The organism is Pseudomonas sp. CCNWLW23 (assembly GCF_037095675.1).
Classification (GTDB): Bacteria; Pseudomonadota; Gammaproteobacteria; order Pseudomonadales; family Pseudomonadaceae; genus Aquipseudomonas; species Aquipseudomonas atacamensis.
In genome coordinates this window covers 559,455-610,839 of record NZ_JBAWKM010000001.1, presented here as the reverse complement: position 1 = coordinate 610,839, position 51,385 = coordinate 559,455, and the positions used below count along the sequence as shown (strand labels likewise).

The 51,385-nt window shown below is 60.3% G+C and carries 45 protein-coding genes and 1 pseudogene (1 of these 46 running past the window's edge); 22 read left to right on the top strand and 24 right to left on the bottom strand.

Going from position 1 to position 51,385, the window contains the following annotated elements:
• Positions 1-14: 14 nt before the first annotated feature.
• From V8J63_RS02750 to V8J63_RS02705, 10 genes are all read right to left on the bottom strand, one after another.
• Positions 15-641: an ABC-type transport auxiliary lipoprotein family protein gene (locus V8J63_RS02750; RefSeq protein WP_123441936.1), complete on the bottom strand. Its 627-nt coding sequence runs from the start codon at positions 639-641 to the stop codon at positions 15-17.
• Positions 638-1,576 (bottom strand): MlaD family protein, encoded by a 939-nt coding sequence (locus tag V8J63_RS02745; protein WP_016772359.1) that lies wholly within the window; start codon positions 1,574-1,576, stop codon positions 638-640. The genes V8J63_RS02750 and V8J63_RS02745 overlap by 4 nt, the downstream gene beginning before the upstream one ends.
• A 1-nt stretch (position 1,577) precedes the next feature.
• Complete coding sequence (locus V8J63_RS02740) at positions 1,578-2,381, bottom strand: ABC transporter ATP-binding protein (protein WP_130888801.1); 804 nt, start codon at positions 2,379-2,381, stop codon at positions 1,578-1,580.
• Positions 2,378-3,526 carry an ABC transporter permease gene (locus tag V8J63_RS02735; RefSeq protein WP_125927316.1) on the bottom strand — a complete coding sequence of 383 codons (1,149 nt, stop codon included), beginning with the start codon at positions 3,524-3,526 and terminating at the stop codon, positions 2,378-2,380. The genes V8J63_RS02740 and V8J63_RS02735 overlap by 4 nt, the downstream gene beginning before the upstream one ends.
• A gap of 54 nt (positions 3,527-3,580) precedes the next feature.
• Positions 3,581-4,609, bottom strand: coding sequence for a DUF5924 family protein (locus V8J63_RS02730; RefSeq protein ID WP_122705410.1), 1,029 nt, complete (start codon positions 4,607-4,609; stop codon positions 3,581-3,583).
• A gap of 211 nt (positions 4,610-4,820) precedes the next feature.
• Positions 4,821-6,215, bottom strand: a complete 1,395-nt coding sequence (locus V8J63_RS02725) for a M16 family metallopeptidase (protein WP_130903176.1) — start codon at positions 6,213-6,215, stop codon at positions 4,821-4,823.
• Between the two features lie 175 nt (positions 6,216-6,390).
• Positions 6,391-8,049: a Na/Pi cotransporter family protein gene (locus tag V8J63_RS02720; RefSeq protein ID WP_122612878.1), complete on the bottom strand. Its 1,659-nt coding sequence runs from the start codon at positions 8,047-8,049 to the stop codon at positions 6,391-6,393.
• A 327-nt stretch (positions 8,050-8,376) separates the two neighbouring features.
• Complete coding sequence (locus tag V8J63_RS02715; RefSeq protein WP_122698793.1) at positions 8,377-9,144, bottom strand: TerC family protein; 768 nt, start codon at positions 9,142-9,144, stop codon at positions 8,377-8,379.
• Between the two features lie 84 nt (positions 9,145-9,228).
• Positions 9,229-10,536: a CitMHS family transporter gene (locus tag V8J63_RS02710; RefSeq protein ID WP_073470799.1), complete on the bottom strand. Its 1,308-nt coding sequence runs from the start codon at positions 10,534-10,536 to the stop codon at positions 9,229-9,231.
• 403 nt (positions 10,537-10,939) lie between these two features.
• Positions 10,940-11,266: a DOPA 4,5-dioxygenase family protein gene (locus tag V8J63_RS02705; protein WP_125917001.1), complete on the bottom strand. Its 327-nt coding sequence runs from the start codon at positions 11,264-11,266 to the stop codon at positions 10,940-10,942.
• Positions 11,267-11,347: 81 nt separating this feature from the next.
• Here V8J63_RS02705 and V8J63_RS02700 point away from each other — a divergent pair, with 81 nt between their 5' ends.
• A complete protein-coding gene (locus V8J63_RS02700; protein WP_041476500.1) occupies positions 11,348-12,013 on the top strand; it encodes an NAD(P)-dependent oxidoreductase in 666 nt (221 codons plus the stop codon).
• Between the two features lie 23 nt (positions 12,014-12,036).
• On the opposite strand, the gene V8J63_RS02695 is transcribed toward V8J63_RS02700, so the two are convergent.
• The gene (locus V8J63_RS02695) at positions 12,037-12,987 is read right to left on the bottom strand and encodes a choline sulfate utilization transcriptional regulator (protein WP_122880238.1); all 951 of its coding nucleotides are present in this window, start codon (positions 12,985-12,987) and stop codon (positions 12,037-12,039) included.
• Between the two features lie 114 nt (positions 12,988-13,101).
• Between V8J63_RS02695 and betC the strand changes: the two genes are divergently transcribed.
• The 3 genes from betC (at position 13,102) to V8J63_RS02680 (ending at position 17,377) form a co-directional block, all read left to right on the top strand.
• A complete protein-coding gene (gene betC / locus V8J63_RS02690; RefSeq protein WP_130888796.1) occupies positions 13,102-14,616 on the top strand; it encodes a choline-sulfatase in 1,515 nt (504 codons plus the stop codon).
• A 16-nt stretch (positions 14,617-14,632) separates the two neighbouring features.
• Positions 14,633-15,553: a choline ABC transporter substrate-binding protein gene (gene choX, locus V8J63_RS02685; RefSeq protein ID WP_130903175.1), complete on the top strand. Its 921-nt coding sequence runs from the start codon at positions 14,633-14,635 to the stop codon at positions 15,551-15,553.
• Between the two features lie 255 nt (positions 15,554-15,808).
• Complete coding sequence (locus V8J63_RS02680; protein ID WP_130888794.1) at positions 15,809-17,377, top strand: SulP family inorganic anion transporter; 1,569 nt, start codon at positions 15,809-15,811, stop codon at positions 17,375-17,377.
• Positions 17,378-17,452: 75 nt separating this feature from the next.
• Here V8J63_RS02680 and aroE read toward each other — a convergent pair whose 3' ends face one another.
• Both aroE and hemF read right to left on the bottom strand, forming a co-directional pair.
• A complete protein-coding gene (gene aroE, locus V8J63_RS02675; protein WP_130888793.1) occupies positions 17,453-18,274 on the bottom strand; it encodes a shikimate dehydrogenase in 822 nt (273 codons plus the stop codon).
• A gap of 9 nt (positions 18,275-18,283) precedes the next feature.
• Positions 18,284-19,198 carry an oxygen-dependent coproporphyrinogen oxidase gene (hemF, locus tag V8J63_RS02670; protein ID WP_125927326.1) on the bottom strand — a complete coding sequence of 305 codons (915 nt, stop codon included), beginning with the start codon at positions 19,196-19,198 and terminating at the stop codon, positions 18,284-18,286.
• Between the two features lie 150 nt (positions 19,199-19,348).
• Here hemF and V8J63_RS02665 point away from each other — a divergent pair, with 150 nt between their 5' ends.
• On the top strand, positions 19,349-20,326 hold the full coding sequence (locus tag V8J63_RS02665; RefSeq protein ID WP_125927327.1) for a quinone oxidoreductase family protein: 978 nt from the start codon (positions 19,349-19,351) through the stop codon (positions 20,324-20,326).
• Between the two features lie 179 nt (positions 20,327-20,505).
• On the opposite strand, the gene V8J63_RS02660 is transcribed toward V8J63_RS02665, so the two are convergent.
• The 4 genes and pseudogenes from V8J63_RS02660 to V8J63_RS02645 form a co-directional block, all read right to left on the bottom strand.
• Positions 20,506-21,174, bottom strand: a complete 669-nt coding sequence (locus V8J63_RS02660) for a hypothetical protein (RefSeq protein WP_125927328.1) — start codon at positions 21,172-21,174, stop codon at positions 20,506-20,508.
• A 259-nt stretch (positions 21,175-21,433) separates the two neighbouring features.
• Positions 21,434-21,991, bottom strand: a complete 558-nt coding sequence (locus tag V8J63_RS02655; protein ID WP_039757175.1) for an L-threonylcarbamoyladenylate synthase — start codon at positions 21,989-21,991, stop codon at positions 21,434-21,436.
• Between the two features lie 56 nt (positions 21,992-22,047).
• Positions 22,048-23,144: pseudogene (dprA, locus tag V8J63_RS02650) on the bottom strand (DNA-processing protein DprA).
• 84 nt (positions 23,145-23,228) lie between these two features.
• A complete protein-coding gene (locus V8J63_RS02645; protein ID WP_130888791.1) occupies positions 23,229-24,254 on the bottom strand; it encodes a LysM peptidoglycan-binding domain-containing protein in 1,026 nt (341 codons plus the stop codon).
• A 159-nt stretch (positions 24,255-24,413) separates the two neighbouring features.
• On the opposite strand from V8J63_RS02645, the gene def reads away from it, so the two are divergent.
• The 5 genes from def to V8J63_RS02620 all read left to right on the top strand — a co-directional run bounded on the left by def (position 24,414) and on the right by V8J63_RS02620 (position 29,089).
• Positions 24,414-24,920: a peptide deformylase gene (def, locus tag V8J63_RS02640; RefSeq protein ID WP_186531296.1), complete on the top strand. Its 507-nt coding sequence runs from the start codon at positions 24,414-24,416 to the stop codon at positions 24,918-24,920.
• A 57-nt stretch (positions 24,921-24,977) separates the two neighbouring features.
• Entirely contained in the window at positions 24,978-25,937 is a 960-nt protein-coding gene (gene fmt / locus V8J63_RS02635; RefSeq protein WP_336463535.1) for a methionyl-tRNA formyltransferase, read from the top strand.
• Positions 25,934-27,244: a 16S rRNA (cytosine(967)-C(5))-methyltransferase RsmB gene (gene rsmB / locus V8J63_RS02630; RefSeq protein ID WP_336463534.1), complete on the top strand. Its 1,311-nt coding sequence runs from the start codon at positions 25,934-25,936 to the stop codon at positions 27,242-27,244. Before fmt ends, rsmB begins: the two co-directional genes overlap by 4 nt.
• A gap of 21 nt (positions 27,245-27,265) precedes the next feature.
• Positions 27,266-28,642, top strand: coding sequence for a Trk system potassium transporter TrkA (trkA, locus tag V8J63_RS02625; protein ID WP_016772381.1), 1,377 nt, complete (start codon positions 27,266-27,268; stop codon positions 28,640-28,642).
• A 132-nt stretch (positions 28,643-28,774) separates the two neighbouring features.
• Positions 28,775-29,089 (top strand): tetratricopeptide repeat protein, encoded by a 315-nt coding sequence (locus V8J63_RS02620; RefSeq protein WP_122698783.1) that lies wholly within the window; start codon positions 28,775-28,777, stop codon positions 29,087-29,089.
• 57 nt (positions 29,090-29,146) lie between these two features.
• Here the strand turns inward: V8J63_RS02620 and V8J63_RS02615 are convergent, their stop codons facing one another.
• Both V8J63_RS02615 and V8J63_RS02610 read right to left on the bottom strand, forming a co-directional pair.
• Positions 29,147-30,034 (bottom strand): lysophospholipid acyltransferase, encoded by an 888-nt coding sequence (locus V8J63_RS02615; RefSeq protein ID WP_024014955.1) that lies wholly within the window; start codon positions 30,032-30,034, stop codon positions 29,147-29,149.
• A gap of 41 nt (positions 30,035-30,075) precedes the next feature.
• Positions 30,076-30,633 (bottom strand): DNA-3-methyladenine glycosylase I, encoded by a 558-nt coding sequence (locus tag V8J63_RS02610; RefSeq protein WP_024014954.1) that lies wholly within the window; start codon positions 30,631-30,633, stop codon positions 30,076-30,078.
• 81 nt (positions 30,634-30,714) lie between these two features.
• Between V8J63_RS02610 and glyQ the strand changes: the two genes are divergently transcribed.
• From glyQ to V8J63_RS02590, 4 genes are all read left to right on the top strand, one after another.
• On the top strand, positions 30,715-31,668 hold the full coding sequence (gene glyQ / locus V8J63_RS02605; RefSeq protein WP_003187265.1) for a glycine--tRNA ligase subunit alpha: 954 nt from the start codon (positions 30,715-30,717) through the stop codon (positions 31,666-31,668).
• Positions 31,665-33,719 (top strand): glycine--tRNA ligase subunit beta, encoded by a 2,055-nt coding sequence (gene glyS / locus V8J63_RS02600; protein WP_024014953.1) that lies wholly within the window; start codon positions 31,665-31,667, stop codon positions 33,717-33,719. The genes glyQ and glyS overlap by 4 nt, the downstream gene beginning before the upstream one ends.
• A gap of 4 nt (positions 33,720-33,723) precedes the next feature.
• Positions 33,724-34,263: a D-glycero-beta-D-manno-heptose 1,7-bisphosphate 7-phosphatase gene (gene gmhB / locus V8J63_RS02595; protein WP_162999871.1), complete on the top strand. Its 540-nt coding sequence runs from the start codon at positions 33,724-33,726 to the stop codon at positions 34,261-34,263.
• Between the two features lie 83 nt (positions 34,264-34,346).
• Positions 34,347-35,126: a lysophospholipid acyltransferase family protein gene (locus tag V8J63_RS02590; RefSeq protein WP_071173920.1), complete on the top strand. Its 780-nt coding sequence runs from the start codon at positions 34,347-34,349 to the stop codon at positions 35,124-35,126.
• A 170-nt stretch (positions 35,127-35,296) separates the two neighbouring features.
• Here V8J63_RS02590 and V8J63_RS02585 read toward each other — a convergent pair whose 3' ends face one another.
• The gene (locus tag V8J63_RS02585; RefSeq protein ID WP_336463533.1) at positions 35,297-36,832 is read right to left on the bottom strand and encodes a sensor histidine kinase; all 1,536 of its coding nucleotides are present in this window, start codon (positions 36,830-36,832) and stop codon (positions 35,297-35,299) included.
• 164 nt (positions 36,833-36,996) lie between these two features.
• Between V8J63_RS02585 and V8J63_RS02580 the strand changes: the two genes are divergently transcribed.
• A complete protein-coding gene (locus V8J63_RS02580) occupies positions 36,997-37,716 on the top strand; it encodes a response regulator transcription factor (protein ID WP_073470814.1) in 720 nt (239 codons plus the stop codon).
• Positions 37,717-37,772: 56 nt separating this feature from the next.
• On the opposite strand, the gene gyrB is transcribed toward V8J63_RS02580, so the two are convergent.
• Genes gyrB through dnaA form a run of 4 tightly spaced genes read right to left on the bottom strand, consistent with a single transcriptional unit; the run spans position 37,773 to position 43,980 of the window.
• On the bottom strand, positions 37,773-40,190 hold the full coding sequence (gene gyrB, locus V8J63_RS02575; protein ID WP_024014948.1) for a DNA topoisomerase (ATP-hydrolyzing) subunit B: 2,418 nt from the start codon (positions 40,188-40,190) through the stop codon (positions 37,773-37,775).
• 5 nt (positions 40,191-40,195) lie between these two features.
• Positions 40,196-41,299 (bottom strand): DNA replication/repair protein RecF, encoded by a 1,104-nt coding sequence (gene recF, locus V8J63_RS02570; protein WP_016772389.1) that lies wholly within the window; start codon positions 41,297-41,299, stop codon positions 40,196-40,198.
• A 14-nt stretch (positions 41,300-41,313) separates the two neighbouring features.
• Positions 41,314-42,417, bottom strand: a complete 1,104-nt coding sequence (dnaN, locus tag V8J63_RS02565) for a DNA polymerase III subunit beta (RefSeq protein ID WP_336463532.1) — start codon at positions 42,415-42,417, stop codon at positions 41,314-41,316.
• A 39-nt stretch (positions 42,418-42,456) separates the two neighbouring features.
• The gene (dnaA, locus tag V8J63_RS02560) at positions 42,457-43,980 is read right to left on the bottom strand and encodes a chromosomal replication initiator protein DnaA (RefSeq protein WP_130888862.1); all 1,524 of its coding nucleotides are present in this window, start codon (positions 43,978-43,980) and stop codon (positions 42,457-42,459) included.
• 566 nt (positions 43,981-44,546) lie between these two features.
• Here dnaA and rpmH point away from each other — a divergent pair.
• The 7 genes from rpmH to rsmG all read left to right on the top strand — a co-directional run.
• Positions 44,547-44,681 (top strand): 50S ribosomal protein L34, encoded by a 135-nt coding sequence (gene rpmH, locus V8J63_RS02555; protein ID WP_003213577.1) that lies wholly within the window; start codon positions 44,547-44,549, stop codon positions 44,679-44,681.
• Between the two features lie 16 nt (positions 44,682-44,697).
• On the top strand, positions 44,698-45,099 hold the full coding sequence (gene rnpA, locus V8J63_RS02550) for a ribonuclease P protein component (protein WP_024014946.1): 402 nt from the start codon (positions 44,698-44,700) through the stop codon (positions 45,097-45,099).
• Entirely contained in the window at positions 45,092-45,337 is a 246-nt protein-coding gene (yidD, locus tag V8J63_RS02545; RefSeq protein WP_027901580.1) for a membrane protein insertion efficiency factor YidD, read from the top strand. Before rnpA ends, yidD begins: the two co-directional genes overlap by 8 nt.
• Before the next feature lie 2 nt (positions 45,338-45,339).
• Positions 45,340-47,019 (top strand): membrane protein insertase YidC, encoded by a 1,680-nt coding sequence (gene yidC, locus V8J63_RS02540; RefSeq protein ID WP_130888861.1) that lies wholly within the window; start codon positions 45,340-45,342, stop codon positions 47,017-47,019.
• Positions 47,020-47,100: 81 nt separating this feature from the next.
• Complete coding sequence (mnmE, locus tag V8J63_RS02535; protein ID WP_130888860.1) at positions 47,101-48,468, top strand: tRNA uridine-5-carboxymethylaminomethyl(34) synthesis GTPase MnmE; 1,368 nt, start codon at positions 47,101-47,103, stop codon at positions 48,466-48,468.
• 552 nt (positions 48,469-49,020) lie between these two features.
• The gene (mnmG, locus tag V8J63_RS02530) at positions 49,021-50,919 is read left to right on the top strand and encodes a tRNA uridine-5-carboxymethylaminomethyl(34) synthesis enzyme MnmG (protein WP_122603541.1); all 1,899 of its coding nucleotides are present in this window, start codon (positions 49,021-49,023) and stop codon (positions 50,917-50,919) included.
• Positions 50,916-51,385, top strand: partial view of a 16S rRNA (guanine(527)-N(7))-methyltransferase RsmG gene (rsmG, locus tag V8J63_RS02525; protein ID WP_123441912.1) — the 5' portion only. Its footprint extends 175 nt past the window's final position; the window shows 470 of its 645 coding nt (coding positions 1-470); its start codon is at positions 50,916-50,918; its stop codon lies off the right edge, out of view. The genes mnmG and rsmG overlap by 4 nt, the downstream gene beginning before the upstream one ends.

Below are 51,385 nucleotides of genomic sequence, written 5' to 3'. Positions count from 1 at the left end.
GGAGCTGTGGTGTGTCAGCGGGGTTGCGGGGCGAGTTTCTGGCCTTGCTCCACGGCCCAGGCCACAACCTTGGCCGTGAGGCGATCACTGGCCTGACCAAACCCGGCGACCACCGCTGGCACCTGCACATCGCTCAACGGCTGGCGCTCTTCAAAACGGCGGCTGGCGAGGATGCGCTGGTCATAGCCGCGCACCAGCAACGCATCGACCCGCACCACAACGCCGGCCTGGGTGCCCTGATATTCGGTCTGAAACGCCTGCAAACTGCCGCCCAGTTCCAGATCCGCCTGGAAGTTGCTGTCGTCGGTGCTCAGCAGCGTCACCCGACCATCACGCTGGAATCCATCGAGCAGGCGATTGCGCAGCAGTACCGGCGCCGGATCGCTCCAGCGCGAGCCTTTGTAGCTGCTGATCACATCGCCCTGCGGGATCACGGCAATGCTCGGCCGGTTCAGTGCTTCGCTGGCCTGCAATTTATTCAAGCGCAGCGACCACGACTGCGTCGCCGCCGGGCTGGCCGAGGCGGGCGCTTGCGCAGCGGGCAGGCGGTAGACGTCCGAAGGTTCCGACTTGGGCAAGATCGAGCACGCGCCGATCAGGGTCAGGCCAGCGCCGAGCAGGGCGATTCGAGTCAACTTCATGGGGTGAATTCCTTGTTCTTGTCGCTGCCCAGCAGGTAGCCGCTGGGGTTGGCCTCAAGGCGTTGGGAAATGGCGCGCAGCGAGGTCAGCGTCTCGCGCAGTTCGCGAATCGCCGGGGCCAGGCCGTTGAGGCCCTGCATGCCGTTATCCAGCGAATTCTGGTTTTTGCTGAGCAAGCCGTTGATGGTCACGCTGCTTTGCTCCAGCGACTTCATCGCCTGTTCGGCACTGCCCAAGGCCTGCTTGCCCTGATCGTTAAGCAGGCCGTTGGCGTTGCGCATCAGCAGTGAGGTCTGCTCGAGCATGCTGCCGGCCTGTTTGCCGACGGTCGCCAGTTGCTGCATGGCTTGTTTGATGTCGCCGCGCTGGTCGTTGATGGTGCCGGTGGTCTGTTCCAGATGGGCGAGGGTCTTGCTCACGCGCTCGACGTTTTCCGCGGAGAACATGTGGTTGGCGTTTTGCAGCAGGGCGCTGATGCCGGTCATCAAGTCGCTGCTGTCGTTGAGCAGGCGGGAAATAGGCGAGGGCGAGGCGACCAGAGTTGGCAGCTTGCCGTCATGCCCGCGCAATTTCGGGCTCTCGGGTGTGCCGCCGCTGAGCTGGATGATCGACGTGCCGGTGATGCCGGTCAGTGCCAGTTTGGCCTGGGTGTCTTCCTTGACCGGCGTGTCGCCCGCCAGACGAATCCGCGCCAGCACCCGGCGCGGATCCTGCGGGTCGAGGCGCAGGCTGACCACGTCACCGACCTTGATCCCGCTGTACTGCACCGAACTGCCCTTGGACAGACCGCTGACCGCCTCGTTGAACACCACTTCGTAATCCTTGAACTCGGTGTCGACGCTGGATTTGGCCAGAAACAGGCCGAAGAGCAGGGCGCCGGCCACGACGATCACCGTGAACAGGCCGATCAACACATGATGGGCTCGGGTTTCCATATCAGACCTCGTTGAGCAGTTTGGCGGCGTCCAGCGCCGAGCGGCCGCGCGGGCCGTGGAAGTATTCGTGAATCCACGCGTCGTCGGTTTCCGAGACGTCGTCGATAGGGCCGGCGACCAGCACTTTCTTCTGCGCCAGCACCGCCACGCGATCGGTGATGGTGTACAGCGTGTCGAGGTCGTGGGTCACCAGAAACACGCTCAGACCCAACGCATCACGCAGGGTCAGGATCAATTGATCGAACTGCGCCGCGCCAATCGGATCAAGGCCGGCGGTGGGTTCGTCGAGAAACAGAATGTCCGGATCCAGCGCCAGGGCGCGCGCCAGCGCCGCGCGCTTGATCATGCCGCCGGACAGCGACGCCGGGTATTTGTCCGCCGCCGACAGCGGCAGCCCGGCCAGCGCCAGTTTCACCGCCGCCAGGTGCTCGGCGTCGTGACGGCTGAGGCCGGCGTGTTCGATAAGGGGCAGGGCGACGTTCTCGGTCACGGTCAACGACGAGAACAGCGCGCCCTTCTGGAACAACACACCAAAGCGCCTTTCGATCAGCGAGCGCTCATGCTCGGGCAGATTCGGCAGGTTCTGGCCGAAGACCTTGACCATGCCTTCGCTGGGCCGATTCAGCCCGACGATGCTGCGCAGCAGCACCGATTTACCGGTACCGGAGCCGCCGACCACGGCGAGGATCTCGCCCTTGTACACGTCCAGATCAAGGTTTTCGTGCACGCTCTGCGGGCCGAAGCGATTGCACAGGCCACGGACTTCGATCACCGCCTCCGAGGGCGCGCGGGGTAGACGACTCACCAGCCCATCTCCATGAAAAACAGCGCTGCCACCGCATCGAGCACGATCACCACGAAAATCGACTGGACCACGCTGGAGGTGGTGTGCGCGCCGACCGATTCGGCGCTGCCGCTGACCTTGAAACCTTCCAGGCAACCGATCGCCGCGATCAGGAAGGCGAAGATCGGCGCCTTCACCAGCCCGACCAGAAAATGCTGAATGCCGATGTCCGATTGCAGCAGCGAGAGGAACATCGCCGGCGAGATGTCCAGCGACACCGCACACACCACACCGCCGCCGACGATCCCCGAGAGCATCGCCAGAAACGTCAGCATCGGCAGCGCCACCAGCAGCGCCAGCACGCGCGGCACCACCAGCAATTCGATCGGGTCGAGGCCGAGAGTACGGATCGCGTCGATTTCTTCGTTGGCCTTCATCGAGCCGATCTGTGCGGTAAAAGCACTGGCGGTGCGCCCGGCCATCAGGATCGCCGTGAGCAGCACGCCGAATTCGCGCAGGAACGAGAAGCCGACCAGGTCCACGGTAAAAATCGTCGCGCCGAAACTGGCCAGCACTGTGGCGCCAAGAAACGCCACCACCGCGCCCACCAGAAACGTCAGCAGGGCCACGATCGGCGCGGCGTCGAGGCCGGTTTGCTCGATGTGCGCGATCATCGGCGTGATGCGCCAGCGCTTGGGCCGCAACAGCCCACGGGCGATGACTTCAAGGATCAGGCCGACGAAGCCGAGCAGTTGCATCGTGTCGGTCCAGACCTTGTCCACCGCGCGGCCAATGCGCGTCAGCAGTTGCACGCTGACGCTGATTTCCGGCTCCTTGATCGGCACGCAGAAATCGCTCAGCGAGCAGTACACGGTTTGCAGCAAGGCGCGGTCGGCAGTTGAAAGGGTGCAATCGGGGTGTTCGGCGGTTTTACCCAAGCGCTCGGAACCGAGCAGCTCGACCAGCAACGAGGCGCCGGCGGTGTCGAGGGCACCGAGGCCGTTCAGATCGATGGAAGTGTTGGCATCGTACTGGCCGCGGAGCTTTTCGCTCAGGTGCTTGAGCGCGGTGTAGTGGGCGAGCGTCCAGTCGCCGCTGACGCGCAGGCGGGCAGGGCTGAACGCGGTGTCCAGGTGGGCACTGCCGGGGGTTGGGCTGCTGGTCATAAGCTCCGTGCTTGTACGGCCGTTACGAGATCCTACGTAATAGCACGAACCGGATTACTTTTCTTTGGCCGGTGTGCTGTCGGTGATTGCGAAACGCAGCACGCCGATCAACTGCCCGTCCTCGGTCAACACCCGCACCTGCCATTTGCCCGCCGGGTTGCCGGGGAAGTTCTGCTTGTGCGTCCACGCCCGGTAGCCTTCCTTGCGCCCGCCATGGATGTCGAGGGCGATGCGGTCGACCTCTTTGCCGTTGAAGGTCCACACGTGATAAATCCGCTCATCGAGGCCGCGCGGCGCGTTGATTGCGGTGTAGGCGTAGAGCCCGCCGCTGCGGATCTGCTCGGCGCTGACGGTTTCGAGGCTGGCGCCGGGGGTGCGATCCTGCAGCTGCGTGCTGATCGCCACGTCGGTCATCCACAGCGTTGCCGGCGGCACCCACGAACGCAGCGCCCAACCGACGCCGCCGATGCCGACTGTGATGAACAGAATCGCCAGGGCATTGCGCACCGTGCGGATCGGGAAGATCGATGCCAGGCTCGGGAACGACAGCAGCACGGCAATCCCCAGCGCCCATTTGAAACTCTGCGCGGTGGTCAGGTGCATGATCACCGGCAGCGCGGTGAGCAGGGCGGCGAACAGGGTCAGGGTGTGCAGCGCGAGAAACGCCCAGCGCCGTGGCGCCAGCCATTTGTAGTACAGCGGATCGACGATAGAGATCAGTGCAGCAACGCTGAGCAGCCCCGTGAAGACAAACTGGCCGCTGTTCCACGTGGTGGTGATGAAGAAGAATGGCAGAACGAAAAACAGGCTTTCCTGATGGATCATCTGCGTCGCGTAGCGCAGCAGCGGCTGGGGAATCTCGCGCTTGAAAATCCGTGTGAACAGCCCGGTCAGGGTGTTTTCCAGCATCAGCCAGATCCAGCTGAGCAGCATGATCACCGTGATCCAGCTGGCCAGCCCCTGTTGGCGATCGACGAGGATGAAACTGCCGACCCCGGAAATGAAACCACCCGCCGCGATCAACCCGGGGTAGCGCTTCATCAGCTCGAGAAGGCGCTGGATAAGGAGGGTCAGTTTTGGCATTTTGGCGGTTCACGACGATATGGGGAAAATCCCGGAAAGGTTAACGCCGCATGACCCCTGTGGCGAGGGGATTTATCCCCGATCGGCGGCGCAGCCGTCGTAGATCCTGCAAGCGAATTTTGTCTGGCTATACCGAGCTGCCCTTATTGGGGCTGCTGCGCAGCCCATCGGGGATAAATCCCCTCGCCACAAGTGCTCACTCATCACAGGGTTAATGGCTTCCGGCAATTTTGTGGCGGCGATGCAGGCGCCAGCCGATCACGATCAGCAGCAACAACCCGATTCCACCAGCGACCAGCCACAACACCTGATCATCACTGATCAAAGGCTTCTCGATCCGGATATACCCCGGCTGCAGCAACAGCTCGCGCATCGCCTTGTTCGCCGCTTCCAGCGTCACCCCTTGCAACTCCCGCGCGGGATTGGCAAAGCGGCCATCCTGATAGTCGGCCAGCGCGCTCCAGTAATAGTCTGCCAGCGCGCTGTTGCCCTGCACGGCCCAGGCCTGGTGGGCGATGGCGGCTTGTTTGATGCGGGCGAAGGTGCTCGGGTCGAGGCCGTTTTTCAGCAGGTCGGCTTTGAGGTCATCGAGTACCTGGATGGCTTCGTCGACGTCATCGCGATCCAGGTCCGCGTTGAGGCTCATGAAGCCGACACCGCCGAATACTTCACGCTCGGCCCACGGCCCGTACGACAAGCCGTGGTTGAGGCGAATCTGCCGGTACAGCGCCCAGTCGAGATAATCCTTGAGAATGTCGAACGTCTGGTCGTACTGATCGTCGAGCACCGGTTCCGGCACCAGCCAGTGCAGCTTGGCGCTGTCGCCAATGAAGCCACGGGTGAGGGTGCGCTCATGGGCGGCGCTGGTGCGGATGTCCGGCAGCGCCCGGTGTTCGCTCGGCTCGACCGGCTCCAGCTCACCCCAGGTACGCTCGAGATAGGCTGGCAGCAGTTTGTCGAGTTCGCCGACAACGATCAGGGTCATGTTGTTCGGCGCGTACCAGGCCTTGCGCACCGTCTCCAATTGTTCCTGGGTCAGATGGCCGACTTCGGCACGCTGCGGGCATTTCAGTCCCAGCTCGACAGCCAGTTGATTGCTCGCGGTATGACCGAGGTCCTGACGGTCGAGGAAACGTTGCAGCCTGGTGTAATGCCCGCCGTCCTCACGCTCGACCACCCGTTTCGCCGCGTTGATTGCGTTGTCGTCAATGCGTGTCTGGGTCAGCAGCGCGAGCAGCAGGTCAAGCACCTTGCGCTGGTTTTTCGCCGGGGCTTCGATGACGAACGTGGTGTCGGCGTTGCTGGTGAACGCATTCCAGTCCCCGCCCAGCGCCTGCATGCGTTCTTCCAGACCGCCTTCGCCGGTGGCGTCGATACCGCTGAACAGCAGGTGTTCGAGCAAATGCGGCAGCTCTTTTTCGTCGCAATCGAAGTCATCGAGGCCAACGCCGACCACCAGCCGGATCGCCACATGCCCACGCTCGGTGCCGGGCTTGAGCATCAGTTGCAAACCGTTGGGCAGCGCATAGCCTTCGACCTGAAAGCGATCCAGGGCAAAGGCGGGCAGGGAACCGAGCAACAGACAGGCGAACAACAGGCAACGCATAACAGGCTTCCATACGGCTGATTTGGAGATCCGTGTCGTCAGTCAGGCCCCATCGCTGGCAAGCCAGCTCCCACAAGGATCTGCGGCGCTCACGAAACCCTGTGGGAGCTGGCTTGCCAGCGATGACGGTCTCAAGGCTGAACCACTGTAACTGACTGACCCCAGCCTCAGACGTTCAAGGCGAATGCGTAATGTCGGCCATGTCATCCACCGCCAGCGCGCCGGTGTCCGCCGTTTCCAGCACGACATAGGCGCTGCTGCAGAACAACGAATTGAGCCGTTTCATGTCGGCGATCAACTCCAGATGCAGCGAGCTGGTCTCAAGGCTCTGCACGATCTTGCGTTGCAAACGGCTGACATGCGCATGGGCCAGACGCCGTTCCTGCGCACGAAAGCGGCGTTTCTCCCGCAACAACTGCCGCGCGCTTTCGCGGTCGCCGCTGAGAAACACCGACAGGCCCAGGCGCAGGTTGGCGATCAGTTGCTGTTGCAGCCCGGCAAGATCTTCCAGGCCTTCTTCGGAAAACGAACGGCGCTGCGAAGTCTTCTGCTGCTGAATCTTGCGCAGCATGCGCTCGATCAGGTCGGCGGCGAGTTTGAGGTTGATCGCCAGTTCGATGATCTCGGCCCAGCGCCGACTGTCGTGCTCGCCGAGATCCTCGCGGGGCATCTGCGCCAGATACAGCTTGATCGCGCTGTACAGGGCCTCGACGTCGTCGGTCAGGCGGCGCATTTCCTGAGTGACGGCAGTCTGCTTGCCGCGCAGCACATCAAGGGAGGCATCGAGCATGTTGTCGAGCAGATCGCCCATGCGCAGGGTTTCCCGCGCGGCGTTGGCCAGCGCCAGGCTCGGCGTGACCAGCGCGGTCGGGTCGAGATGGCGCGGCTTGGCGGTGCCGTTGACCTCCGGCCGCTCCGGCAACAGCCAAGCACAGAGCCGCGCCATCGGCCCGACGCTGGGCAGCAGGATCAGGCAGCGCGCGGTGTTGTAGAGCAGGTGGAAGCCGATGACCATTTCCTGCGGGCTGAAATCAAGGCTGTCGATCCAGTGCACCAGCGGGTCGAGCACCGGGATGATCAGCAGCAAACCGATCAATTTGTACAACAGACTGCCCAGCGCAACCTGGCGGCCGGCGGCGTTCTGCATGCTGGTGCTCATGAAGGCAAGGATGCCGCTGCCGATGTTGGCGCCGATCACCAGACCGATCGCCACCGGCAGGCTGATCACCGCAGCACCGGCCAATGTAGCGGTGAGCAGCACGGCGGCGAGGCTGGAGTAGGAAATCATCGCGAACAGCGCGCCGACCAGGGCGTCGAGAAGAATGTCGCCGGTCAGCGAGGCGAAAATCACTTTCACCCCTTGCGCATGAGTGATCGGCGCAGCGGCCTCGACGATCAATTGCAGGGCGAGAATGATCAGCCCGAGACCAATCGACACCCGGCCCATCTGCCCGAGCCGCGTCTGTTTGCGCGACAGAAAGAAAATCACCCCGAGGAAGATCAGCAGCGGCGACAGCCACGACAGATCGAGGGTCAGCACCCGCGCCATCAAAGCGGTACCGACATCGGCGCCCAGCATGGTCGCCAGCGCCGGGGTCAGCGCCATCAGGCCCTGACCGACAAACGAAGTGACCAGCATCGCCGTGGCGTTGCTGCTCTGCACCATGGCAGTGACGAGAATACCGGCGATGAACGCCAGCCATTTCTTCGACATGTTCTGGCCGATGACATGTCGCAGATTGGTGCCGTAAACCCGCAGGATGCCGGTTCGGACGATGTGCGTGCCCCAGATCAACAGGGCGACGGCGGACAACAGATTGAGCAGGGTGAGCATGCAGACCCCCTGTAGTAGCAGCGCCCCAGAGGGGCAAGTGGACGGCACCGCGCGGTTTCTACGTTCTTGATACTTAAGCTGTAGTTGGCGAACGGTCTCGGCGCCAGCATTGCACAGCTAAAGCGTGGATTGAAACAAAAGTGTCATCAAAACAAATGCATCCACTCACCGAATCCGACACGTTTCCCCTCTGTTGCCCAAAACAACTGTGGGAGCGAGCCTGCTCGCGAAAGCGGTGGGCCAGCCAACATTGTTGTCGACTGGCACTCCATCTTCGCGAGCAGGCTCGCTCCCACAGGGGTGTAGCGTGCTGCCGGGACTACCGGATTATTGGCCCGGCACATCCTTGCGCAGTTTCACCGGATCCTGTTGCTGTCTCTTCTTGGCCATCGCGCCGCGCAGTTTGATGTTGATCGCTTCCACCGCCAGCGAGAACGCCATGGCGAAGTAGACGTAGCCTTTTGGCACGTGCACGTCGAACGATTCGGCGATCAGCACGGTACCGACCACCAGCAGGAAGGACAGGGCGAGCATTTTCAGCGACGGGTGCTTGTCGATGAATTCGCTGATCTTGCCCGACGCCAGCATCATCACCAGCACTGCCACGACGATCGCCGCGACCATGACCGGAACGTGGGAGACCATGCCGACCGCAGTGATCACCGAGTCCAGCGAGAAGACGATATCGATGATCGCGATCTGGATGATGGTGTAGAGGAAGTTGCCGCCCTTGCCCGATGGCGCGTCGTCGCTTTCGTCTTCGCCTTCCAGCGCGTGGTACATCTCCTGCGAACTCTTCCACAACAGGAACAGGCCACCGAAGAACAGGATCAGGTCGCGACCGGAGATGCCCTGGCCGAACACTTCGAAAAGATCGGCAGTGAGGCGCATGACCCAGGTGATCGACAGCAGCAACAGGATCCGGGTGACCATGGCCAGGCCAAGACCGAAGATCCGCGTGCGCTGCTGCATGTGTTTGGGCATGCGGCTGACCAGGATCGAAATCATGATGATGTTATCGATACCGAGGACGATTTCCAGGGCGGTCAGGGTAAAGAAGGCAACCCAGATTTCGGGGTTGGTCAGCCAATCCATGTGTATTCCTTTGAGCAATTGTTGAACCGGAAAAGGTCCGGGCTTCAAACCGCGAAGCCGGACCCGTAACGGTGAGTCTTGGGCTTATAGAGTGCTGAACATCGGGAAAGTCCCCAACAGCAGTGCAGCAATCAGAATGCAGATACACACCAGGATCGCCCATTTCAGGGTGAAACGCTGGTGATCACCGAAATCGATGCCGGCCAGCGCCACCAACAGATAGGTCGACGGCACCAACGGGCTCAGCAAGTGGACGGGCTGGCCGACGATCGAGGCACGGGCCATTTCCACCGCAGTGATCCCATAGTGGCTGGCCGCTTCGGTCAGCACCGGCAATACACCGTAATAGAACGCATCGTTGGACATGAAGAAGGTGAACGGCATGCTCACCAGTGCCGTGATCACCGCCAGGTACGGGCCGAGGAAATCCGGAATCACCGCCAATAGGCTCTTCGACATCGCATCGACCATGCCGGTGCCCGACAGGATACCGGTGAAGATACCCGCCGCAAAGATCAGCCCGACCACTGCCAGCACGCTGCCGGAATGCGCCGCGACACGATCTTTCTGCATTTGCAGGCATGGGTAGTTGACGATCATGGCGATACTGAACGCCACCATGAACAGCACCGGCAGCGGCAACAGACCGCCGATCAGCGTGCACATCAGGCCGAAAGTCAGTGCGGCGTTGAACCAGATCAGCTTCGGACGGCGTGCGTCAGGGAATTGCGAGACGCTGATTTCACTGTGATCGATCTCATCGCCGACCAGGTGCAGTTCACCGAGGCGGGCACGCTCACGCTTGCCGTAGAAGTAGGCAATCACGAGGATCGCCACGACACCGGCGGCCATGGCCGGGATCATCGGTACGAAAATGTCCGACGGGTCGACATGCAGGGCACTCGCCGCGCGGGCGGTCGGGCCGCCCCACGGGGTCATGTTCATCACGCCACCGGCGAGGATGATCAGACCGGCCATGATCCGCGGGCTCATGCCGATGCGGCTGTACAGCGGCAGCATGGCGGCCACACAGATCATGTAAGTGGTCGCGCCGTCACCATCGAGGGAAACGACGAGCGCCAGAACGGCGGTACCGACCGAAACTTTCAGCGGGTCGCCCTTGACCAGTTTGAGGATCTTGCGCACGGCCGGGTCGAACAGGCCGGAGTCGATCATCAAGGCGAAATACAGAATGGCGAACATCAACATCACGCCGGTCGGCGCCAGTTTGGTGATGCCTTCAAGCATCATCGGGCCGATCTTCGGCGCGAAACCACCGAACAGCGCGAACAGGATCGGGATGATGATCAGGGCGATCAGCGCGGACAGGCGCTTGGTCATGATCAGGAACATGAACGTGATGACCATGGCGAAGCCAAGGAAAGTCAGCATGGGAATACTCCAGGCGTAGCGCGGCTAATGGAATGAGCGGATCGGGCGGGATCAGCGCAGAACGGGAGGCGCGAGGCGTACGGGCGGAGTGGACAGCAGGAAACGGGAGAAACGGCGAGTTGCAGAAGACATCAGAATCACCATTGTTGTTGTTAATTGGGCCGGGCCTGTGGAAAAAACACAGGGCTTGGGCCAACCGGTCTGTTGCCGGGAGTGGGGCGATCCTAATCGGGGAAGCTTTCAGCTACCTTTCGGGCGCGAAAGCGATCAATGAATGATCAACCGGCGGTCGGATGCAACGACAGCCAATGAATACGGGGTTGGTAGCGATGCGGATAAACGGACAGTCAGCGCTGGCTGGCAGTCTGGACATATCCGTTATCAGTTCAGCGTCAGCATCTGGTTAAAAAATCGACAGATTCAGCGGCCGCACCGCGCCCATCCAGATCGCGTGTTCGGTGTGGTCGAGCAAGTCATCGCCCGTGTCCGGATGCAGGAACACCACCAGGCCTTTGCGGTTGAGCGCCAGCCATGGCAGCACCTCGCCAATCAGCTCGGGACCGAAAGCCAATTGGCAGCTCCAGTCGGGATGGGGACCCACCGGGCGTTCGTGCACGCGGCCCATTTTCAGCGCAAACAACTGCGCGGCCTGTTCGCACAAGGCCCGCGCCTGGTCGATGGTTTGCGCGTCGAAATAGACATGGGCGTGATAGCCCTTGATCCCTTGCATCGTGTCGCCTCTCAATCGATTCGAACCCTTGGCTGTTTCCACCGTCACAGGTCATATAGGACAACTATAAGGAAAACAGCCATGAAAAATGCCGAGACCCCAGTGGTCAAAGTGGTGCTTTATGGTGCCATGGCCAGCTTGGGCGGTGCATTGATGGCTGAATTGCTGCGTCGCCAACACGAAGTCATCGCCATTCTCGACGATCTCACCGCACTGGCGCCGCGTCCGGGGTTGCGCACCAAAACCGGCGATCTGTTCGATGCCGAGCGGGTCAATCAGAGCGTCGCCGGCAGCTCGGCGGTGATCTGCCTGCTGGACGCTCCGGGGTTGCCGTTCAGCAGCGACCACGTTGAGCGCTCGGTGACGCTGGGGCCGGTGGAACAAGTGCTGGCAGTCGACGCGCTGGTCGAAGGTTTGCAACTGGCCAGCGTGCCGCGCCTGTTTCTGGTCGGCAACTTCGGTGTGCTCGACGAGCCTGACAATGACGAGCGTCTGCAACGTCACGCTGCCGAAGAAATCCTCGAGGCGGTACAAAGCAGCTCACTGCGCTGGACCTTGGTCAATGCGCCGCATGGCGTGGCCGGGTTGACCATCGAGCACTTCAGTCAGGTCGGCGGCAATCTCGAACCGGGACTGGCCGAACCGCTGGAGCGATTGAACCGTGTCGCGGTGGGCATCGCCGATGAGCTGCGGTTGAACCTGCATGTGGGGCAGCATGTGAATTTTGTGGCGGCTTCTGATTCGTAAAAGATCGGACGATCTTTTGCTCTTCACACCGCAATTGAGGGCAGGGCCAGACCGTTAAGCGATTCGGCACTGCTGGCCTGTTCCGCCATTAACCAATCAACAAATTCCTGAATCAACGCACCCCGACGTTTGCGTTGCGGCAGCACAACGTAATAGCCAAGGCGCGACAGCGTGGTTTCCGCCAGCGGCCGGCACAGCAAACCCTGCACCAGCAAGTTATCCACAAGGTGCCGCCAGCCAATCGCCACGCCTTGTCCGCCAATCGCCGCCTGAATCAGCAAGGTGTAATTGTCGAAGCGCAATTGCCCCGGCGCTGGCGGCGTAGTCAGGCCCAATTGACGAAACAAGCCACTCCAGTCGAACCAGTTGCTGCTGTTTTCCCCACGCAGATGCAACAGCGGAAATTCCAGCAGTGCCTGCGCGGGCAGCGGCAATGAACGCCCCTTTAGCAGCAGCGGACTGCACACCGGGAACACCTCTTCGCTGAACAGCCAGTGGCTCTCGCCCTGCTTGAATCGACCATCGCCAAACAGGATCGCCACGTCGATGTCGGTGCGCAGCATGTTGTGGTTGCGCTCGCTGGTGACCAGGCTGACATCGATATGCGGATTGGCCTCATGGAAGCGATGCAGGCGCGGCATCAGCCAATAAGCGGCGAAAGCGAAATCCGTGGCCACTTGCAGCACTTCATGTTGCTGCTGAGTGCTGATTGCGCTCAATCCTGCGTCGATATTCTGCAAACCGAGGGTAACTTGCTCGAACAGCAGGGCGCCAACCTCTGTCAACTCGATACCCCGGTAAATCCGGTCGAACAGGCGCGTACCGAGCTGCTCTTCCAGACGTTTCATTTGCTGGCTGATCGCAGGCTGCGTGGTGCCAAGCTCCACCGCAGCAGCGGTAAAACTGCGATGGCGGGCCGCCGCTTCAAAAGCGCGCAGCAGATCGAGGGAGAGGTCACCGAGGGCGTCATACATAAGCTGTACTTATCCTAGTCATTGTCCAGCGCGGGCTTTACCGGAACAGGCATGGAATCCATGCTCGATCGCAGCACTCTCGCATAAATATTCAACATGGAATGCCGCGATCACATGAAGCGCAAGAACATTCTTTTCATCATGGCCGATCAAATGGCCGCGCCAATGTTGCCGTTCTACGGCCCATCGCCGATCAAACTGCCGAATCTGTCCCGCCTCGCCGCCCAAGGCGTGGTGTTCGATGCTGCCTATTGCAACAGCCCGCTGTGCGCGCCGTCGCGCTTCACCCTGGTCAGTGGCCAGTTGCCGAGCAAGATCGGCGCCTACGACAACGCCGCTGATTTCTCTGCCGACATTCCGACTTACGCGCATTACCTGCGGCGTCTCGGCTACCGCACCGCGCTGTCGGGCAAGATGCATTTCTGCGGGCCGGATCAGTTGCACGGTTATGAAGAACGCTTGACCAGCGACATCTACCCGGCCGATTACGGTTGGGCGGTGAACTGGGACGAGCCGGACGTAAGGCCGAGCTGGTATCACAACATGTCTTCGGTATTGCAGGCCGGGCCGTGCGTGCGCACCAATCAGCTGGATTTCGACGAAGAGGTGGTGTTCAAGGCGCAGCAATACCTGTTCGATCACATCCGCGAGGACGGCGATCAGCCGTTCTGCCTGACTGTGTCGATGACCCACCCGCACGATCCGTACACGATTCCCAAGGCTTTCTGGGATCTGTATGACGATGCTGATATTCCGTTGCCTACAGCCTTGAACCAGGACGAACTCGATCCGCACTCGCAACGTCTGCTCAAGGTTTACGACCTGTGGGACAAGCCGCTGCCTGTGGATAAGATCCGCGATGCCCGTCGCGCCTACTTCGGTGCTTGCAGCTATATCGATGCCAATGTCGGCAAACTGCTGCAAACCCTCGAGGAAACCGGGTTGCTCGATGACACCATCATCGTCTTCTCCGGTGACCACGGCGACATGCTCGGTGAGAAAGGCCTCTGGTACAAAATGCACTGGTTCGAGATGGCCGCGCGGGTGCCGCTGCTGATCAGCGCACCGGGACAATTCGAGGCCGGCCGGGTCAGTGCCGCCGTATCCACCGCCGACCTGCTGCCGACCTTCGTGGATCTGGCCGGTGGCACGCTGGAGCCCGGCTTGCCACTGGACGGTCGTTCGTTGCTGCCGCACCTGCAAGGGCAGGGCGGGCATGACGAGGTGTTCGGCGAATACATGGCCGAAGGCACTGTCAGCCCGCTGATGATGATCCGCCGCGGCGCCTACAAATTTATCTACAGCGAAAGCGACCCGTGCCTACTCTTCGATGTGGATAACGATCCGCGCGAAGAAGAGGAACTGAGCCAATCGCCGCAACATCGTCAGCTGTTCGAAGACTTTCTCGCGGAAGCGCGGGCCAAGTGGGACATTCCGTCGATCCATCGGGACGTACTGGCCAGCCAGCGCCGACGCCGTTTCGTCGCCGATGCGTTAACCATCGGCAAGCTGAAGAGCTGGGATCACCAGCCACTGGTCGATGCCAGTCAGCAGTACATGCGCAACCACATCGACCTTGATGATCTGGAGCGCAAGGCCCGTTATCCACAACCCTGCCAAAACCAATAACGTTAAGGGGAAGTCCATGCGCAAGTTATCCACAGCTGTCACCGTTGGCCTGATCGCATTGAGCAGCACCTCGGCCTTCGCCGAGCAAAGTTGCGAAACCGTGAAGATGGCCGATCCGGGCTGGAGCGACATCGCCGCGACCAATGCCATCACCGGATTTCTGCTCGACGGCATGGGCTACAAGGCCAAAGTCGACACCCTCGCGGTGCCGATCACCTTTGGCGGCTTGAAGGATGGCCAGGTGGACGTGTTCCTCGGCAACTGGATGCCGGCGCAGCAGGGCTTCTATGACAAGTTCGTCGCCACCGGTGATGTGACGCAATTGGCGAAAAACCTCGAAGGCACCGAATTCACCCTCGCCGTCCCCGACTATGTCTGGGAGGCGGGTGTGCATGATTTTGCCGACCTGAACAAATTCGCCGACAAGTTCGACAAGAAAATCTACGGCATCGGATCAGGCGCGCCGGCGAACATTTCGCTGCAGGAAATCATCAAGAAGAACGACTTCAACATGGGCCAGTGGAAGCTGATCGAGTCCAGCGAACAGGCGATGCTCGCCGAAGTGTCGCGGGCGGTGAAGAAACAGAAATTCGTCACCTTCCTCGGCTGGACCCCGCACCCGATGAACGTGCAGCTGAAAATGCGTTACCTCAAGGGCGGCGAAAAATACTTCGGCGACACTGGCAACGTTTTCACCCTGACCCGTAAGGGCTACGCCGAGGCCTGCCCGAATGTGGGCAAGTTGCTGACCAATCTGTCGTTCACTCAGGACATGGAGAACAGCATCATGGCCGAGGTGGTGAACAAGAAGGTCAGCAATGCCGAAGCGGCGAAGGCGTGGATCAAAGCCAATCCGGCGGTGCTGGACACGTGGCTCGACGGCGTGAAGACGCTGGATGGCAAGGATGCGCTGGCGGAGGTGAAGGCCAAGCTTTGATCTCAGGGTTGCTGGAATAGCGTTCGGCTGGAGATTTTTGCCCCCTCACCCCAGCCCTCTCCCCCAAGGGGGCGAGGGGGAAAGGGAGCCGATCGCTGTTGAATCAAGACTTGCGTTCAACGCCGAAATCGCAGGTCGGTGAATCTTCAACAAACAGCTCGGTCAGTCCCCTCTCCCTCAGGGAGAGGGCTAGGGTGAGGGCTTTTACACCTGACACCCTGATAACCTTGAACAAAACCCCAACCGCGAGGACCCATGGCCTTCCCCAGCCGCCATTCACTTTTTCCTTTCCTGAGCTGGTTGCCACGGCAAACCCGCGCCAGCGTCGGGCGGGACCTGATCGTCGGCCTCAGCGGTGCGATTCTCGCCTTACCCCAGTCGATTGCCTACGCGCTGATTGCCGGGCTGCCACCGGAATACGGGCTGTATGCGGCGATCATCCCGGTATTGATCGCGTGCCTGTGGGGTTCCTCATGGCATTTGATCTGCGGCCCGACGGCAGCGATTTCGATTGTGCTGTACGCCAGCGTCAGCCCGCTCGCCGTGCCTGCGTCCGAGGACTACATCACCCTGATCCTGCTGCTGACGTTCCTTGCGGGGATTTTCCAGTGGCTGCTCGGTTTGCTGCGCTTCGGCGCGCTGGTGAATTTCGTTTCGCATTCGGTAGTGCTCGGCTTCACCCTCGGTGCCGCCGTGGTGATCGCCATTGGGCAATTGCCCAATCTGCTCGGGCTGGATTTGCCGGCCAACACCACAGCGCTCGCCAGCCTGATGGATCTGCTGCGACATCTGGGGGCTGTGGATAAGCCTTCGCTGATACTCGGCGTCGCCACGGTAATCGTCGGCGTGGCCCTGAAAAAACTCCTGCCGCGCTGGCCGACGCTGTTGCTCACGCTGGTGCTGGCCAGTCTGCTGGTGTGGATCTGGCCAGGAATGTTCGGTCATGTGCATCTGGTCAGCGCTTTCGTCGGACGCCTGCCGCCGCTGAGCGCCTTGCCGCTGGATCTGGAGGTGATCCTGCGCCTGCTGCCAAGCGCCGTGGCGGTGGGCATGCTCGGGCTGGTCACCAGTCTGTCGATCGCCCGTTCGATATCGGCGCGCTCGCAACAGTTGCTCGACGCCAATCAGGAAGTCCGCGCACAGGGTCTGTCGAACATTGTCGGTGCGTTCTTTTCCGGGTCGCTGTCCGCCGGATCGTTTACCCGCTCAGGTCTGAGTTACGAGGCGGGTGCCTGCTCGCCACTGGCCGGAGTGTTTTCGGCGATATGGGTGGCGCTGTTCGCGGTGTTCGGCGCGGGGCTGATCGCGCATATTCCGATCCCCGCCATGGCCGGCAGCATCCTGTTGATTGCCTGGGGTCTGGTCGATCACCGGGGCATTCGCGCTTTGCTGCGAGTCAGCCGTGCCGAGTTCGTGGTGATGGCCCTGACCTGTCTCGCGACCTTGCTGCTGGAATTGCAGACGGCGATTTACGCCGGGGTGCTGGCGTCGTTGTTCTTTTACCTCAAGCGCACCTCGCAACCACGGGTGCAGCATTGGCGCGACGGTGACGACGATGTGCTGCGGGTGGGCGGTTCGATCTTTTTCGGCGCCAGCCATTACCTGCAGGTGCGCCTGCAACGCCTGCATGGCGCGCGGGTGGTAATCGAGGCACAGCAGATCAACTTCATCGATTATTCAGGGGTAGAGATGCTGCATCAGGAAGCGCGACGGCTGCTGGGCCAGGGTCGCAGCCTGACCTTGCGCCGGGCGCGGCCGCCAGTGGTGGAGGAACTGAGGAAGCTGGAGGGGGCGGAGAAGTGCCCGATCAGGTTTGAGGATTGAGCTGACATTGGTGGTGATGCGATTCGCGAGCAGGCTCGCTCCCACATTGATCGCATTTCAATGTGGGAGCAAAAGTTAAAGGGCCAGTTGGCGGCGCAGCTCGGCGAGTACCGGCGCGGTATCCGGGCGTACGCCGCGCCACAGCCAGAATGCCTCGGCCGCCTGTTCGGCAAGCATGCCCAGACCATCCATCGCCAGCGCCGCGCCGTGCTCAGTGGCCCAGCGACAGAACGCGGTCGGCTCCTTGCCGTACATCATGTCGTAGCACAGGGTCTGGCCCGGCTCGATCAGACTTGGCGCGATCGGCGGAACGTCGCCGGTCAGGCTCGCGGAAGTGGCGTTGATGATCACGTCCACCGGCTCGCGCAGCCAGTCGAAACCACTGGCCGACACCGGCCCCAGATCGCCGAACAATTCCGCCAGCAGCTCAGCCTTGTTCACCGTGCGATTGGCGATGATCACCGAGGCCGGTTTCTCTGCCAGCAACGGCTCCAGCGCACCGCGCACCGCGCCGCCGGCGCCGAGCAAAAGGATGCGCTTGCCGGTCAGGCTGAAGCCGGCATTGACCGTCAGATCACGGACCAGGCCGGCGCCATCGGTGTTGTCGCCGAGCAGCGAACCGTCGTCCAGTTTGCTCAAGGTGTTCACCGCACCGGCCCGCTGCGCGCGGGCGGTCAGGCTGTTGGCCAGACGGTAAGCGTCTTCCTTGAACGGCACCGTCACATTGGCGCCGCGGCCTTCGCGAAAGAACGCCGTGGCGCAGCCGGGAAAATCATCCAGCGGCGCCAGCAGCGTGCTGTAATCGAGGCGTTGGCCGGTCTGTTCGGCGAACAACTGGTGAATCATCGGCGACTTGCTGTGGCCGATCGGGTTACCAAAAACAACGTAACGATCCATCACCCGTCCTCAGGCCTCGGCCAGCCAGTCACGATCCTGCAGGAAATACTCGGTCAGACGCGCTTCTGCGCTGCCCGGCTCGGCCTTCCAGTCATAACCCCAGCGCACTTGCGGCGGCAGCGACATCAGAATCGATTCGGTACGGCCACCCGACTGCAAGCCGAACAGCGTGCCACGGTCGTAAACCAGATTGAATTCGACGTAGCGGCCACGACGGAATTCCTGGAATTCGCGCTGCTGAGCGGTGAACGCGTCATTCTTGCGCCGCTGCACGATCGGCAGGTAGGCCTCGATGTAGGCATCGCCGATGGTGCGCATGAAGGCGAAACTGGTGTCGAAATCCCACTCGTTCAGATCGTCGAAGAACAGACCGCCAATGCCACGTGGCTCATGACGATGCTTGATATGGAAATAGGTGTCGCACCAGGCTTTGTAACGCGGATAGACGTCCGCACCGAACGGCGCACAGGCTTGCTCGGCGACGCGGTGCCAATGAATGCAGTCTTCTTCAACGCCGTAGTACGGGGTCAGGTCGAAACCGCCGCCGAACCACCAGACCGGTTCTTCGCCTTCTTTTTCAGCAATGAAAAAACGCACGTTGGCGTGGGAGGTCGGCACATGCGGGTTGTGCGGGTGAATCACCAGCGACACGCCGAGCGCCTCGAAACCACGCCCGGCCAGTTCCGGCCGATGGGCACTGGCCGACGGCGGCAGACCGCTGCCGAACACGTGGGAAAAGTTGACCCCGCCCTTTTCAATCAACGTGCCGTTTTCCAGCACGCGGGTGCGCCCGCCACCGCCCGCCGGCCGGGTCCAGGCGTCTTCGACGAAGCATTTGCCGCCGTCTTCGGTTTCCAGTGCAGCGCAGATGCGGTCTTGCAGATCGAGCAGATAGGCCTTTACGGCGTCGGTGCGGGTCGTCATGGCTTCACCTTGAATCGGGCGGCGCCCCGGCAGGCGGGCGGCGCAAATGGGCGCGTAGCATACCATCGCAGACCGGCGCGCCGCAGTTGACGAAGATCAAGCAGGGGAGTTGGATAGAGGGCTTAGCAACGACCCAAGGAGAGCAGGCAGATGGCAAAGCGTATCCAGTTCCGCGCCCACGGCGGTCCCGAAGTGCTCGAATATGTTGACTACGAACCCGCTGCCCCCGGGCCGAATCAGGTGCGCGTGGCCAACCAGGCAATCGGCCTGAACTTCATCGACACCTATTACCGCAGCGGCCTCTATGCGCCGCCCGCGTTGCCGTCCGGCCTGGGATCGGAAGGCGCCGGCACGGTCGAAGCGGTGGGCAGCGACGTCACCCGGTTCAAGGTCGGCGATCGCGTGGCATACGGCAGCGGCCCGCTCGGCGCCTACAGCCAGCTGCATGTGCTGCCGCAGGACAATCTCGTTCACCTGCCCGATGAAATCAGTTTCGAAACTGCCGCCGGCGTCATGCTCAAGGGCCTGACCGTGCAATACCTGCTGCGCCAGACGTACCAAGTGCAGGGCGGCGAAACCATTCTGTTCCACGCCGCAGCTGGTGGCGTCGGCTCGCTGGCCTGCCAATGGGCCAAAGCGCTGGGCGTGAAGCTGATCGGCACCGTCAGCTCGAAGGAGAAAGCCGAGCTGGCCAAAGCCAACGGCGCCTGGGCGACCATCGACTACAGCCATGAAAACGTTGCCGAGCGCGTGCTGGCGCTGACTGACGGCAAGAAAGTCCCGGTGGTGTATGACGGCGTCGGCAAGGACACTTGGCTCACATCCCTGGACAGCGTCGCACCACGTGGCCTGGTCGTGAGTTTCGGCAATGCTTCGGGCGCAGTCGACGGCGTCAATCTGGGCATTCTTGCCGCGAAGGGCTCGTTGTACGTCACCCGGCCTACGCTGGCGACCTACGCCAACAACGCCGAGAACCTGCAGCGCATGGCCGACGAGCTGTTCGAGATGATCATCAGTGGCAAACTGAAGGTCGACATCAGCCAGCGCCATGCACTGGCGGATGCGGCGAAAGCACAAACCGAACTGTCGGCACGGCGCACGACCGGTTCCACGATTCTGCTGCCATAACGCTTCAAGTTGATACTCGGTGAACTCTTCCATGAGTTCGCCGAGTATCTTGCGGCTATATCAAGTACATCTTACGGTGAAGTTTCTTCGCCGCTGGTCTACGACCGGCGAACTTCCTGCGCAACTTCTTCGATTCATATACGAGCCATTTCTCAGCCCACTCTTCAATCACTGGCGGATCAATACTGACGGTTAAAAACATCACGATACTCCGGCTGATGCGCGTTCATGTTCACAGGCTGATCCAGGGCCATCAGGATTTGTCGCCACTCGGCAGACAACAGCCAATAATCGCCCCGGGCACGCTGCTCGATATGCATTGCCTGCGAAGCGATCGGTGTCAGGCCGAAGCGCTGATACATTTGCCGCTGTGGCGATCTGCACAAGGCCGTGACTCCCTGATATCCGCGATCAATCGCCCATTCCGCAGCGGTGGCAAGCAGACCATTGACCGACACCGGCCGGTGCTGCTGGGAATGGGTGATCAGACGGCTGAACTCGACGTGGCGCGCCAATGCCACAGTGGGAGACACATGATGCTGCGCCAGTGAAGCCCATTCGAAGGGCGCCGGAGTTGCCCGCAGCACCGCAATAAGCTGATCACGCTGATACAACAAGAAGTGCGTGCTGCGTGAGGTGATCGCCAGTCGAGTTTCCAGCGCCCGGGCTCTGGAGGTGAGCATGTAATGCTGCAATCGCAGGCGAAACTGTCGATTGATGAAGCGTTCAAATTCCCCGGCATCCGATCCTGCCTCGACAATGGCCACACGATAGTCGGCCTGTTGATTCTTGAGTGTCTCCTGAAAGCCCTGCAGATAATCCTTGAGGTGTAAATCGGTAATATCCATTACTTCTCCGCAGCCATTAATATTTCGAAGTTGCTTCAAGCACATTGAAAGAATGGATGCTTTTGGAAATCTCGCCACTGCACGCGTTCTGAGAATCACGTGGGAAAACTTACAGATATTTCAGACTCAAAGATTCGTCTGACGCATGAAAGAACAATGGCAACGGATAAGTTTTGAACGAATGCAGGAATAAAGTGCGGGCATGCGCAGAACTCCTCGTCGACGCCGAGGAGTCCGCAAAAAAATAAAAAGAATGGCGTCAGTCAGGACGAACGACGTTACCGGTGGCCAGGTCGCGGATCACGCTGGGATTCTTGCGCCCGCCAAGGCTGCCGCCCAGCACCAGATCGACCTGACCACGGAAATACTGCTCGATGCGCAAACGCGTGCGCGCCGGCGGTCGCCCCTGGGGGTTGGCCGATGTGGAAATCAATGGCCCGACCAGCGAGCACAGGTCGCGCACCTGGGGGTGATCGCTGACCCGCAGCGCCACGGTGTCATGCACGCCTGTGACCCATTCCGGCAACAGGTTCTGGTGCGGCACCAGCCAGGTGTTCGGCCCCGGCCAGGTACTGGCCATGCGGTCGATCCAGTCCTGGGGGAAGTCCTCGAAGAGGAAATCGAACTGGCGGATGTTGTCGGCGACCAGGATCAGCCCTTTGCTCACCGAGCGATTCTTGATCGCCAGCAAGCGGTCCACCGCGTCTTCATTCCACGGGTCGCAACCCAGCCCCCAGACGGCTTCGGTTGGATAGGCAATCACCGCGCCGGCGCGAACTTCACGCGCGGCTTGTTGCACACGCCAACTGTTGACCATGAAAAAACTCTCCCACAAACAGGTTTCGCGCAGTTTACCGATCTTCCTCGTAAAACCTAGCTCGACCGCGCCAGCCAGCGACCGTTTTCGCATACCGCACGGCCTTCGATTTCCAGCTCGGTCAACGTTGCCAGCACTTTCGGCAACGCCCAGCCACAACTCGCGGCCAAGGCCTCGCTGGTGTGCGGCGCCGCGTGCAGCAGCGCCAGCAACGGGTGATCGGCCTGCACCGCCGCTGTGGATAACAACGGCTGCTGCCAGCCGCGCAGGGCTTCGAGGATGTGTTCGATAGTCTCCACCAGCACCGCCCCGTCGCGAATCAATTGGTGACAACCGCGCGCGCCGGGGTGATGGATCGAGCCCGGAATGGCATAAACCTCGCGGCCCTGTTCGGCTGCCAGCCGCGCGGTGATCAACGAACCGCTGGCAACGCTGGCCTCGACCACCAGCACGCCAAGGGACAACCCGCTGATAATGCGGTTGCGCCGGGGGAAGTTGCTCGGGCTCGGCCCGGCGTCCAACGGAAACTCGGAAAGCACCGCGCTGCCCGAGCCAATCATCGCCTCGGCCAGGCGTTTATTGCGTTGTGGATAAAAATTTTCCAGGCCCGTCCCAAGCACACCCACGGTCAAGCCACCAACGTCGAGTGCTGCCTGATGGGCAACGGCATCGATGCCCAGCGCCAGACCACTGTTGATGACAAAACCGGCCCCGGCCAGACTGCGGAAAACGCCGCCGCTGTATCCATGCCCGGGCGCGAAGCGCGGCGGCTGCCGACCATCGCCAGTTGCGGTTTTTCCAGAATCGACGGATCGCCCGCGACGAATAACAGCGGCGGCGGATCGGCAATTTGCGCCAGCAACGCTGGGTAATCCGCTTGATCCCACATCAGCAAATGTTGATCGGGACGCTCTAGCCAGCGCATTGCGTGGCTGGCGCCGTCGCGCACCGCTGGACAACGCCGTGCTTCGGCGCAGGCCGCCGGCAACCCCAGTGAGCGCCAGGCACTGGCCGGCGCGCTGAGGGCTTTCGACGCCGAGCCGAAGGCTTCGAGCAATTTGGCAAAACGCTTGGGGCCGATATCCGGCATGCGGTGCAGGCGCAGACGCGCTTCCAGTTCCGCCGGGGAAATGGCCGTACTGACAGACAACATGAATGGATCATCCTTGATCGTTCTATGCTCCGAACCATTCGGAACAAGCTGTGGATAACTCTGTTGGTAACTTGTTAAGCACGCTTACGGATTTCGCACCTTGTCGAGCACCGCCAGCGAGCGTGAAGCATTGAGGACCAGGCCGTAACTGAGTTTGTCGTAGGTGCGGAACACCATCAGCAGGCCGGCGCGTTCATCGGGAATTTTCAGCGGCTGGCCGGTGATCCGGTCGCGCACGGTTTCGCCGGTTTTCATCACCGCCAGAACATTGCCTTCGGCCAGACCGTCACGTTTGCCTTTGTTCAGGGTAACCACGTCCATCACGCCGATCTGCGTAACGCCGCGTGGCACGTCAATGATCAGCCCGTCGATGGAACGCTTCGGCGCGCTGGGCATGAAAGTCGAATTGATCGAACGTTCTTCACCGCCGAACAAGCGGTCACCGAGGCGCACTTCCTGGGTGGTGCGTTGCAGGGCGAGGGTGGCGACGTCGCCTTCGGTGGCAACAACCTCGCCGCCGCCGATATCGTCGGCGTTGATGCCGAGGAATTCCTTGGTCTGCGGATCGGTGTAGACCTTGCCCTGGCGGAAGATGCCGTACACCGGCTGCTCCGGATCGAAATGGCCACGGGCGAAGATGCGATCGCCTGTACCGCTGAGCACCCGTTCGGCATCGCCGGCGACGATGTACGGGGCCTTGTCGAAGTCTTCGGCCTTGTCGACGATACGGTTGCTCAGCAGAAAGCTGTTGATCGATTTCAGCGGAATGCTCGGAATCGCCTCAGCCACCGGGCTGGTGCGAATCCGTGGCGAGAGTTTGATGGTGCCGCGCGACTCGCCACGATGGACGGTCAGTTGCGGCTGGCCGTTGACGTAGCTGAGGGTCAGTGTGTCGCCGGGATAGATCAGGTTGGGGTTTTCGATCTGCGGATTGGCCCGCCACAGTTGTGGCCACTGCCAGGGCTCGCGCAGGTATTTGCCGGAAATGTCCCAGAGCGTGTCTCCGGAAACCACCGTGTATTGCTGTGGAAAACCATCCCTGAGTTGCACTTGCCCTTGCGACGCGCCAGCCGAAGCCAGAAGCAGCAGGGCGAGTAGTGTTTTCCTCATGCAGTGAATCCCTTTATCATGTGCATTCGCGTGAATCGTCAGAGCCCCCGTGGCTCGCTTCTGTTTTTCAGAAGCTACGCTTCACAACGGTAGCCTGCATCTTCGGACCCGCCAGGCCATCGACCCGACTTTACTCAACGTGTGCAGCAATCGAAGCCTATGGCCATTTTAAACATCCTCGAATTTCCGGACCCGCGTCTGCGCACTATCGCCAAACCAGTGGCTGTAGTGGACGACGAAGTGCGTCAGTTGGTCGACGACATGTTTGAAACAATGTATGAAGCGCCGGGCATCGGCCTCGCCGCGACCCAGGTCAACGTGCACAAACGTATCGTCGTGATGGACCTGTCCGAAGACCGTACCGAGCCACGGGTGTTCATCAACCCCGAGTTCGAACCGCTGACCGACGAGATGGACCAGTACCAGGAAGGCTGCCTCTCGGTACCGGGCTTCTACGAAAACGTCGACCGCCCGCAGAAGGTCAGGATCAAGGCGCTGGACCGCGACGGCAAACCCTATGAGCTGATCGCCGAAGGCCTGCTCGCGGTGTGCATCCAGCACGAATGCGACCACCTCAACGGCAAATTGTTCGTCGATTACCTGTCCACGCTCAAACGCGACCGGATCAAGAAGAAGCTGGAAAAGCTGCACCGCCAGAACGCTTGATGCCCCTCTTCAAAGGCTTGCTGCGGCAAGCCTTTTTCTTTTTATGAGACGCCTTTCATGACTGAGCCACTGCGCATTGTTTTTGCCGGCACCCCGGAATTCGCCGCCGAACACCTCAAGGCCCTGCTGAGCAGCCCGTACGAGATCGTCGCGGTCTACACCCAGCCGGATCGGCCGGCCGGCCGTGGGCAAAAACTCATGCCAAGCCCGGTCAAACAACTGGCCCTGGAAAATAATATCCAGGTGTTGCAGCCGCCGACCTTGCGCAATGCCGACGCTCAGGCGGAGCTGGCCGCGCTGAAGCCGGATTTGATGGTGGTGGTCGCCTACGGTTTGATCCTGCCGCAAGCGGTGCTGGATATTCCGCGTCTGGGCTGCATCAACAGCCATGCATCGCTGCTGCCACGCTGGCGCGGTGCGGCGCCGATCCAGCGCGCGGTCGAACACGGCGACGCCGAAAGCGGTGTAACAGTGATGCGCATGGAAGCCGGTCTCGACACCGGGCCGATGCTGCTCAAGGTCGTCACCCCGATCAGCGCCGATGACACTGGCGGCACCCTGCATGATCGCCTCGCCGAGATGGGGCCGCCAGCTGTGGTGCAGGCGATTGCCGGTCTGGCTGCCGGCACCCTGCAAGGTGAGGTGCAGAACGACGAGCTCGCAACCTACGCGCACAAACTCAACAAAGACGAAGCACGCATCGACTGGAGCCGTCCGGCGGTGGAGCTGGAACGTCTGGTGCGCGCCTTCAATCCATGGCCCATCACCCACAGCACGCTCAATGGCGAAGCGTTGAAAGTGCTGGCCGCGACCGTGGCCGACGGCAATGGCGCTCCGGGTGAAATCCTCAGCGCCAGCAAGGACGGCCTGATTGTCGCCTGCGGTGCACAAGCGCTGTGTCTGACCCGCCTGCAATTGCCCGGCGGCAAGGCGCTGAACTTCAGCGACCTGTTCAACAGCCGCCGCGAGAAATTCGCCGTCGGCAGCGTGCTCGGCGCTGCGGTGGAAGCGCAATGAATCCGCGTCTGGCCGCCGCCAAGGCTCTCGCTGCCGTACTCAGCGGCAAGGCTTCGCTGAACAGCTCCCTGCCGACGCAACTGGACAAGGTCGAGGATCGCGATCGCGGTTTCACTCAGGACCTGGCCTTCGGCACCGCACGCTGGCAGCCACGCCTGTCGGCACTGGCGGAAAAACTCCTGCAGAAACCTTTCAAAGCCGCCGACGCTGATGTCGAGGCGTTGCTGCTGGTTGGTCTGTATCAACTGCTCTGCACCCGCGTACCGGCCCATGCCGCGATCGGCGAAACCGTCGGTTGTGCCGACAAGCTGAAAAAGCCCTGGGCCAAAGGTCTGCTCAACGCCGTGCTGCGCAATGCCCAGCGCGAAAGCGAGACGATCTTCGCCGAACTGGAGCGCGACCCGGTGGTGCGCACGGCCCACCCGCGCTGGCTGCAAAAATCCCTAAAGGCCTTCTGGCCGCAACAGTGGGAAGCCATCTGCGCAGCGAACAACGCGCATCCGCCAATGATCCTGCGGGTCAACCGCCGTCATCACAGCCGCGATGCTTATCTTGCGTTGCTGGGCGAAGCCGGGATCGCCGCGACACCGTGCGTTTACAGCCGCGACGGCATCATCCTCGAAGCGGCTGCCGACGTGCGCAGTCTGCCGGGGTTCGCCGAAGGCTGGATCAGCGTGCAGGACGAAGCCGCGCAACTGGCCGCCGACTTGCTCGATCTGGCGCCGGGCCAGCGGGTGCTCGACGCCTGCTGCGCCCCTGGCGGCAAGACATGCCACATCCTTGAAGCCGAACCGGCCTTGGCCGCGGTGGTGGCGGTGGATCTGGAGGCCAAGCGTCTGGTGCGGGTGAAGGAAAACCTCGAGCGCCTCGGCCTCGACGCTGAACTGATCGCCGCCGACGGTCGCGATATCGACAAATGGTGGGACGGCAAACCGTTCCAGCGCATCCTCCTCGATGCGCCATGCTCGGCCACCGGGGTGATCCGCCGCCATCCGGACATCAAGCTGACCCGCCAGCCCGACGACATCGTCGCGCTCGCACAACTGCAAGGCGAACTGCTCGACGCCATGTGGAAAACCCTCGAAGTCGGCGGCATCCTGCTCTACGCCACGTGCTCGACGCTGCCGACCGAGAACACCGAAGTCATCGCCGCGTTCCTCGAGCGCACCCCCGGCGCGCGGGAACTGGATCTGGCCACCGCGGCCGGCATCAAGCAGCCCCATGGTCGCCAGTTGCTGGCCCAGCAGGGCGGGCATGACGGCTTCTACTACGCCAAGCTGATCAAGATCGCCGCCGCGCGCGGCTAAACGGATTCATGGAGTGACTGGATGAAAATCATCATCCTCGGTGCGGGACAGGTCGGCGGTTCGCTGGCCGAACATCTGGCCAGCGAGGCCAACGACATCACTGTGGTCGATACCGATGGCGAGCGCCTGCGCGACCTCGGCGACCGCCTCGACATCCGCACCGTGCAGGGCCGGGGCTCACTGCCGTCGGTGCTGCGCCAGGCCGGTGCCGACGACGCCGACATGCTGGTCGCGGTGACCAACAGCGACGAGACCAACATGGTCGCCTGCCAAGTCGCGCACACGCTGTTCCACACGCCGACCAAAATCGCCCGGGTGCGCGAAGCGTCGTACCTCAATCGCGAGGAACAACTGTTCCAGAACGAAGCGATTCCGGTCGACGTGCTGATTAGCCCCGAGCAGGTCGTGACCAATTACATCAAGCGCCTGATCCAGCACCCCGGCGCCTTGCAGGTGATCGACTTCGCCGAAGGCGCGGCGCAACTGGTGGCGGTGCGCGCCTATTACGGCGGGCCGCTGGTGGGCCAGCAACTGCGCCAGTTGCGTGAGCACATGCCGAACGTCGAAACCCGCGTGGCGGCGATCTTCCGCCGTGACCGGCCGATCCTGCCCCAGGGCGACACAGTGATCGAAGCCGATGACGAGGTGTTTTTCATCGCCGCCCGCGAGGACATTCGCGCGGTGATGAGCGAAATGCGCCGCCTCGACGAAACCTACAAACGCATCGTCATCGCCGGTGGCGGACAGATCGGCGAGCGCCTCGCCGAGGCCATCGAAAGCCGCTATCAGGTGAAGATCATCGAGATGAGCCCGGCGCGTTGCCGCTACCTCTCCGATACCCTCGACAGCACCGTGGTGTTGCAGGGCAGTGCCTCGGACCGCGATCTGCTGCTGGAAGAGAACATCGCCGACGCCGATATCTTCCTCGCCCTGACCAACGATGACGAAGCCAACATCATGTCGTCGCTGCTGGCCAAACGGCTGGGGGCGAAGAAGGTCATGACGATCATCAACAACCCGGCCTACGTCGACCTGATCCAGGGCGGCGACATCGACATCGCCATCAGCCCGCAACTGGCAACCATCGGCACCTTGCTCGCCCATGTGCGCCGCGGCGATATCGTCAGCGTGCACTCACTGCGCCGCGGCGCGGCGGAAGCGATCGAGGCGATTGCCCACGGTGATGCGAAATCGAGCAAGGTCATCGGCAAGCCGATCGAGAAGATCGGCCTGCCACCGGGCACCACCATCGGCGCGGTGATCCGCAACGAGAAAGTGATCATCGCCCACGACGACACGGTGATCGAAGCGGGCGACCACGTGATTCTGTTCCTTGTGGACAAAAAGCACATTCGCGATGTGGAGAAGCTGTTTCATGTGGGGTTGAGCTTTTTCTGAGGTTGATCGTTCCCACGCTCCGCGTGGGAATGCAGCCCGGGACGCTCCGCGTCCCATAAGCGGACGCAGAGCGTCCATTGAGGCATTCCCACGCGGAGCGTGGGAACGATCACTCAAACGAGGTTGAATAAAATGCTCGAATCCCTGGAAAAAATGCTCGCCAAGGGTGTGGATAACGCTCTGCTGCGCTTCGGTCTGGGCAAGGGTTATCTGGACTTGGGTGACAACGCCAAGGCTGCCGAGCATTTTCAGCGTTGTGTCGCTTTCGATCCGAAATACTCGGCAGCGTGGAAGCTGCTGGGCAAGGCGCAGCTGGCGCTAGGCGATCACGCCGCTGCGCGCCAGGCCTGGGAACAGGGCCTGGAAGCGGCCCGCGCCCATGGTGACAAACAGGCCGAGAAGGAGATGACGGTGTTCCTGAAGAAGCTCGAGCGGCAGGCGCCTTGAGCTACCGATAGCGCAAGGCGAGGCCTTCTGCACTGACCGTCATCCAAGCGAAGTTGCTCAGTACCAGCGCGCCTCGCCCGGCGGACGCTTCTTGAAGCGTTTCATGCTCCACATGTACTGGCTCGGATACGCCGCAACGTAACGCTCGACCACTTTGCTCATGGCCGCGCAGGACTCGGCGGTATCGGTGCTGTACATGGCTTCTGGCGCGGCTTCGAGAATGACTTTGTAGCCCGAGCCGTCAGGCAGGCGCAGGGCATGCAGGAACACACCGACCGCTTTGCCGCCGGCCAGCATGTTCGGCACGAATTTACTGGTCAGTGCCTGAGTGGCGAAGAACGGCACGAAAATCCCTGCGGATTCGGCCGGTTCCGGGTCGGCGGGGATGCCCACGGCACCACCCTTACGCACTTCCTTGATGACGCTGAGAATACCTTCCTTGGTCGACGCCGCGACCTTGTTGCCCAGTTGCACGCGCTGTTTGCGCAGCAATTCATCCACTGCCTTGAGCTTCGGCGGACGGTAGAAAATGATCGGTTTGCACTGGCTGCAATAGAAGTGGTTGAGCACTTCCCAGTTGCCGAGGTGGCTGGTGATGCCGACCACGCCTTTGCCCGAGGCCAGCGCGTCTTTCAACACATCGAGGCCTTCGACTTCACGGACCAGATCGATCGAGCGCTGCGCCGGCCAGATCCACGCGCAGGCGCTTTCGGTCAGCGACTTGCCGATGTCTTTCAGACTTTGCCCGACCAGACGCTCACGTTCGGCCGCATCCATCTGGGGAAAACACTTGGCGAGGTTGATCCGCACCACGTCGCGGGAACGGTTGGGGGTTTTCCACATGATCCAGCCGATCGCCGAACCCACGGCCTGCACGGCCCGCCATGGCAGCAGGGCAAACAGCCGCAGAGCGCCTACCAGCAAGGCGCCTTTAAACTTTTCCACAGGTCACTCCTGATCTTTGTGCTGTGCGCGAGGCGGGCATTCTAACCGGCGTTGGCGAGCTGCGCGTAGCGGTCGCAATCCTGGGTGTGGTCCATGACCATGCCCGAGGCCTGCATCAGCGCGTAGCAAATGGTCGGACCGACGAAGGTGAATCCGGCTTTTTTCAGCGCTTTGCTCATTGCCAGCGCTTCGGGGGTGATCGCCGGGACTTCGCTGCGATCCTTGAAATGATTGATGATCGGTTGGTCGCCCACGAATGACCAGAGCAACGCCACCGGATCCTCCAGCGCCAGCCACGCCTGGGCATTGCGCCGGGCGGCGTTGAGTTTCAGGCGATTGCGGATGATGCCCGGGTCGAGCATGAGCTCGTCGATTTCGGCGTCACTCATCTGCGCCACGCGCTGCACGTCAAAGCCGAACAGCACCTCGCGATAGCGCTCACGTTTGCGCAACACAGTGATCCACGACAGCCCGGCCTGGAACCCTTCGAGCAAAAGCAACTCGAACAAACCCTGCGCATCGCGCAGCGGCGTGCCCCACTCCTGATCGTGATAAGCCATGTACAACGGATCTTCGGTACACCAAAAGCAGCGTGGCATAAGGCTCCAGGGGGCGTGCGCAGCAACGAATCGGGTATACTCCCGCTCTTTAAATCGCAGCCCAAGAAACAGGTGAATTTCGTGAGCCAGCCTACGCCAGCCGTGCGTACCTTCCAAGACTTGATCCTCGCGCTCCAGCAATACTGGGCCGAGCAAGGTTGTGTGGTACTTCAGCCCTACGATATGGAAGTAGGCGCCGGCACTTTCCACACCGCGACCTTCCTGCGCGCCATCGGCCCGGAAACCTGGAACGCCGCGTACGTGCAGCCAAGCCGCCGTCCGACTGACGGCCGTTACGGCGAAAACCCGAACCGTCTGCAGCACTACTACCAGTTCCAGGTAGTCCTGAAGCCGAACCCGGACAACTTCCAGGAACTGTACCTGGGCTCGCTCAAGCATGTCGGCCTCGACCCGCTGGTGCACGACATCCGCTTCGTCGAAGACAACTGGGAATCGCCGACCCTCGGCGCCTGGGGTCTGGGCTGGGAAGTCTGGCTCAATGGCATGGAAGTCACCCAGTTCACCTACTTCCAGCAAGCGGGCGGCATCGAGTGCTACCCGGTGACCGGCGAGATCACCTACGGTCTCGAGCGTCTGGCGATGTACCTGCAAGGCGTCGATTCGGTCTACGACCTGGTCTGGGCTGACGGCCCGTTCGGCAAAGTCACCTATGGCGATGTGTTCCACCAGAACGAAGTGGAGCAGTCCACCTACAACTTCGAACACGCCAACGTCGACAAACTGTTCGAGCTGTTCGACTTCTATGAAAGCGAAGCCAAGCGCCTGATCGAACTCGACCAGCCGCTGCCGTTGCCGAGCTACGAAATGGTGCTGAAGGCGTCGCACACCTTCAACCTGCTGGATGCGCGCCGGGCGATCTCGGTGACTGCGCGTCAGCAATACATTCTGCGCGTGCGCACCCTGGCGCGTTCCGTTGCGCAAGCCTACCTGCTGGCACGCGCCAAGCTGGGCTTCCCGATGGCGACCCCGGACCTGCGTGACGAAGTACTGGCCAAGCTGGAGGCTGCACAATGAGTGCGCAAGATTTTCTGGTTGAACTGGGCACCGAAGAACTGCCACCCAAAGCCCTGAACACTTTGGCTGATGCGTTCCTCGCCGGTATCGACAAGGGCCTGCAAGCCGCCGGCCTGAGCTACGAAAGCAAAACCGTGTATGCCGCGCCACGTCGTCTGGCCGTGCTGATCACTGCGCTGGCCACTCAGCAGCCGGATCGCAGCATCAACCTCGATGGCCCGCCACGTCAGGCCGCGTTCGACGCTGATGGCAATCCGACTCAGGCCGCCCTGGGCTTCGCCAAGAAGTGCGGCGTCGAGCTGAGCGAAATCGACCAGAGCGGTCCGAAACTGCGCTACAGCCAGAACATCGCCGGCAAGCCGACTGCGAGCCTGCTGCCGACCATCGTCGAAGATTCGCTGAACGACCTGCCGATCCCGAAACGCATGCGTTGGGGTGCGCGCAAGGAAGAATTCGTGCGTCCGACCCAATGGCTGGTGATGCTGCTCGGTGATCAGGTCATCGACTGCACGATCCTCGCACAGAAGGCTGGCCGTGAATCCCGTGGTCACCGTTTCCACCATCCGCAAGCCGTACGCATCGGTTCGCCGTCGAGCTACCTCGCCGACCTGCGTGCCGCTTACGTATTGGCCGATGCCAACGAGCGTCGCGAGATCATCAGCAAGCGCACCGAAGAGCTGGCCACCCGTCAGGAAGGCACGGCGATCGTTCCGCCGGCATTGCTTGACGAAGTGACCGCGCTGGTCGAATGGCCGGTGCCGCTGGTGTGCTCGTTTGAAGAACGCTTCCTCGACGTGCCGCAGGAAGCGCTGATCACCACCATGCAGGACAACCAGAAGTACTTCTGCCTGCTGGATGCCGACGGCAAGTTGCTGCCACGTTTCATTACCGTGGCCAACATCGAAAGCAAAGACCCGCAGCAGATCATCGCCGGTAACGAGAAAGTGGTGCGCCCACGCCTGACCGACGCCGAGTTCTTCTTCAAGCAGGACAAGAAGCAGAAACTCGAAGACTTCAACCTGCGCCTGCAGAACGTGGTGTTCCAGGAAAAACTTGGCAGCGTCTACGACAAGGCCGAGCGCGTATCGAAACTGGCCGCGTACATCGCCGCGCGCATCGGCGGCAACGCCTCGTGGGCTGCCCGTGCGGGCCTGCTGTCGAAGTGTGACCTGGCCACCGAAATGGTCGGCGAGTTCCCGGAGATGCAAGGTGTCGCCGGTTACTACTACGCCCTCAATGACGGCGAGCCACAGGATGTCGCGCTGGCACTGAACGAGCAGTACATGCCACGCGGTGCCGGGGCTGAATTGCCGGCGACCCTGACCGGTGCAGCTGTCGCCATCGCCGACAAGCTCGACACTCTGGTCGGCATCTTCGGTATCGGCATGCTGCCAACCGGCAGCAAAGACCCGTATGCCCTGCGCCGTGCGGCACTGGGCGTACTGCGGATCCTGATCGAGAAACAACTGGATCTGGACCTGAACGACGCCGTGGCTTTCGCGGTGAATGCGTTCGGCGGCAAGGTCAAGGCGGCCGGTCTCAACGAAGCCGTGCTGGAATTCATCTTCGACCGCCTGCGTGCGCGTTATGAAGACGAAGGCGTCGACGTCGCCACCTACCTGTCGGTACGTGCACTGAAGCCGGGTTCGGCGCTGGACTTCGACCAGCGTGTGCAGGCGGTGCAGGCCTTCCGCAAACTGCCGGAAGCGGCAGCGCTGGCGGCGGTGAACAAGCGTGTGTCGAACCTGTTGAGCAAGGTCGAAGGCTCGGTGCCAACCGTGGTCGAGGCCAAGTATTTCGACAACGCCAACGAGTTCTCGCTGTATTCGGCAATCCAGCAAGCGGATCAAGCGGTGCAGCCAATGGCCGCGGCGCGTCAGTACAACGAATCGCTGGCACGCCTGGCGGCACTGCGCGAGCCGGTCGACGCGTTCTTCGACGCGGTGATGGTCAATGCCGACGATGCCAATGTGCGGGCCAACCGTTACGCGCTGCTGGCGCGTCTGCGTGGCCTGTTCCTCGGTGTTGCCGACATTTCGCTGCTGGGTTGAGGGATTGCTGTTGAAACTGCTGATTCTCGATCGTGACGGCGTGATCAATTACGACTCCGATGCCTACATCAAGTCGGTGGAGGAGTGGATTCCGCTGCCCGGCTCGATCGAAGCGATTGCGCAGTTGAGCAAGGCCGGCTGGACGGTGGCGGTGGCCACCAACCAGTCGGGCATTGCTCGCGGCTATTACGACCTCGCCACCCTCGAGGCCATGCACGCGCGCCTGCGCGAGCTGGTCGCGGAGCAGGGCGGCGAAGTCGGTCTGATCGTGTATTGCCCGCATGGCCCGGACGAAGGTTGCGATTGCCGCAAACCGAAACCGGGAATGCTGAAAGCCATTGCCGAGCATTACACGGTGCCGTTGACCAACGTCTGGTTCGTCGGCGACAGCCTTGGTGACCTGGAGGCCGCCAAAGCCGTCGATTCACAGCCAGTTTTGGTGAAGACCGGGAAAGGCGAAAAGACTCAGGGCAAAACCCTGCCGGTTGGCACTCTGATTTTTGACGATCTGGCGGCGATAGCCGCAGAACTTATCCACAACTAGAGTACTTCTGAATTTCCTGGCCAGGGATTGCTCGGGAGTGCGCTTGAACAGTCGGGCATTGCCCCGTAACGGTAACCGTCGCCATGTCGATACTGCGGGCCTTCAGAATCTTTCTTTTCTACCTGCTGCTGGGCACAACAGCGTTGCTGTGGTGCAGCCTGAGCTTTTTTATCGCGCCGTTTCTGTCCTTCAAGGCGCGCTATCGTTTCATCAACGTGTACTGGTGCCGTTGCGCCCTGTGGCTGACCAAGGTTTTCCTCGGCATCCGCTACGAAATCAAAGGCGCGGAAAACGTGCCGGACCGGCCCTGCGTGATTCAATCGAACCACCAGAGCACATGGGAGACGTTCTTTCTCTCCGCTTATTTCTCGCCATTGAGCCAAGTACTCAAGCGCGAATTGCTTTACGTGCCGTTCTTCGGCTGGGCCATGGCCATGCTGCGCCCGATCGCCATCGACCGCGACAACCCGAAGGCAGCGCTCAAACAGGTCGCGGCTAAAGGCGACGAGCTGCTCAAGGACAACGTCTGGGTGCTGATCTTTCCGGAAGGGACACGAGTCCCGTACGGCACCGTTGGGAAGTTCTCCCGCAGTGGCAGCGCATTGGCGGTGAATGCGGCGCTTCCGGTGCTGCCGATTGCACACAATGCCGGCAAATTCTGGCCAAAAATCGGCTGGGGCAAACAGGCCGGAGTGATCACCGTGGTCATTGGCGAACCGATGTATGCCGAAGGCAGCGGGCCGCGCGCCATCGCTGATCTCAATGACCGTGTGCAGGCGTGGAACGAGAAGACCCAGCGCGATATGGGCTCGCTGCCACCGGCGCCACAGGCACCGGCCGCGAGTGATCAACTGGCTGTCTGAATTTTGTGGATAACCTGTGTACGCTTTTGCTTCAAAAGTCCGTGATCGTTTTGTAACTTATTGATTTTCATCGATATTTTTAAATCGATAAGTTGAACGAAATCCGTGCATAAGTTTTATTCGGATGTAAAAAAACCGGTCGTTATAGCCGGTTTTTTTGTGCCTCTTTTTCATTCAGAAATCAGCGGCAAATCGATGCGGAATGTGGTTCCCGCGTCGACCACGCTGCGACACTCGATTGTGCCGCCATGATGATCAATCACGGCTTTGACCATCGACAGACCCAGGCCCACACCGTCGATGCCCTGGGCGGAGGAGAAACGCCGATACTGGCTGAACAGGTCAGGCAATTCATCGGCGGCAATGCCCTTGCCCTGATCGGACAATTCGCAGCGCAGCCACTGCCCATCACAGCTGACCGTCAGTTGCACCGTGCTGTCTGCCGGGCTGTACTTGATCGCGTTTTCCAGCAGATTGAACAGGGCGCGAGTCAGCAATCCCTGATCGGCCAGAATCAGCCGCTCCTGACATTCCTCATCAACTTCGTTGAGCAGCTCGATGCGTTTCTGCTGGGCGATGGGCAGGGCCTGATCGAGGACGTCCAATACCAGCATCGCGAATAATGTCGGGCGGAACTGGTAGGTTTCGGATTCAGCGCGCGCCAACAAGACGAAACCATCGGTCAGATCCAGTGCGCGGCGCACCTGACGCTCAATCTGCTCGAATAACGGCGCATCAGCGCCGGCCTGATGACGATGCACATCCAGCAGGGCGAGGATCGCCGAATGGGGCGCGCGCAGGTCATGAGAAAGAAAACGCAGCAGGACGCCGCGCTGCTCCTCGGCCGCACGCTCGGCACTCAAATCCGTCAGGCTGAGCAGCCAACCGATCGGCGTGTCGCCGTCGACCGGCAGCAGCGCCGCTCTTTCCAGGCGCAGGCTGCGCTCCTTGTGATCGCGAAATTCCAGCAGCGGCAGGGTGGCCAGCGGCGGTCGCGGCGCTGTGGATAATTCCGGATAGCCGAGCCGCGCCAGTTGCTCGAGTACGTCATCGCCCACCAGCGGATCCTCGAACAACTCGCGCGCCTTGCGATTGCCCAGCAGGATCTTGCCCTGCGGATCACTAATCAGCGTCGCCACCGGCAGGTACTCCAAGCCATCGGCAATGAACCGCCGGGTGTCGCGGGTACGGCTCATGGCTTGTTCGAGCGCCATGATCTGGCCCTGCAAACGGTCGGCACCGGTGAAGCGGGTCCGGCGGCGTTCAGGGAAGACTTTCGGTTCGCTGTCCAGACGTGCCAGCTCCCAGCCGAAGTAGGTCAGCACCACGCTCAGGCGTCGCCAGTTCCAGATCAGGTAACCGAACAACATCCCCAGGGCTGCTGGCGTTGGCGACCACCAGTAGCGGACTTCGGCCAGGAGGGCGCTGGCTATCAGCGCACAGGCCATGCCGATCAAGGTGACCCACAGCGCCCAACGCGGCCGCCACAGCAATAATCCCAGCACACCGGCGACCATCGCCACGGACAACAGCGCGCCGGGCGCTGGCGAGGGATTGTGCAGATTGATCTGGGCGCGATAAGACAACAAGGCAGTCAGCGGCAACAGCACTAGACTTATCCACAACCACTCGCGCACCAGCCGGCGGAACAGACGCTGGACCTGGCTCGGCTCACGACTTTCACGTCGGCGTTGAGTGTTATGCATGAGGCACAGGGCAGGGCAGTGGGAATGGTTTCATAGGTCTCAGGTCTGAGGCGTAGACCCGAAGAATCATAGCGGACGTCGACCAACGACGGGCTGCTTCTTTCATCGCGGCCGGGGAGTCGCTATTGTCGACATCCCAGCCCCAGCGATAAGGAACACCGCCGATGCGCGTTGCCATTCTGGACGACGAACCCGCCGAACTGCGCCGGGTCGAGCAGACCCTGGAGCAAATGGCCGAAGCTGGCGAACAGCCGTGGTCACTGCACAGCTTCGAGCGCGGCGAAGACTTGTTGCGCCAGTTGCGCCGGGAAACCTTCGACCTGTTGATTCTCGATTGGCAACTTCCTGATCTCACGGGCCTGGCACTGCTGCGCTGGACCCGCGAACACATGGACGCGCCACCCGCTGCAATCATGCTCACCAGCCGCGATGGCGAGAGCGATATCGTTCAAGCCTTGAATGCCGGGGCCGACGATTATGTCAGCAAGCCGTTTCGCCCCAATGAGTTGAAGGCGAGGGTGGCTGCGGTATTGCGTCGGCATAGCCAACCGCGCAGCGCGGCGGGCGAAATACAGACGTTTCACGATCTGACTTTCGACGACGCCGAACTGACCGTCACCCGTGAAGGCAAACCGATCCTCATGACCGAACGCGAATACCGCTTGGCGCGCTGCCTGTTCAGCAACCTGGGGCGGCCATTGTCGCGGGATTATCTGTACGAGCGCTTCTGGCCGAACGAAGAGACGACTTCCTCGCGGCCACTGGATACGCACATCTACCGATTGCGCAACAAGCTCGGGCTGACAGCGGATCGGGGTTGGCAGTTGCTGACGATTTATGGGTATGGGTATCGGTTGGAGAGTGTCGGCACTGGGAATGAGTGAGGCAAAAAAAACCCCGGCATTGGCCGGGGTTTTTCATGAGCGGGTAGCAATCAGGATCAGAAATCCAGGTTGGAAACCGCCAACGCGTTGCTTTCGATGAAGTCTCGGCGAGGTTCGACCGCATCACCCATCAGGGTGTTGAAGATCTGGTCTGCCCCGATGGCGTCTTCGATGGTGACTTTCAGCATGCGGCGCACGCTTGGGTCCATGGTGGTTTCCCACAGCTGATCAGGGTTCATTTCGCCCAGACCTTTGTAGCGCTGGATGGTGTGGCGCTTGGTGCTTTCGGCCATGAGCCAGTCGAGGGCTTCCTTGAACTCGGTAACGGCTTTCTTGCGCTCGCCACGCTGGATGTACGCGCCTTCGTCGAGCAGGGTGCTCAGTTGCGCGCCCAAGGTGACAACAGTTTTGTAGTCGTTGCTGCCGAAGAAGTCGCGGTTAAAGGTGACGTAGTTCGACAGGCCGTGGGAGATCAGTTCGACCTCTGGCAGCCAGACGCCACGTTCACGGTCTTCGCGCAGGCTGGCCTTGTAGACCAGGCCGGACTTCTCGTTGGTGCGCAGGCGGACTTCGTACTGGGCCAGCCACTCTTGCATTGCTGCGTGGTCGCCAAGGGTTTCGAGGCTGACGGCCGGCAGGTAGATGAAGTGCTCGGTCAGCTCCTGTGGGTACAGGCGCGACAGACGCTTGAGGGTCTTCATGACCATGCGGAAGTCGTTGACCAGACGTTCCAGCGCTTCACCGGAAATGCCCGGGGCTTCTTCGTTCAGGTGCAGGCTTGCATCTTCCAGGGCCGACTGCGTCATGTACTCTTCCATGGCGTCGTCGTCTTTGATGTATTGCTCTTGCTTGCCTTTCTTGACCTTGTACAGCGGTGGCTGGGCGATGTAGATGTAGCCACGCTCGATCAGCTCCGGCAGCTGACGGAAGAAGAAGGTCAGCAGCAGGGTGCGGATGTGCGAACCGTCGACGTCAGCATCGGTCATGATGATGATGTTGTGATAGCGCAGCTTGTCGATGTTGTACTCTTCGCGACCGATGCCGCAGCCCAGCGCGGTGATCAGCGTGCCCACTTCCTGGGAAGAGATCATCTTGTCGAAACGCGCTTTCTCGACGTTGAGGATCTTGCCCTTCAACGGCAGGATCGCCTGGGTCTTGCGGTTACGTCCCTGCTTGGCAGAACCGCCCGCGGAGTCACCTTCCACCAAGTACAGTTCGGACAGCGCCGGATCTTTTTCCTGGCAGTCGGCGAGCTTGCCCGGCAGGCCGGCGATGTCCAGCGCGCCTTTGCGGCGGGTCATCTCACGGGCCTTGCGCGCAGCTTCACGGGCACGGGCGGCGTCGATCATCTTGCCGACTACCAGCTTGGCTTCGTTCGGGTTCTCCAAGAGGAAGTCGGAGAAGTATTTGCCCATCTCCTGCTCGACCGCAGTCTTCACTTCGGAAGACACCAGCTTGTCTTTGGTCTGCGAGCTGAACTTCGGATCCGGCACCTTCACCGAAATGATCGCGGTGAGGCCTTCACGGGCATCGTCACCGGTGGTGGCGACTTTGTGCTTCTTCGCCAGACCTTCCTGCTCGATGTAGTTGTTCAGGTTACGCGTCAGTGCCGAACGGAAGCCCACCAGGTGGGTGCCGCCGTCGCGCTGCGGAATGTTGTTGGTGAAGCACAACAGGTTCTCGTTGAAGCTGTCGTTCCACTGCAGGGCGATTTCCACGCCGATGCCGTCTTCACGCTGGATGTTGAAGTGGAACACCTGATTGACCGCGGTCTTGTTGGTGTTCAGGTATTCAACGAACGCACGCAGGCCGCCTTCGTACTTGAACAGCTCTTCCTTGCCGCTGCGCTCGTCCTTGAGGACGATGCCGACACCGGAGTTGAGGAAGGACAGTTCACGAATGCGCTTGGCGAGGATGTCCCAGCTGAAGTGAATGTTCTTGAAGGTTTCGCTGGAAGCCTTGAAGTGGATCTGGGTACCGGTGGTTTCGCTGTCGCCAACGATGGCCATCGGTGCCTGAGGCACGCCGTGAACGTAAGTCTGTTCCCAGATCTTGCCACTGCGGCGAACGGTCAGTACCAGCTCTTCGGACAGTGCGTTCACTACCGAAACACCTACACCGTGCAGACCGCCGGAAACCTTGTAGGAGTTGTCGTCGAACTTACCGCCAGCGTGGAGGACGGTCATGATGACCTCGGCGGCGGAAACGCCTTCCTCTTTATGCACGTCTACCGGGATGCCACGACCGTTGTCTTTAACGGTGATGGACTCGTCCGGGTGGATGATGATGCTGATGTCGTCGCAATGGCCGGCGAGGGCTTCGTCGATCGAGTTGTCGACCACCTCGAACACCATGTGGTGCAGACCGCTGCCATCGTCGGTGTCACCAATGTACATACCGGGACGTTTGCGTACGGCATCCAGGCCTTTCAGCACTTTAATGCTCGTTGAGTCGTACGTATTTTCTTCGCTCAATGCCTTCACTCCCGATGGTCGTGGGTCTGGGTGATACGGCCCTGTTCCACGTGGAACAAAGCGACTGGCGTTTCCGTCTGCCAGCCTTCCCTCAGTAATTCGTGATCTACACAGGTGATGAACACCTGGCAGCGTAAGTCTTCCAGCAAGCGGCACAGCGCGCGACGGTGGCTCTCGTCCAGCTCGGACGGCAAGTCATCCACCAGATAAATACACTGTCCGCGGCGGGCCTGGCTGACCAGGTGCCCTTGGGCAATCCGTAGTGCACAGACCACAAGCTTCTGCTGACCCCGGGACAGGATGTCCGCGGCATTGTGTGCGCCCAATCTGAGACGCAAATCAGCTCGTTGCGGTCCGGCCTGGGTGTGCCCCATCTGCTGGTCCCGTTGCACGGAACCGGCGAGTACGGCGCTCAATTCGCGGTCCTTGTCCCAGCCTCGGTAATAGCTGAGCGTCAAACCCTCGAGCTCAACCAGTTCGCTCAAGGTCTGTTCGAAGACCGGTTTCAAGGCTGTGATGTAAGCGCGGCGGTATTCATCGATTTCAGCGCTGGCCTGGCACAGTTCCCTGTCCCAAACCGCTTGCGAAACGGCGTCAAGTGTACCATGCCGCAGCCAGGAGTTTCTCTGGCGCAGCGCCTTCTGCAAACGCTGCCAAGTGGCCATGAAACGCGGTTCAACGTGGAACACACCCCAGTCGAGAAACTGCCGGCGAATCTTTGGCGCTCCTTCCAGCAGACGGAAGCTGTCCGGGTTGATCAACTGCAACGGCAGGATCTCCGCCAGCTGCGCAGCGCTACGGGCGTTCTGGCCATCGATGCGAATCTGGAACTCGCCCTGACGGTCGCGAGAAATCCCCAGCGCACTGTGCCCGCCTTCAGCCAGCTCAACCTGACCAAATACAGTACAGGCGAGCTGTTCGTACTGAATGACGGGCAACAGCCGCGTGCTGCGAAACGAACGGGCAAGCCCCAGCAGATGAATGGCTTCCAGAACACTGGTTTTGCCGCTGCCGTTGGCGCCGTAAAGAATGTTGATGCGGGGGGAGGGGGAGAAGGTCACCGGGTGCAGATTGCGCACCGCGGTGACCGAAACACGACTTAACGACATTCAGGATCAGCTGATTACAGACGCATCGGCATGACAACGTAAGCCGAGTCGTCATTGTCGGACTCTTGCACCAGCGCACTGCTGTTGGAGTCGGACAGGATCAGGCGAACCTGCTCAGTGGTCATCACGCCCAGCACGTCGAGCAGGTAGCTGACGTTGAAGCCGATCTCCAGCGAGCCGCCGTTGTATTCAACACCCACTTCCTCTTCCGCCTCTTCCTGCTCCGGGTTGTTGGCCTGGATCTTCAACTGACCGCTGGCCAGCTGAAGACGGATACCGCGGTACTTCTCGTTGGACAGAATCGCCGTACGGCTGAAGGCTTCACGCAATGCCTGACGATCGCCGAGTACCAGTTTGTCGCCACCTTTCGGCAGGACGCGCTCGTAATCCGGGAATTTACCGTCGACCAGTTTCGAGGTGAAAGTGAACTCGCCCGTGGTGGCGCGGATGTGATGCTGACCGAGGACGATGCTGACATTGCCGTCCGGCTCGGTGAGCAGACGCGCCAGTTCGAGGATACCTTTGCGCGGTACGATCACCTGATGACGATCCGGCTGACCGATATCGGCCTGCATCGAGCACATCGCCAAACGGTGACCGTCGGTGGCCACGGCGCGGATCACACCAGCGGAAACTTCCAGCAACATGCCGTTGAGGTAATAACGCACGTCCTGCTGGGCCATGGCGAAGCTGGTGCGTTCGATCAGACGACGCAGTTTGCTCTGCTCCAGGCTGCACGTCAGTGAGCCCGGGCCTTCTTCAACAGTCGGGAAATCGTTGGCCGGCAGGGTCGACAGGGTGAAGCGGCTGCGGCCGGCCTTCACCACCAGTTTCTGCTCGTCGACCTTGATATCGATCAGCGCGTCGTTGGGCAGGCTTTTGCAGATGTCCATCAGCTTGCGCGCCGGCACGGTGATAGAGCCAGTTTCGGCCGGCTCTTCGAGTTCCACACGACCGACCAGCTCGACTTCCAGGTCGGTACCGGTCAGCGACAGTTGCTGGCCTTCGACGACCAACAGCACGTTGGACAGTACCGGCAAGGTCTGTCGGCGCTCGACGACGCCTGCGACCAGTTGCAGGGGTTTCAACAGGGCTTCGCGTTGAATGGTGAAATGCATGGTCTAGTCCCTTGCCTTAATAAGCTGCGCTGGTGTTCATCAAGTGGTCAGTGTACGCAGCAGGTTCTTGTAGTCCTCGCGGATGTCCGCGTCGGATTCCTTAAGTTCGTTGATCTTGCGGCAGGCGTGCAACACGGTGGTGTGGTCGCGGCCGCCAAACACATCGCCGATTTCCGGCAGGCTGTGGTTGGTCAGTTCCTTGGACAACGCCATGGCGACCTGACGCGGACGAGCCACCGAGCGCGAACGGCGCTTGGACAGCAGGTCGGAAATCTTGATCTTGTAATACTCGGCGACGGTGCGCTGAATGTTATCCACAGAGACCAGTTTGTCCTGCAACGCCAGCAAGTCTTTCAGGGATTCGCGGATCAGCTCGATGGTGATGTCGCGGCCCATGAAGTGCGAGTGGGCGATAACCCGTTTCAGCGCACCTTCCAGCTCACGGACGTTGGAGCGGATGCGCTGGGCTATGAAGAACGCGGCATCGTGAGGCAACTCGACTTTGGCCTGATCGGCCTTCTTCATCAGGATCGCCACGCGGGTTTCCAGTTCCGGCGGCTCGACGGCAACCGTCAGGCCCCAACCGAAGCGGGATTTGAGGCGTTCTTCAAGGCCTTCGATTTCTTTCGGGTAGCGGTCACTGGTGAGAATGACCTGCTGACCACCTTCAAGCAGCGCGTTGAAGGTGTGGAAAAACTCTTCCTGGGAACGCTCCTTGCGGGCGAAGAACTGAATATCGTCGATCAGCAAGGCGTCCACCGAACGGTAGAAACGCTTGAATTCGTTGATCGCGTTCAGTTGCAACGCCTTGACCATGTCGGCCACAAAGCGCTCGGAATGCAGGTACACGACCTTGGCATTCGGATTCTTCTTTAATAGATGGTTGCCCACCGCGTGCATCAAGTGGGTTTTACCCAGGCCGACGCCGCCATAGAGGAAGAGCGGGTTGTAACCGTGCTTGGGATTGTCCGCCACTTGCCAGGCCGCCGCACGGGCGAGCTGGTTGGATTTACCTTCAACGAAGTTTTCGAAGGTGAACGTGCGATTCAGGTAACTGGTGTGCTTGAGCGCACCTTCTACCTGCACGGTGCGCTGCTCGGCGCGAACCGGGGCCTGCTGCGAAGCAGCGCCCGCCATCGGGTCGAAGCTGTCGCGGGAAGGCTCTTCACTGACTTCAGCGGCTTTCTGTGTGGAACGCTTGGCCGGAGCAGGGGCTGGCGTCGGTGCCGGATTGCTCGCTGGCACATTATTGGCCCGCGCCTGAGCAACCTGCGCGGCCGCCAGTGGCGCATTGGGTGCGGCACGAGGTGCCGAGCTGCGTTTGCTGCCTATTAACAAGGACAGCGCCGGCGTCGAGCCATTGCCGTGCTCATCCAGCAGTTCAAGGACGCGGCCCAGGTACTTTTCGTTGACCCAGTCCAACACGAAACGATTCGGTGCGTAGACGCGCAACTCGTCGCCTTCGGCTTCGACCTGTAGTGGACGGATCCAGGTGTTGAATTGTTGGGCAGGCAGCTCTTCGCGCAAAAGCTCCACGCACTGCTGCCAAAGTTCCACTGACACGGATATCCCCTAAGTTGAAAGCCGGTGAGGCAAAAACAAGCGGCCATTGTAGCGGCGAGCGGTTCACTTATCCACATGCAGGTAGGTCCATCACCATCATTAATCAGTGCGTTAACGCATTAAAAGGCGACCAACGGCGTGTGAATAAGACCTGTGGATAACCGCCTCTGAGAGCACTGGACAACTGGGGGCTAAACCCGGTGGATAACCATCCTGTGGATAACCAGCCATTTCACGCACAGCTTATCCGATAGCGCAGCACAGGCTGAACACGGTTTTCCACTGTAGTTGTCATTCTCTGTACATCCCGTGGAATAAGGCTTCATGGCAGTTATCCACAGAAGATGGCGTGTCTAGCTTTTACAAGCTTTACAGAAAAGCTTTAAATAATTCCCTTCTTTATTTCTATATCTGGCTGACAGGCGTTCAAGCTAAAAACCTGCCCGGATCTATTTATAAGGAAACGCTGGTTGGAAATTGACCTGAAGGCTTGCTTTCTCTAGAATCCCCGGTCTCTTAAAACGGGGGCCATTCCGGCCCGTTGTGGACGAACCAGGTAACACGACATGAAACGTACTTTCCAACCAAGCACTATCAAACGCGCTCGTACCCACGGTTTCCGTGCTCGCATGGCTACCAAGAACGGCCGCGCAGTCCTGTCGCGTCGTCGCGCCAAAGGTCGTGCGCGTCTGGCAGTTTGATAATCCGGTACTGGAGGTGAGTCAGGACTTCAGTCGGGAAAAGCGTCTGCTTACCCCCCGGCATTTCAAGGCAGTCTTTGACTCCCCTACCGGCAAGGTTCCGGGGAAAAATCTCCTGCTCCTTGCACGCAACAACGATCTTGATCACCCCCGTCTCGGGCTGGTTATCGGGAAAAAGAGCGTAAAGCTCTCCGTTGAGCGCAATCGCCTCAAACGTCTGATGCGCGAATCGTTCCGTCTGCACCAGGATTCACTGGTCGGCTGGGACATCGTTATCGTCGCGCGCAAAGGTTTGGGTGATGTAGAAAACCCCGAATTGATTCAGCATTTCGGCAAACTCTGGAAGCGTCTGGCACGCAACAAGCCCGTTCCGGCAGTCAAAACCGAAACTGTAGGGGTAGACAGTACCGATGCGTAAACTGGCCCTCGTTCCGATCCAGTTTTATCGCTATGCCATTAGTCCTTTAATGGCCAGCCACTGTCGCTTCTACCCCAGTTGTTCCTGCTACGCGTATGAAGCCATTGAAAATCATGGCCTTCTGCGCGGTGGCTGGCTGACCTTTCGTCGTTTAGGTCGCTGTCATCCGTGGAATCCCGGTGGTTATGACCCGGTTCCACCTGTCCCTACCTCCCGTTCTTCTTCGATGGCCGAGTAATCATGGATATCAAACGCACGATCCTGATCGTCGCCCTGGCAATCGTGTCCTACGTCATGGTTCTTAAATGGAACCAGGATTATGGCCAGGCTGCCCTGCCGACTCAGAATGTTGCTTCCAGTACGACTACATCCGGTTTGCCGGACACCGCCACTGGCACAAATGCCGCCAGTGACGATATTCCGCGCGCCGCCAGCGATACCAGCGCACCTGCCGAAACGCCGGTCGCCGCCAGCAAGGATCTGATTCAGGTCAAGACCGATGTGCTCGATCTGGCGATCGATCCGCAGGGTGGCGACGTTGCGCAACTGACTCTGCCTTTGTATCCACGTCGTCAGGATCGTCCTGACGTTCCGTTCCAGCTGTTCGATAACGGCGGCGAACGTGTATATCTGGCGCAAAGCGGTCTGATCGGTACCAACGGCCCGGATGCAAACCCGGCCGGTCGTCCGGTTTATTCCTCGGAGAAGAAGGTTTACCAACTGGCTGACGGTCAGGATCAACTCGTTGTTGACCTGAAACTCAGCAAGGACGGCGTCAACTACATCAAGCGTTTCACCCTGAAACGTGGCCTGTACGACGTCGCTGTCTCCTACATTGTGGATAACCAGAGCACTCAGCCCTGGAACGGCGCAATGTTTGCCCAGTTGAAGCGCGATGCCAGCGCTGATCCTTCGTCGACCACTGCTACTGGCACCGCGACTTACCTGGGCGCTGCCCTGTGGACAAGTTCCGAGCCGTACAAGAAAGTGTCGATGAAGGACATGGACAAGGCGCAGCTCAAGGAAACCGTCACCGGTGGTTGGGTAGCCTGGCTGCAGCACTACTTCGTGACCGCGTGGATTCCGGCCAAGGGCGAAAACAATATCGTCCAGACCCGTAAAGACAGCAAAGGCAACTACATCATCGGTTACACCGGTCCTACTCTAACCGCTGCTCCAGGTGCGAAAGTTGAAACCAGCGCTGTGCTGTACGCCGGTCCGAAAAGCCAGGCTGTGCTGAAAGAGTTGTCCCCAGGTCTGGAACTGACCGTCGACTACGGCATTCTGTGGTTCATTGCCCAGCCAATCTTCTGGCTGCTGCAACACATCCACGCCATTGTCGGTAACTGGGGCTGGTCGATCATCTTCCTGACCATGCTGATCAAAGGGATTTTCTTCCCGCTGTCGGCCGCCAGCTACAAATCGATGGCGCGCATGCGTGCCGTGGCTCCGAAACTGGCTGCGCTGAAAGAGCAACATGGCGATGACCGGCAGAAAATGTCGCAAGCCATGATGGAGCTGTACAAGAAAGAGAAGATCAATCCACTGGGCGGCTGCTTGCCAATCCTCGTGCAGATGCCGGTCTTCCTGTCGCTGTACTGGGTTCTGCTGGAAAGCGTGGAAATGCGTCAGGCGCCGTTCATGCTGTGGATCACTGACCTGTCGATCAAGGATCCGTTCTTCATTCTGCCGATCATCATGGGCGCAACCATGTTCATCCAGCAGCAGCTGAACCCGACGCCTCCGGATCCGATGCAGGCGAAGGTCATGAAAATGATGCCAATCATCTTCACCTTCTTCTTCCTGTGGTTCCCGGCGGGTCTGGTGCTGTACTGGGTTGTGAACAACTGCCTGTCGATTGCACAACAGTGGTACATCACGCGTAAGATCGAAGCGGCGACGAAAAAAGCCGAGGCGTAACTTGCACTGTGGATAACACCACTCAAAACGCCCCCTAGTGGGGCGTTTTGCTATCTGCCACTTTTGTCTGGATGCCGCTTTATGAGCACACCCCGTGAAACCATCGCCGCTGTCGCCACCGCTCAAGGGCGCGGCGGTGTGGGCATCGTCCGTATTTCCGGGCCGTTGGCCAGCATGGCGGCAAAAGCCATCAGCGGCCGCGAGCTGAAACCGCGTTACGCCCATTACGGGCCGTTTTTCAGTGACGACCGGCAAGTGCTGGATGAAGGTCTGGCTTTGTATTTCCCGGGGCCGAACTCGTTCACCGGCGAAGACGTGCTGGAACTCCAAGGCCACGGCGGCCCGATCGTGCTGGACATGTTGCTCAAGCGCTGCCTGGAACTGGGTTGTCGTCTGGCCCGTCCTGGGGAATTCAGCGAGCGCGCCTTCCTCAATGACAAACTTGATCTGGCCCAGGCCGAGGCAATCGCCGATTTGATCGAAGCCAGTTCTGCCCAGGCTGCGCGCAATGCGCTGCGTTCATTGCAGGGTGCGTTTTCCCAGCGTGTGCATAACCTGACCGAGCAACTGATCGGCTTGCGTATCTACGTCGAAGCCGCCATCGACTTCCCGGAAGAGGAAATCGACTTTCTCGCCGACGGCCATGTGCTGAGCATGCTCGACAAAGTACGCGATGAGTTATCCACAGTATTGCGCGAAGCGGGGCAGGGCGCGTTATTGCGTGATGGCATGACCGTCGTCATCGCAGGCCGGCCGAATGCCGGTAAATCCAGCCTGTTGAATGCCTTGGCCGGTCGCGAGGCTGCCATCGTTACCGAGATTGCCGGCACCACGCGGGATATCCTGCGCGAACATATCCACATCGACGGTATGCCGTTGCACGTTGTCGATACCGCAGGCCTGCGTGACACCGATGATCGTGTGGAAAAAATCGGTGTTGAACGGGCCTTGAAAGCCATTGGTGAAGCGGATCGGGTTTTACTGGTGGTCGATGCGACCGCACCAGAGGCACTGGATCCTTTTGCCTTATGGCCAGAATTTCTCGAGTCTCGACCGGACCCGGCGAAGGTCACCCTTATCCGCAACAAAGCCGATCTGACCGGTGATGCGGTTTCTCTGGAGACCAGTGACGACGGCCACGTGACCATCAGTCTCAGCGCCAAGTCCGCCGAAGGCCTCGATCTGCTGCGGGACCACCTCAAGGCGTGCATGGGTTACGAGCAGACTTCGGAAAGCAGCTTCAGCGCACGTCGCCGGCATCTGGAAGCACTGCGTCACGCCAGCGCGGCACTGGAACATGGCCGCGCGCAACTGACCCTGGCCGGGGCAGGCGAATTGCTCGCCGAAGATCTGCGCCAGGCTCAGCATTCCCTGGGTGAAATTACCGGGGCGTTCAGCTCTGATGATTTGCTCGGAAGGATTTTCTCCAGCTTCTGCATCGGCAAATAACCCTCCTGCTATTCACAGACAGGTCCATTCGCGACCTGTCTGCTTCCCTCTTTTCTAAAATCCTCCAAGAGTGCCGGGCTGATTTTTTCTCCCTGAGCGGTTTTCGGCTGCCTGGTACCTCTTCGTCCATCAAATTTTTGTGGACTAAGCCCTGTGAATAACTGCCACTGAGGGCAGTTGATAACAGGGCCTCAAAACTGGAGATAACCCACGCTGTGGATAACCACCCCTTTCATCCACAGGCTTAAACCGGTTATCCAATGGCCTCATTGCCACATGAGCACAGAGTTTTGGATCTCTGTACATGTTGAAAAACAAGGCCTGTAGCGATGTATCCACAGAAAGGTGGTTCAGTAAGAATAAACATAAAAACAAAGGTTTTATAAATTTCTCTCTTTTTTATTCTTTTAACCTTGAGTTCTCCACAGCTGGTTAAATTTTGTGCAAAGGGTTCTTTAGAAAGGGCGAAGTCCCTATACTTGCCGACCAGGTCCAGAAACCTGAGCTCAACTATTTCCTGAATGACCTACTTAAGCAGGCACGAGGTGCGTGGTGGATTTCCCTTCCCGTTTTGAAGTGATCGTCATCGGCGGCGGTCATGCCGGTACCGAGGCAGCACTGGCGTCAGCTCGCATGGGGGCAAAAACCCTGTTGCTGACGCATAACGTGGAAACCCTCGGCGCCATGAGTTGCAACCCGGCCATCGGTGGCATCGGCAAAAGCCATCTGGTCAAGGAAATCGATGCCCTAGGCGGCGCGATGGCCATGGCTACCGATAAGGGCGGCATCCAGTTTCGCGTGTTGAACAGCCGCAAGGGTCCGGCCGTACGGGCGACCCGTGCGCAAGCCGACCGGATTCTCTACAAGGCAGCTGTACGCGAAATTCTGGAAAACCAGCCGAACCTGTGGATATTTCAACAGGCTGCTGACGACCTGATCGTCGAGCAGGAGCAAGTCCGTGGTGTGGTTACACAGATGGGGCTGCGTTTCTTCGCCGATTCCGTGGTGTTGACCACCGGTACCTTCCTCGGCGGACTTATCCACATCGGTTTGCAGAATTTCTCCGGCGGTCGGGCCGGTGATCCACCGTCGATTGCTCTGGCCCACCGTTTGCGTGAGTTGCCCTTGCGTGTCGGGCGTCTGAAAACCGGCACGCCGCCGCGTATCGATGGCAAGTCTGTGGATTTCTCTGTGATGACCGAGCAGCCGGGCGATACGCCGATTCCGGTGATGTCGTTCATGGGCAACAAGGAACAGCATCCCCGTCAGGTCAGTTGCTGGATCACCCATACCAATGCGCGTACCCACGAAATCATCGCGGCGAACCTCGATCGTTCGCCGATGTATTCCGCTGCCGGGGAGATCGAAGGCGTCGGCCCGCGTTATTGCCCGTCGATCGAAGACAAGATTCATCGCTTTGCCGACAAGGAAAGCCATCAGGTGTTCATCGAACCGGAAGGTCTGACCACCCATGAGCTGTATCCGAACGGGATATCCACAAGCCTGCCGTTCGACGTGCAATTGCAGATCGTGCAATCGATCCGCGGCATGGAAAACGCACACATCGTGCGTCCGGGTTATGCGATCGAGTACGACTACTTCGATCCGCGCGACCTGAAGTACAGCCTGGAAACCAAAGTCATCGGCGGTCTGTTTTTCGCCGGGCAGATCAACGGCACCACCGGTTACGAAGAAGCTGGCGCTCAAGGTCTGCTCGCCGGGGCCAACGCTGCACTGCGCGCGAAGGGCAAAGAAGCCTGGTGTCCGCGCCGCGATGAAGCGTACATCGGCGTTCTGGTCGACGACCTGATCACCCTCGGTACCCAAGAGCCGTACCGCATGTTCACGTCCCGAGCCGAGTACCGCCTGATTCTGCGCGAAGACAACGCCGACCTGCGTCTTACCGAAAAAGGTCGCGAGCTCGGTCTGGTCGATGACGCGCGCTGGGCGGCCTTCTGCAAGAAACGCGAAAGCATCGAGCTTGAAGAACAGCGCCTGAAAAGCACCTGGGTGCGGCCGAACACCCCGCAGGGCGATGCGATTGCCGAGAAATTTGGCACGCCGCTGACTCACGAGTACAACCTGCTCAACCTGTTGAGCCGTCCGGAAATCGATTACGCCGGTCTGGTCGAAGTGACCGGGCAGGGCGCGGAAGATCCACAGGTCGCCGAGCAGGTCGAGATCAAGACCAAGTACGCCGGTTACATCGACCGCCAACAGGACGAAATCGCCCGTCTGCGCGCCAGCGAAGACACGAAATTGCCTGTGGATATCGATTACACCAACATCTCGGGTCTGTCCAAGGAGATCCAGAGCAAGCTCGGCGCCACACGTCCCGAGACTCTGGGCCAGGCTTCGCGGATCCCGGGCGTGACCCCGGCAGCGATTTCGCTGTTGATGATTCATTTGAAAAAACGCGGCGCGGGCCGTCAGTTGGAGCAAAGCGCTTGAGTGCCAAGGTCACTTCGCAACATGCCGAAGAGTTATCCACAGGAGCCCGCGAGCTCGGTGTCAATCTCACAGAAACCCAGCACGCATTGCTGCTGGGTTATCTGGCCCTGTTGATCAAATGGAACCAGGCCTACAACCTGACCGCCGTGCGCGATCCAGACGAAATGGTTTCGCGGCACTTGCTCGACAGTCTCAGCGTGATGTCGTTCATCGAAAACGGTCGCTGGCTCGATGTCGGCAGTGGCGGTGGCATGCCTGGTATTCCGCTGGCAATCCTTTATCCGGACTCGCAAGTGACCTGTCTGGACAGCAACGGCAAGAAAACCCGCTTCCTGACTCAGGTCAAACTGGAGCTGAAGCTGGATAACCTGCAAGTTATCCACAGTCGCGTAGAAGCCTTCCAGCCTGCGCAGCCATTCAACGGGATCATTTCCCGGGCATTCAGCAGCATGGAAAACTTCACCAA

Coding starts and splice junctions, on each gene's coding strand:
- V8J63_RS02750 (WP_123441936.1), bottom strand. CDS start 641: ATGAAGTTGACTCGAATCGCCCTGCTCGGCGCTGGCCTGACCCTGATC.
- V8J63_RS02745 (WP_016772359.1), bottom strand. CDS start 1,576: ATGGAAACCCGAGCCCATCATGTGTTGATCGGCCTGTTCACGGTGATC.
- V8J63_RS02735 (WP_125927316.1), bottom strand. CDS start 3,526: ATGACCAGCAGCCCAACCCCCGGCAGTGCCCACCTGGACACCGCGTTC.
- V8J63_RS02730 (WP_122705410.1), bottom strand. CDS start 4,609: ATGCCAAAACTGACCCTCCTTATCCAGCGCCTTCTCGAGCTGATGAAG.
- V8J63_RS02725 (WP_130903176.1), bottom strand. CDS start 6,215: ATGCGTTGCCTGTTGTTCGCCTGTCTGTTGCTCGGTTCCCTGCCCGCC.
- V8J63_RS02720 (WP_122612878.1), bottom strand. CDS start 8,049: ATGCTCACCCTGCTCAATCTGTTGTCCGCCGTCGCCCTGTTGATCTGG.
- V8J63_RS02715 (WP_122698793.1), bottom strand. CDS start 9,144: ATGGATTGGCTGACCAACCCCGAAATCTGGGTTGCCTTCTTTACCCTG.
- V8J63_RS02710 (WP_073470799.1), bottom strand. CDS start 10,536: ATGCTGACTTTCCTTGGCTTCGCCATGGTCATCACGTTCATGTTCCTG.
- V8J63_RS02705 (WP_125917001.1), bottom strand. CDS start 11,266: ATGCAAGGGATCAAGGGCTATCACGCCCATGTCTATTTCGACGCGCAA.
- V8J63_RS02700 (WP_041476500.1), top strand. CDS start 11,348: ATGAAAAATGCCGAGACCCCAGTGGTCAAAGTGGTGCTTTATGGTGCC.
- V8J63_RS02695 (WP_122880238.1), bottom strand. CDS start 12,987: ATGTATGACGCCCTCGGTGACCTCTCCCTCGATCTGCTGCGCGCTTTT.
- betC (WP_130888796.1), top strand. CDS start 13,102: ATGAAGCGCAAGAACATTCTTTTCATCATGGCCGATCAAATGGCCGCG.
- choX (WP_130903175.1), top strand. CDS start 14,633: ATGCGCAAGTTATCCACAGCTGTCACCGTTGGCCTGATCGCATTGAGC.
- V8J63_RS02680 (WP_130888794.1), top strand. CDS start 15,809: ATGGCCTTCCCCAGCCGCCATTCACTTTTTCCTTTCCTGAGCTGGTTG.
- aroE (WP_130888793.1), bottom strand. CDS start 18,274: ATGGATCGTTACGTTGTTTTTGGTAACCCGATCGGCCACAGCAAGTCG.
- hemF (WP_125927326.1), bottom strand. CDS start 19,198: ATGACGACCCGCACCGACGCCGTAAAGGCCTATCTGCTCGATCTGCAA.
- V8J63_RS02665 (WP_125927327.1), top strand. CDS start 19,349: ATGGCAAAGCGTATCCAGTTCCGCGCCCACGGCGGTCCCGAAGTGCTC.
- V8J63_RS02660 (WP_125927328.1), bottom strand. CDS start 21,174: ATGGATATTACCGATTTACACCTCAAGGATTATCTGCAGGGCTTTCAG.
- V8J63_RS02655 (WP_039757175.1), bottom strand. CDS start 21,991: ATGGTCAACAGTTGGCGTGTGCAACAAGCCGCGCGTGAAGTTCGCGCC.
- V8J63_RS02645 (WP_130888791.1), bottom strand. CDS start 24,254: ATGAGGAAAACACTACTCGCCCTGCTGCTTCTGGCTTCGGCTGGCGCG.
- def (WP_186531296.1), top strand. CDS start 24,414: ATGGCCATTTTAAACATCCTCGAATTTCCGGACCCGCGTCTGCGCACT.
- fmt (WP_336463535.1), top strand. CDS start 24,978: ATGACTGAGCCACTGCGCATTGTTTTTGCCGGCACCCCGGAATTCGCC.
- rsmB (WP_336463534.1), top strand. CDS start 25,934: ATGAATCCGCGTCTGGCCGCCGCCAAGGCTCTCGCTGCCGTACTCAGC.
- trkA (WP_016772381.1), top strand. CDS start 27,266: ATGAAAATCATCATCCTCGGTGCGGGACAGGTCGGCGGTTCGCTGGCC.
- V8J63_RS02620 (WP_122698783.1), top strand. CDS start 28,775: ATGCTCGAATCCCTGGAAAAAATGCTCGCCAAGGGTGTGGATAACGCT.
- V8J63_RS02610 (WP_024014954.1), bottom strand. CDS start 30,633: ATGCCACGCTGCTTTTGGTGTACCGAAGATCCGTTGTACATGGCTTAT.
- glyS (WP_024014953.1), top strand. CDS start 31,665: ATGAGTGCGCAAGATTTTCTGGTTGAACTGGGCACCGAAGAACTGCCA.
- V8J63_RS02590 (WP_071173920.1), top strand. CDS start 34,347: ATGTCGATACTGCGGGCCTTCAGAATCTTTCTTTTCTACCTGCTGCTG.
- V8J63_RS02585 (WP_336463533.1), bottom strand. CDS start 36,832: ATGCATAACACTCAACGCCGACGTGAAAGTCGTGAGCCGAGCCAGGTC.
- V8J63_RS02580 (WP_073470814.1), top strand. CDS start 36,997: ATGCGCGTTGCCATTCTGGACGACGAACCCGCCGAACTGCGCCGGGTC.
- recF (WP_016772389.1), bottom strand. CDS start 41,299: ATGTCGTTAAGTCGTGTTTCGGTCACCGCGGTGCGCAATCTGCACCCG.
- dnaN (WP_336463532.1), bottom strand. CDS start 42,417: ATGCATTTCACCATTCAACGCGAAGCCCTGTTGAAACCCCTGCAACTG.
- rpmH (WP_003213577.1), top strand. CDS start 44,547: ATGAAACGTACTTTCCAACCAAGCACTATCAAACGCGCTCGTACCCAC.
- yidD (WP_027901580.1), top strand. CDS start 45,092: ATGCGTAAACTGGCCCTCGTTCCGATCCAGTTTTATCGCTATGCCATT.
- yidC (WP_130888861.1), top strand. CDS start 45,340: ATGGATATCAAACGCACGATCCTGATCGTCGCCCTGGCAATCGTGTCC.
- mnmE (WP_130888860.1), top strand. CDS start 47,101: ATGAGCACACCCCGTGAAACCATCGCCGCTGTCGCCACCGCTCAAGGG.